The following is a 57,671-nucleotide window of genomic DNA, read 5'->3' as shown; positions in this document are numbered from 1 at the left end:
ATTTAAAAAGAGGACAGCCAGTTAAAGTAGAAAATCCAAAAGAAGTAAGAAGAACTTTGGAATTCCAGATTACTTATGACAAAAAAATAGGCTCATTTATTACTTTTTTTCTCTATCAAAATAGTGTTGCTTCTTTTAAAATAATTCCAAAGTAGAGATAATTAAAGATGTTTGTTTAAACAATTTTCTTTTTTTGTTGAATTGCCGTATATTAGCAATCAAGGTTTTTTAAAATTAATAAAGCAATTTGGGTATGGGGACAATCTTCCTAAAATCAATATTAGATAACGATTTCTATAAATTTACAATGCAGCATGCTGTAATAAAGCTGTTTCCTAAAGCTAAAGTACGGTATAAATTTATAAATAGAGGTGAGCATGCTTTTCCTCCGGGTTTTGCTGTTTTATTGCGTCATTCTGTTGAAGCAATGACAAAACTACAATTGACTCAAGAAGAGAAATTATATTTAAAGAAACATTGTCCGTATCTAGACCCAACTTATTTGGATTTCTTACAAGGATATACTTTTGACGCTTCTGAGGTCGAGATAGAACAAGTTGGTTCCGAATTAGATATTACAATCGAAGGATTCTGGTACCGTACCATTTTATGGGAAGTCCCATTGATGGCTTTAATTTCGGAACTTTTTTACGCATCTCAGGATTTAGTGAGAATAGATGATAAAGCAGTTCAGGATATTACCAAAGCCAAAATTGAAAGTTATAATGCATTAGGAGCTTCAGTTTTAGAATTTGGAACAAGACGACGTCATTCGTATAAAGTACATACTTTGGTTAATGAAACATTAGCTCTTTTTGGTCAGGAAAGTTTTCTAGGTACAAGTAATGTGCATTTAGCAATGCTTAACGGTAAACGACCTTTAGGAACTCATGCGCACGAATGGTTTATGTTTCATGCGGCACAATATGGGTTTAAAGTTGCCAATATAGTTGCACTGGAGAACTGGACACAAGTTTATGGGGGTGATTTAGGAATTGCCTTGACAGATACTTATACTACAGATGTGTTTTTTGAGCAATTTGATAAAAAGTATTCCAAGCTTTTTGATGGAGTTCGACATGATAGTGGAGATCCAATTGAATTTGCTAAAAAAATTATTGCACATTACACAAAACTCGGAATCGATCCTAAGTCAAAAATCATAGTTTTTTCTGATTCATTAAACTTAGAAAAGGTAAAAGTGATATCAGATTTCTGTAAAGGCAAGATAAAAATGTCATTCGGAATTGGTACAAATTTTACCAATGATGTAGGCTTGCCAGCAATGAATATGGTTATAAAATTAACCGAAACGAAGCCAGATTTTACACATTGGGAAGGAGTTGTAAAACTTTCGGACGAAAAAAATAAAAATACGGGAACTCCCGAAATGATTGCTTTGGCAAAACAAGTTTTAGGTATTAAATCCTAAAATATTGTTTAAAAAGCAGTTTTTTTATAAAAATAATGAGTTTCTGTTTTTAATTTAAATAAATGCGTTTAAAAGATACTTTTATTGATAACTTTCAAAAGATTGACTTTCATTTTTTAAGGAGATATAGTACATTAGCAAAAAATCCAAAATTCATTTATGCTAGAGCAAAATCAATATAACGAAGATAATATTCGATCACTCGACTGGAAAGAACATATTCGTATGCGTCCCGGAATGTATATCGGGAAATTGGGAGATGGATCTTCACCAGATGATGGTATTTATATTCTTTTAAAAGAGGTTTTAGATAATTGTATCGATGAGTTTGTCATGGGTGCAGGAAAAACTATTGAAGTGACTATCAGAGATAAAACCGTTTCGGTTCGTGATTACGGCCGCGGAATTCCTCTAGGGAAAGTTGTTGATGTAGTTTCAAAAATGAATACAGGAGGGAAATATGACTCCAAAGCTTTCCAGAAATCAGTAGGTTTAAATGGAGTAGGAACCAAGGCAGTAAATGCACTTTCTAACTATTTTCGCGTAGAATCTGTTCGTGATGACAAACAAAAAGCAGCCGAATTTTCAGCAGGAAATTTGGTTCTTGAAGAAGATGTAATTGATACTACAAAACGAAAAGGTACAAAAGTAACTTTTGTTCCAGACGAAGCTATTTTTAAAAATTATAAATTCCGATTAGAATATGTAATAAAAATGGTTAAAAACTATTGTTACTTAAACAATGGTTTGACGATTATATTCAATGGGGAAAAATACATTTCTGAGAATGGTCTTAGAGATTTATTAGAAGAAACAATTAGTGCTGAAGATTTAGAATATCCAATTATCCATTTAAAAGATACGGATATCGAGATCGCTTTAACGCACAGTAAAACACAATATAGCGAGGAATATCACTCTTTTGTAAACGGACAAAATACAACGCAAGGAGGAACGCACTTAGCTGCTTATAGAGAAGCAATTGTGAAAACTATCCGTGAGTTTTACAATAAGAATTTCGAAGCATCAGATGTACGTAAATCGATTGTGAGTGCGATTAGCATCAAGGTGATGGAACCAGTATTTGAATCTCAGACCAAAACCAAATTAGGTTCTATGGATATGGGATCTGATGATGGAACGCCGCCAGTATCAGTTCGTACTTTTGTAAATGATTTTGTAAAAAATAAATTAGATAATTATTTACATAAAAACCCTCCAACAGCCGAAGCTTTACTTCGTAAAATTTTGCAGGCAGAAAGAGAGCGTAAAGAACTATCTGGTATCAGGAAACTTGCGACAGATCGTGCCAAAAAAGCCAATCTGCATAATAAAAAATTAAGAGATTGTCGTGCGCATCTTCCAGATACAAAAAATCCTAGAAACTTAGAAAGTACCCTTTTTATTACCGAGGGAGATTCGGCTTCGGGATCAATTACAAAATCGCGCGATGTAAATACACAAGCAGTTTTTAGTTTGCGTGGTAAGCCTTTGAATTCCTACGGAATGACAAAGAAAATTGTGTATGAAAATGAAGAGTTCAATTTACTACAAGCAGCTTTAGATATTGAAGACGGATTAGAAAAATTACGATATAATAATATTGTAATCGCAACCGATGCCGATGTCGATGGAATGCACATTCGCTTGTTGTTGATTACTTTTTTCCTGCAATTTTTCCCGGAATTAATAAAAGAAGGGCATTTATATATCTTGCAAACACCACTTTTTAGGGTTCGAAACAAGAAAGAAACAATTTATTGTTATTCTGAAGAAGAGCGAAAAGCAGCTATCGAAAAATTAAAACCAAAACCAGAAATCACGCGATTTAAAGGTTTGGGAGAGATTTCGCCAGATGAGTTCAAGAACTTCATTGGAGAGACGATTCGACTAGATCCTATTATGATGGATAAAAACACATCGATAGAACAATTGTTATCTTTCTATATGGGTAAAAATACACCAGACAGACAAGAGTTTATTATCAAGAATTTGAAAGTAGAACTAGATGCTATAGAGGAGGAAGTTTAGTTTTTAAATAAAATATATTGTCAACCGATCTTCAAAATAAAGTCATATTTCAACAAGTAGTTGAGTTATTGCAAAATGCTCGACAACAAGTTTTACGTACTGTAAATTCAACGATGACAATTACCTATTTTGAGATAGGAAGAATGATTGTTGAAGAAGAGCAAAACGGAAAAGACAGAGCTGAATATGGAAAACAATTATTAAAAGGATTATCTCAACAATTAACAAAGGCGTTTGGAAAAGGTTTTTCTGTTGATAACCTACAGAATATAAGAAAATTTTATTTAGTGTATTCAATTTCCGAGACAGTGTCTAGTATTTTGGAAATTAAGAATTCCGAGACAGTGTCGCGGAATTCTAATGATTCAATTTCGTCATCGCTGTCGACGAATTTCAGAAATGAAAAAATGCAGATATTATCTTCGTTTTTTAAATTGACTTGGTCTCATTATGTTTTTTTAATGCGAATTGATGATGAAAAAGAAAGACTTTTTTACGAAATAGAATCAGAGAAACACAATTGGAGTGTTCGAGAATTAAAGCGACAGTATGATTCGGCACTTTATAGCAGATTATCATTAAGTTGTGATAAAGAAGGAGTTTTAAAATTATCAGAAAAAGGTCAGATTATTGAGAAACCTAAAGATATTATTAAAGACCCTTACATACTTGAATTTTTAGGATTGCCAGAATTACATCAATATTCAGAATTGCAATTAGAAGAAGAAATTATTAATAAGCTAGAACATTTTTTACTAGAGTTAGGTCATGGTTTTACTTTCGTCGCAAGACAAAAAAGAATTACATTTGATGATAAACACTTCCGAATTGATTTAGTTTTTTATAATAGAATTTTAAAATGTTTTGTACTTATTGATTTGAAAATAGGAGAATTAAAACATCAGGATTTAGGTCAGATGCAAATGTATGTTAACTATTATGATAGAGAAATGCGTTTGGAAGATGAGAATAAAACGATTGGAATTATACTTTGCCAAAATAAAAGTGAGGCAGTAGTAAGATATACTTTACCAGAAAACAACGAGCAAATTTTTGCTAGTAAATATAAAACAGTGTTACCGAGTGTTGAGGTTTTAAAAGAACTCATCGAAAACAAATAATATTAAAATTATAATTTCGAATATAATTAAATGAAAGACGAAGAAGACGATAACATAATTCCAGATAACGAAGAAAATAATTCGGAGGATACTAATTCTTTTGATGAGAATCAAGAAGAAGATGAATCTGAAGAGATTATCGAAGTAGATGCCAAATCTTTTGAAGGAGGACATTTTTACGATAATAACGATGGCGAAGGTGGTGATACCATCACCAAAGTTACCGGAATGTATAAAGACTGGTTCTTGGATTATGCTTCGTACGTAATTCTGGAACGTGCTGTTCCTGCTATCGAAGACGGATTTAAACCCGTACAACGTCGTATTATGCACTCTCTTAAAGAGTTGGATGATGGTCGTTATAATAAAGTTGCCAATGTTGTAGGTCACACCATGCAGTATCACCCTCACGGAGATGCGAGTATTGGTGATGCAATGGTACAAATAGGTCAAAAAGATTTATTGATAGATTGTCAGGGAAACTGGGGAAATATCTTAACAGGAGATGGAGCTGCAGCTTCGCGTTATATTGAGGCACGTTTATCTAAATTTGCTTTGGAGGTTTTATACTCTCCAAAAATTACCGATTGGGGTGTTTCATACGATGGTCGTCGTGCAGAACCGAATAATCTACCAGTAAAATTTCCTTTGCTTTTGGCACAAGGAGCCGAAGGTATTGCGGTTGGACTTTCTACAAAAGTATTACCACATAACTTTAATGAATTAATCGATGCTTCGATAAAAATTCTTAAAGGAAAACCGTTTACATTATATCCTGATTTTATGACTCAGGGTATTGCAGATATTTCTAATTATAATGATGGACTTCGTGGCGGACGTGTTCGTGTACGTGCCAAAATTGCACAATTAGACAAGAATACACTTGTAATTACGCAAATTCCGTTTTCGACCAATACGACTACTTTAATTGATAGTATTTTGAAAGCCAATGAAAAAGGCAAAATCAAAATCAAGAAAATTGAAGATAATACTGCGGCAGATGTAGAGATTTTGATACACCTTTTCCCAGGAGTTTCACCAGACAAAACAATTGATGCTTTGTTTGCATTTACAGCCTGCGAAACTTCTGTAGCGCCTTTAGGTTGCGTTATTGAGGATAATAAACCATTGTTTATTGGTGTTTCTGCGATGTTGAAGATTTCTACGAACAGAACTGTCGATTTGCTTCGACAAGAGCTAGAAATTCAATTAGAGGAATTAAAAAATAAATGGCATTTCTCTACTTTAGAGAAAATCTTCATTCGTGAGGAAATGTACATTGATTTCAAATTATATTCTGATAGAGAATCGTTGTATAAATATTTATATGACCGATTTGAGCCTTTCAAGAAATCATTCGTAAGAGAAATTCACGATGATGATTTACAGCGTTTGACTCAAATTCCGATGATACGTATTACCCGTTTTGATTCTGATAAAGCCGATGATTTTATCGCTAAGTTAGAAGATGAAATGAAGGAAGTAGAATACAATCTGGAAAACTTAACAGATTTTGCGATTGCTTATTTTACCAGATTAAAAGAGAAATATGGTAAAGGACGTGAACGTCAGACAGAACTTCGTGTTTTTGATAATGTTGAGGCTACAAAAGTAGTTTTACGTAACACAAAGCTTTATGTAAACCGCGAAGAAGGTTTTGTTGGAACTAGCTTGAAAAAAGATGAGTATTTAACTGATTGTTCGGATATTGATGATGTGATTGTATTTTTACGAGATGGTAAAATGATAATTACAAAAGTTGATTCTAAGACATTTGTGGGTAAAGATATCATACATGTTGCTATTTTTGATAAAAGCGATAAACGTACAATTTACAATATGATGTATCGTGACGGAAAATCAGGACCTTCATATATAAAACGTTTTAATGTTTCGGGAGTTACACGTGATAAAGCGTATGATTTAACCAATGAAACTACAGGTTCGCAAGTAGTTTATTTTTCGCATAACCCTAACGGAGAAGCCGAAGTAATAACTATTTTACTGCGTCAGGTTGGAACGATTAAAAAATTGAAATTTGATATTGATTTTGCCAAATTAGCTATTAAAGGAAGAGCTTCAAAAGGAAATTTGGTAACCAAATATCCAATTAAGAAAATCGAACTTAAAGAGAAAGGAATCTCTACTTTATTGCCAAGAAAAGTTTGGTTTGATGATACTGTAAAGCGTCTTAATGTAGATGCACGTGGAGAATTGTTAGGAGAATTTAAGCCAAGTGATAAAATATTAATCATTAGCCAGACAGGAAAGCTGAAGGTGATTATTCCAGAATTATCAACTCATTTTGATGAAGACATGATTGTTTTGGAAAAATGGAATCCTAAAAAGCCAATTTCAGCTATTTATTTTGATGGGGAAAAAGAACGTTACTATATTAAACGTTTCTTGATTGAGACTGAAAATAAAGAAGAATGTTTTATTACTGAACATCCTAATTCTCAGCTAGAGATTGTTGCGACTGATTATCGCCCTGTAGTCGAATTAGTTTTCACTAAAGTAAAAGGAGTTCAAAAAGATAATTTGTATGTAGATATCGAAGATTTTATTGCTGTAAAAGGCTTTAAAGCATTAGGGAATCAATTAACAAGTGATAAGATAAAACAAGTTAATCTGTTAGATCCATTACCATATGAAGAACCAAAAGAAGAAGTTCCTGAAAAACCGGAACTATCTGATGATGATTCAGTTGAAACGGAACTAGACGACGATGGACAAATCGGATTGGTTTTAGATTAAAAGATTAGTTTTAGAAATATAAACACAAAAAAAACGCTAAGTAAATCTTAGCGTTTTTCATTTATAATATATGGGAATTAAATTAATTTTCTGAGTTAATTAATGCTTCCTCTTTAATCCATTTTACCTCGTCATTTTCGATAACGACAATCATTTTATCGCCATCTTTTACTTCGCCAGAAATTATTTTCTTGGCCAATGGTCTTCTTAAATGACTACGAATAATACTCTTAATAGGTCTTGCACCGTATTTGGCATTGTATCCATTTTCTGCCAGATATAGTTTGGCTTCCATAGGAATTTCAACAGTTATATTGATGTTTTTAAGTAAATCCATGAACTCTTTTTTGAGGTGGATTTCAAATATCTTCAATGCGTTTTCTTTGCTAATAGGAGCAAAAGGAACAATTTCGGTTAATCGTCCTAAAAATTCTGGTCTAAAATAATTCCCCATAATTTCCATTAAGGAAGTTGAAGTTGGAATTTTACCACTATTAAAAGTTTCTACAATATGATCTGCACCAATATTTGAGGTAAAAAGGATAATAGCGTTTGAGAAATCTCCTTCTTTACCTAATCGATCATGAAGTTTTCCTTCGTCCATAATTTGCAAAAACACATCATATACAGAGGTATGTGCTTTCTCGATTTCATCAAATAATACGATTGAATATGGTTTTTGTCTTATTTTGTTCACCAATAATCCACCTTCTTCATAACCCACATATCCCGGAGGTGCTCCATAAAGTAATGCTGCAGAGTGCTCTTCTTTAAATTCGGACATATCAAAGCGGATAATAGCATTTTCATCCTGAAAAAGGAATTCTGCCAAACTCTTTGCTAGTTCTGTTTTTCCTGTTCCTGTAGGTCCTAAAAAGAAAAATGAAGCAATAGGTTGTCCGGCTTTACTTAAGCCTGATCTTGATTCTAAGATAGATCCTGCAACTGTAGCAATACAATGGTCCTGACCAATAACTCTTCGACCTAAAACTTCTTCAATATTGTTTAATTTTTGCTTTTCTTCCTCTTTTAGTTTTCCAGCAGGAATACCTGTTTTTTGAGCAATAATAAGCGATAAATCAAAAGCTTCGATATGTACACGTTTGTCTAAAGCTCTTTCTTCAAGAGTACTTATTAGGCTTTCGATATGGTTGATGATAGACTCTGATGTTTCAAATACTTTGTTGTCATTTTGTTCATCAACAACCATCAAAAATGTTGTCTTATTGATTAAATCGGTAAGGAACCAGTTTGATTCTTTTATTAATTGTTCTTCAGATAAACCAGCATCATTTTGCTTTAAAAGCTCTAATTTATCAAGAATTGATTGTTTTTCTTTAAGAAAAGTTTCGCCAGACGTTTTTAAAACCGACATCGTATGGTCGATAAGATTAATAGCCGATTCTGGTAGACTTTTTTCTTTTAAATATCTTTTGGATAATCGAATAGACTCAGTAATTGTCTCATCATCGATTTGTATTTTATGATGTTCCTGATATGTTTTAATGGACTCGCGAATCATTCGAAACAAAGTGTCATCATCAGATTCTTCTAGTTTTACAATCTCAAACATACCAGATAAACCTTGTTCTTTTTCAATTCTTTTGGTGTATTCATCGATTGTCGATGTAGCAATAATGTTTAATCCTTTAGCTAATTCGCCTTTTAAAACATTAGAAACACCTGAATCTCCACCGTTTTTATCTAATAGAATATGAATTTCTTCGATGATAAGAATCGCTTTAGGAAACTGTCTTAGTTCCTGTATGCAATTCTTTAATCTATCCTCGATTTCGCCTTTATAAGAAGCTCCAGCGATTAGGGATGATAAATCTAGTTCAAAAAGTTGTACTTTGTTTAAGACATCTGGAACTTGATTTGCAATTACATTTTGAACAAGTGTATCTATTAAAATTGATTTTCCAATACCTCGATCACCAATTAACAATACATTGGGTTTAGAAAATCGACAAAGAATTTCTTTAATCGTGTTTAATTCTGTTTCACGACCAATAGCAACTATTCTCTTTTTCTTTTTTTCGAGGTTTTTATGAATGCAATATTTGCCTAAAAAGCCTTTTTTGACTTCTTGTTTGGCAACGTTTTGGTCTTGAGGTATATTAGTTTGGTCTTCTAGTAATTCGTTTCGGGAAATAGGATAAGTTTTCATCTGGTCGAAGTTAAAACCTACACCAGGTGAACTTAAGGCAACTATAATGGCATAAAGAGTAATTTCATCTTCATTTAATATAGCTCTTACCGATTCGGCTTCTTTGATAATTTCATCAATTACATCGCTCGGCTCTGCATTAAGAACTTGACTTGTTTTAGGTTCATCTTCCATTCGAACTTCTGCCCATTCGTCAAGATAATAAACATCTTTCCCCATAGTTTCAAGTTGTTTTAAAAGAGATAAATCTCTGTTTAAAATGGCTTTTAATAAATGGGCTGCCGAATAATATTTGTTTGAATTGGTTTTAGCAATTTTTCTTGCTATTTCAAATGCACTTAGTAATTCTACGCTGAAAATGTTTTTTTCTTCTTCCATACTATTTTAATCTTTAGACCAGATCAAGTATTTTTTTACTTTATAGCTAATATTTAGTCCCTTAATGCAATTATTTTGTTTGTCTTTGTTTAATCGTATTGATTCTATTTTTATTTTTTTTCCTTTAATAGCAGCACATAATTGTGAAAAAGTCAACAATTCTTTATCATTTTTTACAATCGGAATATCAAGATCATCACATAAATATTCAGAGAAATCATCTTTGACTTTGCTACCTTCTGCAACTTTAGTTAGTAAAATTTCAAACTGATCTTCGGATACTTTTGGAGCCTTTTTTACTGCGCTAATACTATCTTTTTGAGTTTTAGTTTTTGGGGCAACAGGTACATATTGTAACATGTCTTCCAGAGGGTCTTTTTTAACGGAACCCCTTGGTAATGAAAAAGCTTCTGCCTTTTTTTCATATTCATACGAGGTAACATCGAGCGGATTTGTTTTCTTAATTACTCTGGTATGTACATAAATTGTTTTTTTGGCAACGGTGCTAAAATCTCCATTTATGATAAGTGTAATTGTTTTTTCGCCCGGAGTTGAAAAAGTGTATACTGGATTTGCCGAAGTTTCGTCGATTCCTCTTCTATTTTCTCCAAATGACCACTCCCATGTTCTGGCATCATCAGATTCTGATCTAAAATAGGTGGGTTGTCCTGCGGTGATTATTTTTGGGACGATAATTTGAGGAGTTCCAAATTTATCGGCAGCATATTTATCCTTAATTACGAGTTCTCGAGTATGGGTACAATCCCCATTTATGGTTAGGGTAACTTTATATTTTCCTGGTTTTTTATACACGTGAAATGTATGTCTTCTTACATCTAGTAACGACCCATCTCCAAAATCCCATTCCCATGTTTTTGCGTTATGGGTTCGGTCATAAAACTCAATGGATTCCTCGCTTTGCGAGTGATCTGAAAAAATGTAAAGCTTAACATCTTCACAGTCTACATGGTTGAAAAACTGTACTATAAATGCAACTATTCCTATCAATAATAAAATTGAAAAGAAGAATATAACCCTAATATCGATATTTTTTTTATTCATTTTTTATTTTTAAGAATTCACAAAAGTCAGAATATATTTTATAAAGTTGCTCGCAAAAATAGTTTTTATTATTTTAAGATTCCAAGAATTATTACTATAAAATTTACAAAAAATAATTTGTATTCTTACAGAATAATTTATTACGTTTGCAACCTTGTGATTATGGATGTAATAAATTCATAATATAAAGAACCAAGCTAACAAATACCACAACAGTTAGTCTTTTGGAAACTAAAAAGTGATATTTCATTTCACTTTTTAGCATTATTACATTTATTTAAAAAATAATAAATACCGTATTGTAGTATTTTTACGACTTGTATAAGTCTTTTTTAATAGAATTATAATTTAGATTGCAACAAAAATTTTAGAATAATAAAAATCTGGAGATAATTGGATGTTTAAATTCATTATCACTAAGAAAAATTATAACAAAGAATCTAAGCTAATAAATACCACAACAATTAGCTTTAAAAATTATAAGGATTAAAGGATTTTCAATAATTGATAATCTTAATAAATACTCTATTTTTTTCTATAGAGATAAAATAATAAATTTTATAAATGAAGCAGGTAATTTTATTAATGCTAATGATATGTTCATTTACGGAGTGTAGGAGTCAGAGTTATATTTCTCAGATTCCCTTTAAATATGATTATTCCTTGGATTTGTTGAAAAAACAATCTCATATGGAAGAAACTGGATTAAAGAATAAAACTGTTGTAAATGATAATTCGGAAAATTTAAGTGATGCTACTTTAGCCTTAAAGGAGAAGTATTCAATAGTTCTTGCTGTAACTCCTAATAAAATAACGAATTACAATTTGTATGGGTATATCGATACTTGGATTAATACGCCGTACAAAGAAAAAAGCTTTTCGAAAAAAGGAATCGATTGTTCTTATTTCCTGCAATCACTGTATAGTGATGTTTATAAAGTAACACTTCCTAAAGACCCTGCTGGAATGTGGAAATCTAAAGCAATTCAGATTTTTACAGGGCGAAGTTTTTTGGCAGAAGGGGATTTAGTTTTTTTTAGATACGATAAAGATCATCCTATCTCGGATGTTGGTTTATACCTTCATAACGATAGGATTTTGGCATGTACAGATAAAGGATTGGCGATTTATAATTTCAATGACGAATATTTTCAATTGCGCTATATAGGAGCAGGAAGAATCAATGAAGATGCAAAGAAGAAATAAACAGTCTCTTGAAACTTTGGTAAAAGAAATAGAGAGTATTTCTTATGATATCAGAGCCGAAATTATAGCCAATGAGCTTATTGAGAGCAATAATGTTGTCTCCGAAGAAATTATAATTTCTAACAGAGGACAATTCTCAAGAGCGTATAGGAGTGATGTTTTGGGCGCAACGATTCAGGATGATAACTATGATAAACAGGAGTATCTTAACATATTCTTGTCTAGAGATAGTATTTATGATGCGCTACCAGAGGGTTATGTTCATAGTTTGAGTGAGAACAATACTGATAAGTCTGTTCGACAAATGATAAAAGAGCATAAGCATCAGAAAAAACAAGAAGCTGAAGCTCGTAATTTTTTTATTCCTTTTGAAAATGAAATTTTTCATTATAGGACTAAGATAGAAAGTGTTGAGAGAGATTTTTTATACAAATTAAACGGAAGTAAACCGTTAGATTTCTTTTATGATTTCTGGGGTTTGCCACATATTTACCCAGCAGTTTTGGTGTCTAAGTTTATTCAGCTTTTGCCATACGCTTATAAGATTGTTGGTGATATTGATTTAGCATGCCGCTGTTTAGGCAGTATTATAGAAGAAAAAGTACAATATAAAATAACAAGTTCTAAAGAATATAGTGATGAGAGTCAGCAAATTAATTTAGGAGAGAATAGATTGGGTGTCGATTTTATTTGCGGTAACAAGTATATGGATTACTCCATGAATGTAACCGTCGAGATAGGACCTATAATCAATAAGCCTTTTCAAGATTATATTCATGAAGGCGGGGTTAAAAAATTTATAGATTGTTTTTATGAGCATTTTTTTCCAATGGAAGTTGAGCTTAAAACAATCTTATTAATGAATGAAGAAACAGAAGCATTTAATTTTAGTAAACAACCTGTGTTGGGGTATACAACACGAATTTAGAAATGGTAAAGAAACATTTAGCAGCGCTTATAGATATTAGGCTCATTGTATTTCTGGTTGTAATTATAGCAGTAAGTGTTATTCTTACAATGGTATTTAGTGATAAAATAAAAGAATTTGCAGTAAAATATAAGAAGAAATTCTACATCTATATATTTTCATTTGTGCTTATTTACGCATTAGTAGCCTTCTTGGGTTATAACAAGTTATTTACAGAACTATCCGATGAATTTCTGTTTTATCAAATAGCTTCTTTATTGTTTGGATGCCTCCATGTTTATTTATACCGATGGTATTTTGAGGAATTTAGTATGAAATCTGTTGGTATCGAATTGTTATTTTCGTTATTAATTATACTGTACTCAAGTGTTCTGTTTATAATTATTTATACAGCACTTAATGGTATTGGGCTTACTTTCCTAATGTGCTCTCATTTCTTGGTATTTATTGTTCCTACTGGGATTTATGCTGTATTTAATTATATGATGCAAATACCACCTAAAGAATATGTTACCTGGAGAATACCTAAAGGGAAAAATCCTTTTCCAGAAATTGATGGTGTAGAGATGAAGGATTTATTACTTATAACCTTGTTGATCCAGAAAAAACCTGATAGTGCTACTTATACCTCTCTTAGATCTAAAGGCCCCGTAAGGATTGATTTTGGGAACTTATTTTATCATACTGTTTCGGGATATAACGATCATAATGCCGAAAGCATAATAGATTTGGACCAAAATGGTGAAAACTACAATTGGGTGTTTTTCTTGCAACCCAAATGGTATCAAAGTGCTAAGTACGTAGATGCGAAATATACTTTGGGAATGAATGGTATTACCGAGAACTCGGTTATTATTTGTAAAAGACAGAAAGAAAAAGAAATCAAAGTAGATAAAAAAAAGAAGAAAGATGAAGAAGGTTTTATGTACGAACCTACTGTAGAGGAAAAAAAAGGAAGTAAAAAAGAAGTTAAAGAACCTGCATTGTAAAATTGTGGAATAAATTAAAATTAGCTAAGACATAATGTACTATATAGAGGGATCTGAGATGTCATCATACGACAAACATCGCATTTATAAAATAAGGGTAGGAGATACGCTGGAAAGTGTAGCTCATAAACTTGGTATAGATGCCAGAGAACTCAGACGATATCATAATATATATTGTCCTATTCCTGATTTAATCGAAGCTGATTTTAAAAGTCATCTGGAATTATTGATTTTGGCTCCTGTAAATAGTGTCAATGCAGAGAAAAAAAGCATTGAGGATGGAACAGCAAAAGTTGTTTTAAAAAATGATTACACATTGCCATTTCTGCTTAGAGGTCTTGATAAGAAATATAAAGTGCATTACACTAGCGAAGTAGGAGATCAGGTAGATACTATTACTACAGAAGTAAATGTGAAATGGCTTGCTGTAGATAAGAATAAGTTTCAGCTTTTTGAAATTAACAAGGCGTCTAATATTTATATTAATGCCGAAAAGCCTGATACAATGATGGATGAGTTGGGAGCAAAAACTGCCGAAATCCTCTATCCATTAAAGATTGTAGTTGACGGAACAGGAAAATGGGTTGATATTTATAATTATAATGAAATTGTAACTCGCTGGGAAGATACTAAAAGAGAAATTTTAGATTATTATGAAGGAGAAGTAACTAATGCTTATATAGAACATACCGAGTATGCATTAGAAAGTTCAGAAACATTATTGGCATCATTATCTTCTGATTATTTTTTGAGAGCTTTTTTTAATGGTATTCATGTAGGATATACAGCCAATTACTCTTTTGAGAATAAGATTTCTTTTCCGTTAGAGAAAAATGAAGAGTCTCTATTTACAGTAGAACAAAAGGTAGCTCCTTATTTAGAAGTATCGGGTTTAATTAAAGTAGAGCAAAAAGGAACTTATATAGATTCTAGTTTTGATGAAAGTTTTGGGTTTGAACCTTGGGAAGGGAATTATAGAGCAACCTATTTTTTAGATTCAGATACTTATTGTATAGAAAATATGAATTTGGAATGTAGTATTGACTACCATGAACCCATAAAAATAGCTATAACAATAGATTCTCTACCAGATAAAATTGAGACTGAGAGCTAAAAAAGATAATAATTGATTTGAGTAAGATTTATAAAAAAGAAAACGGAATCAACAAGGATATTTAATATCCAAAAAAGGTAAAGCCATGAGTGAGAAACATGTAGTAGTACAAGGAGCAACGGTAAAATGTAAGTTTAGTGTAGAGCCTAAGTTGGATAAACTTAAGGTGAAAACACAAAGTAAGCATTATGCTAATGACAAAGATGCCGAAAAAAAACTCATAGCAACCGATAAAGAAATTGGACAAACACTAGAGAAAAACACTTTTGGTAAATGTAAGATGCAACCTAACGGAAGTGGAGATTATTTGCCTTGTAAAGCAACGATTACCAAATGGAGTGGTTTTTATGATAAAGTTACATTATCTAATAAAGGGAAAATTTTATTAGAAGACAGTAAAGCAACTTGTCCTATAGGAGGACCGGATTGTATTACTGTAGATAAGCATGGACAAAAGGCAGAACCAGGAAAACAAAATGCAAAAAAGGCTAAGCCACAGGTAAGTAATCAAATAAACCCACTGGTAGATACTGCTAAATTTCAAGAAAGTTTAGAAGAGAGTGATTCTATTTGTAAATAAAATTAAGCAGTATGTCAGATTTTAAAATAACTGGTAATCCTAATCCTGTAGTAGGAAAAGAAGAGTTTTATACGATAAATGCTTTTTTTGGTAGTTTGCTACCCAATCCTCTTATGCCTAAGAGTTCGTTTGGTCCACCAGTTTCCTGGACGATACACGTATTGGAGAACGGTAAGTGGCGAAAAACAAAAGAGAATGACAAAACAGGAGATAAAGTATCTTATACTTTCTTGCAGAAGAGTCTGGAAAGAAAAGGTATCCGCATATTGGCAAAAAGAGGAGAAGAAGTTGCTCGACTAGATATAAAGACCCAAGCAGCTGGGAGTCCAAAAATTGATAGTGTAGAATTACTTGATAAAAGCGGAAAAAAGCCTGCGAAGCCATTATCTTATGGACAAACACTTAAGGCCAGAGTACATTGCTTACACATGGAGAAGCGCAAAGTGTATGTTACCCTATGGGAAGATGATGCAAAGAAGGGTGGACATAATACAGCGAATGAAAAAAATATAATAGAAACACGTTTTGGTATCGTTAAAAACGGAAAAGCAGATGTTGATTTTCCTTTAAGACCAAGTTTTGCAAAAATTGCAACAAAAGCAGGACCAGAAAAAGACAAGATCCATGAATATTATGTGACTACGGAATTTAATAAACAAAAAATACCTAGTAATAATGTTAATGTAAACGAGCTTGAAGTTCCCGTAGCACCTTTTAAAGGTAAAACAACTACTCCGGCGCAAACGCAACCGGTTAAGAACAATGTGCCTGTACAGAAGCCTAAAACTCCAACTCCAACTGTGCCAACACAGACAAAAGTAAAAGGCGTAATTAATAGTGTAAACATTACTGATGCTAATGGAAACAAAATAAAAGGTGTTTTTAAAGAAAACCGAATTAAAGTTTGGATAAATTCTAAAGGGCTTATCGGGAAAGAAGTTCGTCTTAAATTGTATGATGAAGATGTTGTTAGCGATGATGAATTACTTGATCAAAAATTTACTATCCAGTCAGATTTACATGTTAGGCTAGTACCTCTAAACACAATACCAAGAAGCTTAGGAGGTGATTTTGGAGAAGGACCTGAACTAGAGCTGTTTGCATATGTTGAAGTGTTATCAAGTGGTGTGAATAAACCAAGTGGAATAGTAAATGTAGATGCTACAGTATTTAAGCCAGATCCTATAGAGCCTTCGAGTAGTGTGATGAAGCAAGGTAAGAATGATAAAAAGGATGAGAAGAAGGATGATAAAAAGGGTAAATGTTTAAATTGTGAAAAAGATATTACACTTAAAAATATAGAAGACATATTTGGAGTATATACAAAACATAAAAGTGCTAGACAAGAAATAGTTAAATATATAAATGAATTTATAAAATTAAGTAGGAAAAAAGGAAAACCAATCCATTTAGATACTTGTTTGAGGAAAGCCCATTTTTTTGCACAAGTAGGGACAGAAACATTAGGAATAAATCCAGATTGGATGGTGGAGACAGATGCAAAAAGGTATACAGTTGCTAATTGTAAAAGGGTATTTGGAGACAGGGCAAAATATCTTGAAAGAGCAGGGCTATTAGATAGTTATTGTAATGACAACCCTCAGAAGAGACTTCTAAATTATGTTTACGGCAAAGGAAATGGTTTTGATAATGGAAATGGAAATGAGGCAAGTGGTGATGGATATAAATTCAGGGGTAGAGGGCTAAAACAAATTACAGGAAGGGATAATTATAAAGATGCTGCTAAAATTTTAAAGGATGTTTTTCCAGAGTACTTTATTGATTTAGAAGCTAATCCTGATAAAGTTAAAGAGCCAAAATATGCTGTGCTAACTGCTTTTGCATATTGGGAAAAGCATGAAATTTGGAAAGTAGCAGACTCATTAAAAGAGTCTACAGATTCTAATATAAAAAAAATAAGAGGTAAAGTAAATCCTGGTCTTGCAGGTTGGAAAGAATGTAAAATGCATTTTGAAAAAGGAATCGAAGTATTTAAAGTTAATCAATGTCAACCTACTACTGTTTCAGAATCTAAGGAAGATAATGGGAAGTGGAGGTTTCCAATAGATAATCCAATGTTGTGTATGTACTCACAAGGAGGAGGACACAAACCATGGCACGGTTCTTTTGGGAAAAATATAAGAGATGGAAGTGTTAATCATACAGGAAATGATTTATTGGCTAAACCAGAAACTAAAGTTTATGCTTGTGTAAGAGGTGAAGTTCATAAAATATATACTTCTTCATCAATGGCAGGAAATGTAGTTGTGCTAAAAGTTTTGGATGTTGAAACATTTAAAAGTATGCGAAATGACAGTTATGTCCCTAAATACAAAAATAAAGGAGAAATTTTGGAGAACGAATTTGATCAAAATGCGACAATATATCTTACTTTTTGGCATTTAAGTAAGAATAATTTTTACAAAGAAGGTGATGAAGTAAAATATAATGATGTAATTGGTTTGACCGGAATTTCTGGGAATAATGGTAGTAATTTCACTACACGAAACCCTCATTTGCATTTTGAAGTTTCAAATGTCGGATCTGCAGCTGGCTTAAAAGGAAAATGTAATCCATCAGTTTATTTTAAATTCAAAACTGAAGATGAATTATCGCAAAAAGAAATAGATTTTCAAAATAAATTAAAGGAGAAAGAATGGAAATAATAGGTTTGTTTAAAACAAAAAAAGTACTTTTAATTTGTTTATTGTATACAATATTTTGTTGTAAAGGAGAGAATAAAGATAATGGTACGACGTATAAAAGTAGTAATAGTGGTATAATTGTTAATGAGTCCTGTTTTGTTAAGCAAAAAAGTTTTAATAAAAAAGAGGATAAGGAATTAATATACAAATATGAAAATGAAACTTATGAAATAAAGAGCAACAACGAACAAGCTTATGATATAGTATTAAATGGTAAAAAATATTTGTCAAATCTAAATTTAGAAAGTGCAAACATTAACTTTTATTATTACAAATGTGAGAATAAAAAGGTCTTTTTAATTGAAGGAGATGATTATTATAGTTCTGTTTTTTTTGTATATGTTTTTGAAAATGAAGATCTATATTATTTAGGAGATTTCGATATTAATCAGCCAAACGTAGAAAAATCGGGTGTTTTAAAAAAAGATTTTAAGATTTCGTTTAATAATAATGAATTCATTATTGATGCTTTAGTGAAAGATAAGCTTTTTAAAACATTCTATTTAAAACAGAAAAAGAGTATACCTCAAGAATCTCAAGATTCTAAATTAGATTTAAGCGGATTGTGGAGATTAAACTGTGAGAATTCCTTAACTACATTTGATATTTCTGATAAAAATGGTTATTTGTCATTGTACTCAGATAATGCAATTTACATAAATGTGGAAATAATTAATATTGAAGATAAAGTTGGGGAATATTATATAAGATTTAAAAATACTGAGTCGCAACAAAATTACAGTGGAGATAAAAAAAGTATTGTCGATAATGAGATATCCAAATCAGAAAATATTGGAAGACTTGTTTTAAAAAATAATAAGCTTCTGCTTTATTGGAAAGGATTGTTCAATGATAAGGCTAAAAAACTGGACTTTGAACAGGATTTTATTTTAATTAAAGAAAATGAAGGTAAAAATCCTATAACATTAACAAAATGCGACTAATAAAGTTGTTCAGATAGTGTAGCAGATCAGTAATTTTTATAAAAAAAATATTTGATTTCCAAATAACAACAAGGTCATTGACGTATTGAAAAGAAAAGCCCCAGCTAGCAAGTGAAATACTATCGTTAGCTGGTGGAATTTTTATAAAAAAAGAATATGAAAAAAATATTGAGTATTATATTTTTAGTCTTACTCTTTACTAATTGTAAGGAAAATAAAAAGGCAGATAGTGATAAAGATTTAGGAGATAATTTAAAAACAGAATCAGTAAAAGATTCTTCTAATAAATCAGTTGAAAAAAATAAAGAAGAAGGTATAAAGAATAATAATACAGTTGGAAATGATTGGACTTTTTATAAAATTTCTGAATCTTCTATATCAGGAACTCCTAAAAAAACAGAATCAGAAGTAATAAATCAATTTAAAAATATAAAAATCGAAATTGATGATAAAAGTGTAAAAATTGGAGATTTATGTTCGTTTGAATATTATAAAAGTAATAAGACACCAATAAAATATTATGAAAGCAGTAAAACTGCTAAATTATATGAATCTATATTCTTAAAGAATGGTCTAAAGCTTGGTAATTCATTGATTGTATATCAATCATTATATCCTGAAAAAGCATGTGAAATTCCATGGGATGAGTTATTAGTTGTCGATAATACATTAGTGATTGTCTTTGATGATTATCTAGTTTTCTTTAAAACAGGAAATAATGTTGATAAAAATGACTGCTTCTCAAAAGCAAAAATTACAAGTTTGCCCATTACAAATAGTATCATAGATGGCAATAATGTATGGAATGAATTAGATTGTGATATAGCAAATTTAAAAACTAGAGATTATCTAAGATTACCCGATGTTAACGAAGTCAAAGTTTTTATTATAGGCAATTTTAATTTTGATGATTTTACATATACGTTAGTAACATTAAAGAATAATAAAGTTATTACTAAAAAAGATATTGGTTTTGCTAAACAAGGAGATGAACCAAATACAGTTTCTGAATTTACTGAATTTGAAGTTAGTAAAGATTATGTTTTTAGTTTAAATACCAAAACTAAAAAAGGGGGAGAATTTAAAACTATAAAGTTAGAGAAGTTTAAAATAGATAATGACGGTTCGATTGTAGTTGTAAAATAATTTTTCAACTATTTAATATATAATAAAAAGGAACAACAAGGTCATTGACGTATTGAAAAGAAAAGCCCCAGCTAGTGAGAGTAAAATTCTCTTGCTAGTTGGAGGTATTCCTAAATTGATAAAAGAAAAATGTGTTTAAAAAATGAAGATGATTCTAAATGTAAATAAAATGAGAGCAATAATGTTAATTCTTTCACTACTTCTAATTAGTTGTAAAGATTCTTCAATTATAAAGAATAATGGAAAAAAGAATAAAGATGATATTCTTAACATTGAAGGACATACTTTCTTCAAAGTAACAGAGACAGATTCAGGAAAAGTTTTATTAAAACCATGTGATGCATCTATAGAGAAATACAAATTTTATAAAGACACTTTATATCATAATTTGGGACAGGAATATGATTTAATCAAAAGAATATCATTTATAAAAAATGAGGGTACTTATATATTTAAAGGATATAACTTTAATACAAAGAAGAATGAAGTAATTCAAATTAAAAAAAATAATTCTGAGGAGTATTATTTAGAAATAAATAATCAAACATTTATTGATAGCTTGTTTATAAATAAAATAGTTCTTACTAAAGAGCCTTGTATTGATGGTGATAAAGAAACAAACGATATTTCTGAGGAAACTATAAATTTTGAAAAAGATATTGTTTCAGCTAAGTCATGGTCTAATGACTGCAAATTAGATGAATCGTATGTATATTTTAGTGTAGTTGGGGGACAATTTGTATTTCGACAAAGATTTAGTATTAATACTAAAATTAAGAAAATAGGAAATAATGAATTTCATGTTTTATTTGATAATAGTTATATGAAAAGACCATATCCTGATAATATGGAAAATTACCAAGATTTCTCAGCAACTGAACCGATTGGGAAAATGAAAAAAAAAGGAAATGCGATTGAGTTTATTTGGTATGGATTTTATAATACTAAATCGAAAAAAAGAATTCATTTAGAAAACCCATTTACTAAAAAAATAGAGACTGAGCCAATTGCATTGACAAAATGTGATGACTAAATTATTGTATAAATTTAGAGTGCTTATTCATATTAGTGAGTAAATAAAGTAATAAGGTCATTGACGTATTGAAAAGAAAAGCCCCCAGCTAGTAAGAGTAAAATGTAATTACTAGCTGGTGGAATTTTATAAAGAAAATAATATGAAAAAAATAATGAGTGTTACTCTTTTAGTCTTGTTCTTTATTAATTGTAAAGATGTCGATAAATCAACTAAAATTAGTAAAAATAAAATTGGTAGTACTGGAAATTTAAAAGAGGAATGCATTATAGATTCAATAGAGTTGCAAACTTCAGAGTACAATGGGATTAGATTTTATACTGAAAATAAGTTGAGAGGTAAAGGAGTTATTTCAATTTCAATAAACCAAAAAATTGAAATTTTTAATATAGACAAAACTGTATTTGGTGATATTTCATTAATAAAAAATGATGATGAAACTTTATATAAAATAGATTTACCGAAAAAAGTAATAGTAAGAGAAATAATGCCTGATCAAGAAATTCAAGTTTTTAGTTTTGATGCAGAACTTCCGGAAACTGATAATAATTTTATAATCTTATATATAAACCAAGAGAGAAAGCTCATTGCTAAGAAAAATATTAAGTATACATTTCTTTCATGGGAAAAATATATTAAATCTTCATTTATACAATTAACATCAAATGTAAAAGATATTAGTAATGAGGAGAAAAATTACTGGTATCAAGCATTGCAAATTAAAGGGGATTCGATGAAGATAAAATCTATTAAAACAAGTTGTGAATATACGGAGAATTATAAAGATTTTACAAAATGGATAAAATGGAAAAACGATTCATGCAAGCTAATTAAATTTAATTTTTGTTATTAATTATTTCTATGTTAAAAAATAAATTGCTAATAATATTTACATGTTTTATTGTAATAAGTTGTAATAGAAAAAAAGAAAACACTATTAAACTAGACAATAATCAGAGTACAATCTTATTTTTTGGAGACTCTATTCTAGGTACGAAAAACTATTTTAAAAATTTAACTAAAGAAAAGGGATACACAATACTAAAAAAGCAAAATGATTTATATCAAAAGAGTTATTTAAATTTTGAAAACGGTGATATTTCTCAATTTAATACAGAAAACATTAATTTCAAATTTGAAAAACAATTTTTGAATAGTGAGAAAAAGTTTAGAATTGTTTTATACACATTTGTTGATAGTAAAAAGAAAGATTCAATTGAATTTTATAGAAATGTTGATGATTTAAAATATGAGCCTAGTAATTATACATGCTTGTCTTATTTAGATTTAAAAAATAAAAAAATTTGGCAAATGAAATATTTTTCCTCTCCAGTAGATAAATCTGTGGGTTACATTTTATATAAAAAAAACAAAGTAATGGAAAACGGAAAAATTGAAACAGATTCACTTTATTATCTGGATGAATCCCTAGACGTTGAAATGGAAAAATATAAACTTTATTATTAATTTAATAAAGGAAATGAAAAAATAAGGTCATTGACGTATTGAAAAGAAAAGCCCCAGTTAGTGAGAGTGGTATACTCTTGCTAATCGGGGAAATTATAAAATAATAATATTATGAAATTTTTAAAGATTGCAGTCATAATTATTTTTTTTGCATCATGTAAAAACAATGAAATAAAAAAAGATGTTCATTATGATAACGATAACAAAAATGAGATTATCAATAATTATGTTCAAACGGATTCAAAGAATATAATTGGTGTCTGGAATTGGAGATCTGATGATAAATCTCAACAATTTACAATACAAATAAAAAGAATTGAGAAGGATTCTGTATTTGGACAGTATTGTGCAGTTTATAATAATGGTAATAAACTTGATTGTGATGTTGATGATACAAATAACATAAAAGGTTTAATTGTAAAGGATAAAATTCAGCTAAGTTTCGATAGCTTTTTTGGAGCCAAAAATGGAAAGGCAGAAATTAAAATTTTTGAAAATCATATTGAGTGGAAAATTATAAAATCACCTAAAGGAGAATTCTATTCGCCTGAATCTGCAATTTTATATAGAAAAGGTGATAAAAGTGAGGTTGCCCAAAATAAAACTGATTTATCTCAAAAGAAAGTGAAACTTCCTTTTGATTATGAAAAATATATAGATTTATGTTACGTAGAAGAAAGTAAAGTTTGTGATGAAAATTTTCCTTTTTACAAAAGTGATGAATTGTCGGTTGTAACACAATTGATTAACAATAAGATAAATAAAAATACACCAGAGAGAATTTATTGTATAGATAATTCAGGTTTGGATTTTGAAACTTATGTTTTTATAATAAGAGATGAAGTACAAGATTATCTTTCAACTACTTATTTAATGAATGTGAGAAATAATAAAATTATAGCAAATCAACTAATTGGGCAATATCCTGATGGAGAAGCTCCAGAGGATGTATATGTTAGTAATCAGACTTATGTAATTAATAAGGATTTATCAGTTTCAGTTTTTGATAAAGTTTATAAGAAAAAAAATAAACTTTCGGCAAAATACATTGTCAATTCAGATGGAACTATACAGGCTTATTAAACTGATTTAACAAATTTTAAAATATATAAGTTCTTATGATTAAACGCAAAATGATAAAATTATAAAATGAGAAAACTAGTATTTATTTTATTTCTATTAGGTACGATGGCTTCCTGTAAATCAGAAGATAGTAGTGAAGATTATATAGGAATTTGGTTAGAGGTTAAACAAAAAGGAAATGAATTTGTACTTGTAGATTGTGGTTATGATGGAGAAAGTATAAAAACTTCGAGAGATTCAATTTTTGAAAAAGGAATAATGGAAGATAGTAATATGAAAATCGACCATGTAAAACTAAATAAAGACGGGATAAGTTTATTTACGGATAAATCAGAAAAATCATATTACAGATTTCAATGGATTGATAAAAATAAAGGTATATCTAAATGGGAAATCACATATGATGGATCGTCAACTGTTGTTAAATATTTTGTGAATAAATTGAATTTTAAAAGCATAAAAACAGTTGAAGGAACAAAAGCAGATTGCATTACAAGTGATGATGTTGGAGACTTAGCTAATGATTCTATTGATATTATAAATCAAGATTCTTTGGATATCTGGAGAGGAGTTTATCATTTTGAAGCAAGTAATAGAGATAATGAGAAAACGGTTTTTGATATTATAATTAAATCTCTAGACGATATATCTGTAAATATTGACGATGCCGGAAGCAAAGAAAAATATTTAGATATAAAGGGAGAAAAAGTTAGTGAGAATAAAATCAAAATAGCATACAATAAAGCATTTGAAGATGAAATGGGAGTAATATTTATAGAGGTAAATGAGGATAAATTTTATATCTCTGGAAACCCGATATATTTTATAAATCCTGGTAACAATGAATTTCCTTTAATGAAGATTAAATAAACCTATTAACAGATTTGCAATAAGCATTTTAAGAGAGATTATAAATAACGAACCCAATAATTAAATTCTAAAAATAGAACCTTAATAGGTCGTTATGAATAATTAATTAAGCATAAAATTATTTAAAGTAAATAAATTGTAAGGTAAAAATTTTCTGGATAATATGGGCTCATTGCGCGCCATTGCTTGTATTTAACCCAAATAAACTTATTTAATAAGTCTGTTCATGACATTTTAAAATTAATAAATAGTAAACAAATAATATAAAATGAAAATAAATTTTTTAGTACTCCTTTTAGTTCTTGCTTTTGGTAAAAATGCGAATGCTCAAGATATTTCCATACAAGTTTTATCTGCGGTAGAAAAAGATAAAGTATTAGACAATGCAGAAGTAATGATTCAACGAAATGGGGAATCATCAGCAAAAAGATTAACAAATGCTCAGGGTAAAACAACCATTAATGGAGGTTTTCAAGACGATTCGAATACTTTATTAATTATCAAAAAAGAAAACTATTCGACTCTTGTTGTAAAATGTCCATGTAATGATTTAACATATGCGTTGAGCCCGGTAATGAAAAACCTAGACGGAATGAGAATTGTTTTAAACTGGGGGAAATATCCGGAGGATTTAGACTCTCATTTAAGTTTTCAAGGCAATCATATATACTTTCAGCATAAGAAAGGGAATATGGCTAATCTAGATGTAGATGATACGGATAGTTATGGACCAGAAACGATAACGATTGAGAATAAAAAATTCGGAGAAGCCTATCATTATTTTGTTCACGATTATTCTAATAGAGAAGACATGAACTCTTCGCAACTATCGGCAAGTGGAGCAAAAGTATTTGTTTATGTAGGACAATCATTGGTTAAAACATATTACATCCCAAAAAATAAGAAAGGTAATGTGTGGAACTTATTCAAAATAAATGAAAATGGAGAAATCATTGATATAAATAATATCATTTCGAAAACGGAGCAAGAAGTAGGTATTGTTGAAACGTCTGGTGAGGATACCGAAGAACAAGTATATGTATCTAATGAGGACAGAAAAAAAGCACTTCAATTAAACACAAAGGGAGATTTAGCTTACCAAAGTAAAGATATAGATGGTGCTTTAAATTTTTACAAACAAGCTTTAGAGTACAATCCAGTTTTTGGACAAGCCTATGGTAATTTGGGACTTATGTATATTAAAAAAGGATATAAGGCAGAAGCTATTTATGCTAACAGGAAAGCAATAACCTATGCAGCAGGTAATTCTATTAACACAACCAAAGCTAGCGCATATTACAATATTGCTAAAATATTCGAAAACGATAATGATTTTGAAGAAGCATTAAACTATTACAAACTTGCCAAAGATTTAAAAGATAATGTTGTTTATGACAATGCAATAATTAGAGTAGAGAACAAAATAAGAGGATAAGAAATAACAAAATTATATTTCCAATAAAAAAATAAATAAAGAATTATGATAGAAAAACTGAATCATTTTCCCGTTAACTGGATTGATGGGATGAAGATAAACAAAAGTCATTTCTTATCGATGCAGGACAATGTTTCCGAATTGGTAAATGATGCAATAGGTATTCATACAACACCTATGAGTTATGGATTACTGGATTTGGGAAATCAGAACAGAGAATCGACAAAAATTACTTTAGGAATTGATAATCATAAACTACTTCGCGTACGTGTAGAGGAGTGTCATGCAATAACCCCAAATGGATCAAGAATCGAGATTAGTAAGAGTAATACAGATACATTAGACCTTCAGGTTCCTTATCCAGAGGATACTTATCAGATAAAAGAAGGAGAACAATTAGAATTGCTAGCCTGTATATCGGTTAATTCTAAAAAAAGAATTCCGTTTGGTGAGCCTGATCCAGATGAAGTTCCGCCAAGATATCCGTACACACAACCAGAATATAAATTACACTTAATTAAGGCCGAAGAATTTCGTTCAGGAATTGGGTATGGAGGATTTTATCTGGCAATCGGTAAAGTTTTGGTAGGAGATACTACTGTTCTGGATGAGGATTATATTCCATCATCAGTTACAGTAACCTGTCACCCAAAACTAGTTGATATGCAAGCACAAATTGCACGTTCGTTTGGACAGATAGAAATTTACTCAGTACAGATTTCTCAAAAAATTAACCGCGTTCAGCAAACAGGTGTTTTGGCACATACGATGATGCATTTGGCAGATAATACAGGATATTATTTAGGGAATTGTTTAACTCAATTTCGTTGGTTTTCGTTGCACCAGCATCCAGCAGCAATGTTAAGTACAGTGGTTTCTTTTGCCAGAGTGATGAAAAATTTTATCGATTCGAAATCTGGAGCAGGAAAAGAAGAGTTGCTAAACTATTTTGCTGAGTGGTGTGATATTTCGCAAGGAGATTTTGAAATACTGTTTACTTCACTCATAAATACAGGTTACGATCATGTACATATAGATAAAACAGCAGGTTTAACAATGACTTTTTTACAAAGAATAGAGAAGCTGTTTGAAACTTTGAGTAAGCTGGATTATATAGGGAAGAAAAAAGAAAATATCGAATTATTTGTTGCCGAAACAGACAAAAAAGATATTGTTCATAACCCGAAACGACATGGTTTCTTTATAAAAGATTAAAAAATAATAGTAATATAAATTATGGAAGTATTAAACAAATCAGAACGCCAGAAAGCATTTATAGCTTTTCTAGTAGCCTTTATTCTAACTTTTACAGTAATGTTAATTGCAGTATCGTTTAATTTTTATATGCCAATGGCAGAAAATAAAATGCTAAAGGCTGAGAATGAAATGATGAAAAGAGAGTATGATTATCAAACTAATTTTTCGGTAAAAATTGATAGTGTTCGAATGACGATTGACTCTATTAATTCGCCAAAAGTAGATAATGATTTTCAGCAACGTTTGGCTAATGTTATGATAGCCAATATTTATCAGAAAATACCAAAAGACACCACTGAAAATAAAAAGCTATATAACAATGTGATTTTGGCATACAAGAATATTATTGATTATAAAAAGCAAATTAGAAGTCTTACCCATAATTCTCATTTAATAGATAGTTTGAACCAATCGGCAAAAACATATAAAGAAGAGTTAGAAAAAGTAAGTAGAGACTTGGATGTTTGTCGTCAGATTTATCAAAACCAATAATAAGAAATTAGAGTAAAAGAATTAATAAACTAATCATTAAAAAATTAAAATTATGTTATCAAATTATGGAATTGGAGGTAATGAAGTAAAATTAGATGCAGATGAAGCAATCACTGCAATCCCTCAAAACAGAACACTTGTTGCTCAAAAACTAACTGTAGACGCACCTGTTAAGCCAGAATTAGTAGAAGGAATTACAAGTGTTGAAAAAGCATTTGAACATTTTAAACCAGAAGTAAAAGTGAATTTTGAAACTGCAGATGGAGCTACGAAAGTAGAAGCATTAAAGTTTAAAAATTTAGGAGATTTTGGTATAAATGGGATCACTGCACAGAGTAAATTTTTATCTGATCTGGAAACTGAAAAAGACCAATATCAAAAAATTATTCGTCAGTTAAAATCGAATAAAATCTTAAAAGCAGCATTAGAAGATGCTGATGCTAAGAAAGCTTTATTAGAAAGCCTTGGAACTCTAATTACAGAATTGAAAGAGAATAAATAAGAAATTTAAAAAAATATAGAAAGTATGGCAAATAAAGAAGCATATAAAAGTAATGACGTTGATACTGCAGTATTAGAGCGTAAAGTAACAGGAGGTTCTTCTATTGAAAAAAACGTTGAAAAACTAGCTAAATACGGTGGGTTTGATTTGTTAGAAATGTCTATTGAAGGAATTCAAAACCTTAATCCAGAGAGAAAAGCAAGAAGAAAAATTTTCCTTGGAGAAGTAAACAAAGCTAAAGAAAGAGAAACACTTTTAAAAACATTAGAACTTTGGGCTTCGGTTTTAAGTAACAATGAAGCTTTGACTGATATGGTGGCTCAAAGTGAAGACAAATGCAAAGAGTCTGAAGTATTATTAAAAAAGAATTTAGTAAAAGCTGTTGAAGATACAAGAGAAATCGAGGCTGCCTATAGAACTGTTGCTTTGTTTTTCAAAAATACTGAAACAGATAAAGTAAAAAATGTTACCATCGTAAATGCCGATTTAGAGCAATTAAAAGACCTTGATAACACTCGTTTTATTGATGCAATTCACTCAGAATTAGTTGATAACTACGATCGTTTAGATCTTAAAAACAACTATGGTATCCTTGTTATTCCAGGTTATTTAGGATCAAATAAAGTAATCGAAAAATGGGCAAAAATTGCACATGAAAACAAAGTAATGTTGGTTACAGATTTTGAACATTTAGATGAACCGGATGATGTAATGGAAATGTTTGATGCTGCTTCTTTAACAGGAGGAGATGTATATCGCTCAAATGTAATTATGACATGTAACTGGTTAGTAGGACGTGGAAGATTTGACCAAATTGGTGAAAACGAAGATTTACACATTGCTCCATCTGCAGCACTTGCAGGAAAAATTTACAAAACATTAATGTCTCAGGTTACTGCTGGTAAAAAATTCGGTGGAATCAATGAAGTTGATGGTGTAAAATTTGATCTTAAGAAAAGTGAAATTGCAAATCTTGAAAACTTAGGATTAGTTCCTATGGTAAACGAGTATGGTAAAGTAATGGCTTTCTCTGCAAAAACATTATTTAACGGAGACAACTTAGGATTACAAACGTATTCAGTAGTTCGTGTATTTGATTATGTGACTAAAGTATTAATGGATTTCCTTAATCGTCGTGCATTCGAAAACTTTACAGCTAAGACTCGTAAAGAGATAATGAACCAAATCGTTGCTTTCCTTGATGGTATTACAGGTCCAGACAAATTAATCGAGAACTTCGAGATTAGAAGATTTGAGCAAGATCCAATCCAAAAGGATAGAATATATATGGATATCCATATGAAACCATATTTCCCAGCCAAAAATTTCCTTATAAAAATGGATGGTCATAAAGGAGATGATGGAACAGAATGGGATACAGATTACGAACAAAAATAATTGTTGTATAGTAAATTCAAAAAAGGAAACACATATGTTTTGTGTTTCCTTTTTTAAACAAAATATTGATCTTTTGAATGATCAAACCAAATAATTCAAATTCATGAACGTACTTAAAATTTTACTTTTAATCGCATTATTTTCAATTTCAAGTTCGGCTAATGCTCAAAAAATAAGAGCAATTGATACTTTAAATTGCCCTATTTCGCAAAATGAATTATTGCTTTCGGGTAAACTTTTTGCAAGTGCGACACCAATTTTGCTACGTGTTTTTAATGAAGATTATGAATATGCAGTATTTCAACTTGGGAAAAGAAGAAGTAGCATATACTTATATTTTAAAATCTTCACAGATAATGTGTGTGTGAAACAACAGCAACCATTGGAAATTTATTTTAAAAATGGAGAAAGATATATCCTGAAAAATTCATTTGCTGTAAACTGTGATGGGACAGCTGCTTTGGAGCTCAGAAGAAGAGACATAAAGAAATTAATGGCCAATGATATTAATACCATCAAATTTTATACACTTAAAAGAGATTATGAATTTAGTCCAAGTGCTAACGATAATAAAAATATAAAAGAATATTTACATTGTCTGAAATTGTATAGAATCAAGAAAAAATAGAATGAATTTATAATTTCAAAATAGAGATAATAAGCACCATTCTTAAAAACAAAACTAAAGTTTAATTTATTTAAAAGACTAAATATGCCAATTCCAGAATTAAATCTCTCATTAGGACTTACAGACAATGATGGTTCTGTTTTTTATGCAGGAAGTGGCGAAGGTAAAGTTATTGTTCGTACAGATTCTGCATTGAAACAGCATACTATTAGTATTACAATCTCTGAACAGCAAATAGGATCGGTGAATTTAAAAACACACTTTAAAGGTGCTGAAATTCCTGCTGAAATTGAGATTCCAACGTATCAGATGATAGTTACTGATGATAAAACAGATGAAAAAGAAATATATAAAGTTACCCGAGATACCTATTTCTTTAAAGAACAAACTACCAAAAAAGGATTATGGAGCTTTTTGGGATTAAAATTTTTAGCCACTAAAAATTTCCTATTCGAAAATATTCCTTTTGAACCTTTAAAAGAAGAAATAGAGACATTTGATATTTCTAGATATAGAAAATTAAATCATGATGAACTTACTTATACTTTTCAAAAAGAAAATCAGAATATACAAATTTTTGCAGGAGATATAAATACGCTTAAAGTAGAAAAAGGAACAAGTTATTTTGTTATTGTCGATGAAAAAAAAGGACAACGCTTTATAGGAGATATTCTATATCGAGAGAAATTTTTAAAGCTTACGCCAAAGGTAAAGCTTCACGTAATTAAGAGAAAGCAAGTTTCGAAGGCTATGGAAACAAATAAGCAAGGACAAACAGATCGATTGATTTATATTTAAAAATTAAATAAATGAAAGGAGCTTTTTATAAACTGCCTATAGATTTTAATGCTATAATTCAGAAAAAAGAACTAGAAAAAACTTCTATAGAACATTCTATTGCCCAACAAGTAATATTGTTGGCAACAACCACTTTTGGAGAATGTAAATTTGATGAAACCTTTGGTTCTAAAATCTGGGAGATTGATTTTGATTTGTTAATGAATGAAAATACATTAAAAGAAATAATTTCTAAAACCATGAAACAATCATTACTTCTTCATGAAGGAAGGATTAAAGTTAATGAGCTTAAAGTGGAATTAACTGAGGCAAAATATGTAATTGATGATGTGAGCAGAGCCAAGAAAAGAGTCGATATTATTATTGAAGCAACAATAAAAAGTACTAATAGAAATTTTGATTTTAGAGGATATTTTTTTGTAGGACCATTATCTTATAAATAAAAGTTACTCGTCTGAGTACTAAATACAAGGGTTTAGCTATGTTTTGATTGCTAAATTCTTAAAATATTGATAATGTAAATAAAATTTTATTAAAAAATATATTATAATAAGATTTTTTTTATATATATTTACAGGATAAATAAATAAATTAATAATTAAAAAATTTTTATTATGTCGTTTTTAACATCGTTGTCAGTAGCCGGAAAGGACTACAAAGTATTAAATGTAAGTTATGATTTAGCTCAAGAAACTGATGCTTCTGGGCGTCCATCTACAGTAACACGTGGTGGTAGAATCATGATCGAAGTAGAATCAACTGGTAGCACAGAATTGTTCGAATGGATGACCAATAATTTCGAAAGAAAAGATGGGTCAGTAAAATTCATCAAACGTGATTCGAATGCTACTTTAAAAGAGTTGAAGTTCACAGAAGCTTACATGGTTAAGTACAAAGAGAATTTTGATCATAACAGTGCTACTCCGTTAACGGAAACTTTTATGATCTCAGCTCGTAGAATCTCGATGGGCGGAGGAGAATTTGATAATGCTTGGGTTTAATCCTTTGGACTTTATCAAACTTAATTAAGCTTGAAACTATTAAAGGAAGTCCATTTATTGGACTTCCTTTTTTGTTTTGATGTGACTACTTAAATCTTTTTTAAGTAGAAGCTTAAACCTTATAACACTACTTTTTAACAATCTAAAAATCTACAAATGAGTTTTTTATCAAAATTACACATAGACGGGGAAGAATATAATGTCCTGGAATTTAATATTAGTTTTAAACAAAAAATCGATACAACAAGTAAACCTACCGGTGATGCCAAAGGTGGTGTTATAAGAATGATTATCGAGGCAAGTCAGAATAGTCATTTTCTATCATGGATGTTAAATAGTGATTTAACTAAAGATGGAAAAATTGTTTTTTATAGAAGAGATGCTTTGAGCAAAATGAAAGAACTTACGTTTGTAAAAGCATTTTGTATAGGTTATGATGAGCAATTTACAAGCACAACCGAAGTACCAATGAAAATAACAATGGAGTTGGTAGCCAAAGAATTGACTTTTGGAGATGCTAAATTTTCAAACAACTGGATTGCTTTAGATTAATTGTAAAGGCTAATTAAAAACAAGGACGCATTATTATGGCACACTTTTCAGAACAAGTACATATATCTATAGGAAGTTTTACCCAAAACGTTGTTTATTATGATTTAAAGCTATCGCAAAAGATGGCTGATCATCATCATTTTTCGTTTATTTGGCAATACACAGGTAAAGCAATAATTAAACCAGCAGACCAAGCAAAAGCTTTAAGAGGTTACTTAGGAGATGAAGTTATTTTTACTTTTAAAAGCCTTACCGGAATAAGATTGATGAGTAAAGGTATCATTACAGAGCTTTCGTCTGTAGATCTTCATGGAAGCCCAGTGGGTTTACATGTAACAGGTGTGAGTCATAGTATTGTTCTCGATGATATGAAAAAAACAAGATCATATCAGGAACGAGGAATGGATGATATTGTACTTAGTATCTTAGCCGAAGGGCCAGGAGAATTTTATCAAAGAGATTCTATAAGATCAACTTATCTTAAGGAATTAAAATACATAGCACAGTATAATGAATCCAGTTTTGAATTTCTTAAAAGACTGGCAACACGTTATGGACAATGGTTTTATTTTGATGGTATGCGCATGCAATTTGGACAAACAAAAACTAGTAAAGTAAAACTCATCAATGGAGCTTCTTTACACAGTTTTAAGATACAGACCAATATGGTGTCGCACAAAATTTCCTTAACAGGTTATGACTATGAAAGTGGAGCTACAATACGTAATGCTGCTGCAAGAACTTCTGCGGGTAGTAAAGATAGTTTTTCGGCTATTGTAGGCTATAATCAAGGAACTGTTGCACAATCAGATTTAAGTATTAGTGCCTATACAACCAACGCACAGAATAAAGAAGAAATTGATGAAATGGTTACGTTGCAAACAGGAGGTAGCGATGCCAATAGTGTGTATTATAGCGGAATCTCTTATTTTCCTTTAGGAGTAGGTCAAGTTTTTACGATAGTAAATCAAACCGTAGAACATGAACTTATTGTTATAGAGGCCATACACCATTCTGAGGTTCACGGTAACTATTCTTGTGAGTTCAAAGCTATTCCTGCAGATGTTGCTGTACCACATTATACTAATGTACATGTTTTTGCTAAAGCAGAGAGTCAGCCAGCACAGGTAAAAGATAATAGTGATCCCGAAGGATTAGGACGAGTTATAGTACAGTTTTATGGAACAAGTGGCAATGCTGTAAGTCCATGGATACGTATGATACAACCTCATTCTGGTGCAGGAAAAGGATTTTATTTTATTCCAGAAATTGGAGAAGAAGTATTGGTAGGTTTTGAAGGAAATAATGCCCAGAATCCTTACGTAATAGGAACACAATACAACGGACAAGATAAAAGTGGGTATGCAGATGCTCAAAATAATATAAAAGCTATTCATACCCGTAGTGGGCATATAATCAAGTTTACAGAAGAAGAGAGCATAATAATTGCAGATCAAAACGGTAACGAAATACAACTCGATACTGTAGGCGGAAATATAAATATTACCGCATCAAATACAATAACAATGAATGCTACTAACATTATTATGAATGCTTCTGAAAATGTTACTACTACAGCAGGAATGAGTATTATGGAAAGTGCAGGAGCAGACAAAACTACTATGGTAGCAATGATGCTAAATACTAGTGTTGGAGGAGATAATATGCTAAATGTGACGGGGAACTTCACGGAAAATATTCAAGGTAATTTAGAATCTCATACCGCTAAGGAAAGACAAGAGGTAGCAAGTAAAGAGTATAACATGCATAGTTCGGAAGATAAAGTTTCTGTAAAATCTTCTAAAGAGTTACAACATCATAGTGGCGAAACAACTAAAAATGGTTAATCATGTCTAGAATAAGGATAGTAGGCGGGAGTATAACAAAAACAAGTAAAGGAGCAACAACAATAGAAGTTCTAGATGGACACTTTATCTCATCTGCAGCTAAGCAAAATATTTGGGATGGTGGAGAAAAAGGAAATACCTATCATGAATATAAAGCTCCTGAAAAAAAGGAAGTAAAGGAAGGTGTAAAAGAAATTGAACGATTAACTCCATTAGACTTTGGTTCTACAAATGATAAAACCGGAGGACTTAACAATGAAGGAATGGTTTTTGGGAAAACGTATCAGTTTAGAGTAAAAAGTTATGTCAAAGATGCTCCTAAAAACAAATCTGATATTAAATGGCTATTAAAATATCATAATTTATCAGAAAATAAATGGAAAGAAATTCCCTTACCTGTAAAAGGAGATAATGTAAAAATCACCATGAATAATGAAGATTTATGTGGTCGTTTTGTTAATGTTCGTGCTTATATTAAAGATCACGAAACTGAGGCTAACCTTCAAGTTTGGAAGCATAATAGGTTTAGGTGGTTTGATAGAATGGTAATAAATGATGAAATCACTGAGAGAGTGGATAATTTTAAGCCTTGGTTAATAAATCAATCAGGAACTTCACTCTGTGGGATGGCATGTATTTTTTATGTATTTGCAAAAGAGCAACCACAAGCGTATAAAAAATTTGCAAAAGAGCTTTTTAGGACTGGTGTTGCTACTTTTAATAATTATACTGTGACACCAACTATAGATATTTTAGAAAGACAACCATTTTTACCTAAAAAAATACTTAATGAAGGTAACTTTCCATGGCACTGGGAATGGGTTGGAGGTAATCAAATAAAAGTTAATATGCCATTGATTGATTATGTTACAATGGCCGGAACTAGGAATACAGATAACAAGAAGTATAAAGGAGGAGAAGAAGAATTTCAAGCAATTAATTGGCCTCCCTTCATGACCTCTTTAAGTGAAATTCTTTTAGGATACAAAGACGTGAGTTCAAAAGGTGTTTATAATCCCGTAAAACCTTTGGTTTTTACTACATTAGATGTTGAGAATAAGATTAACGACATAAATAAACAATTGAGTTTAGGTTATAAATTAATTTTAATGATAGATTCTGATTTAATTGACGATAGGTGGGATATATCATCTATGGACTTACATTGGGTAGTTTTGGAATCTCCAATAGTATGGAATTATATACCTGGTTTTTTTGGAGCTAAAAAAGATGAAATAGATTTCAAAGTTTATACTTGGGGAACAGATCCGAATGGACATAAACGATATTTAAAAAAGAAAATAACGTCAAATCACTTTATGGCTAATTATAATGGATATATTAAAGTTAAATAGAATAATATGCATATTATTTTTTGTTTTGTTGGGTTGCAATACAAAAGAAAATAATAATTGCAATATTTATGTAGGAGCTGGAGAAGGAGTTTTAATTTCTTTTGATAATCATTCAAGAAAATATTCTGAAAAAGATTTACAATCTCTTAAAATACTTATTAATAATAAGAATATTAGATATACTAAATGGGAAGGAGGATATCATTTATATTCAAATAATTATAATATCAGTTTGTCTGAAAAAGTATTATTAAAAGATACTATAATTATTAATATTAAAAGTGATATTATTAAAATATATGATTTTATTAATATTACCGAAGAAGGATTTAATGAAAGTCATAATAAAATTCTAGTTTGTCGCTATTGTAAATCTACAATGAATAATCAAAAAATGGAAGATTATGGTAATAACATTATTATAGTAGATTTTGAAAAATTAAAAGAATGATACATAATGAACATTGATTTATTAAATCAATGTTCATTTTTTTAAATGACAAGTTATTGAAGAAGAAGCGAAAACTATATATCATTAAATGAGGAAAATGAAAATTTTATAATTATTATGGTAATGTTTTTTTTGAGTAATTGTCATGCTAAAGTTATCCATAGTTATTCTTCTCGTGATACTGGCTTTGGTGTTATTGTTCTGGGGACATGACAAATATACTATTGCTCATGAATGTTTGCATAGTCTAGGATTTCCTCATTCGTTTTCTGGGGATTTGTTTTTACTTATAAAATCCTAAAAAGGATAATATAATGGATTATTCTCATAATCCAATTGATAAAATAACAGGATTACCCAATACCCCAATTGATAGAATTGCTACATGGTACTGGCAATGGAAAGTAATAAACGGATTATGAAAAAAATATTGTTTTTAGCAACAGTTTTGGTTTTATTTAGTTGCACTACAGGATTGATAAAGAAAGATTTTAAAAATAACCTTTTTGAAAAATTCCCTATTAGTCTTTGGAATAACCATTTCGAAGATTTAAAAAAAGGAACAAAATCGGAGGGTTCATATATATATATATATAGAGAGAGAGAGAGGAGTGGAATTTTATCCAGATTCTTGGAAAAAAAGTTGGGATATATATGTATATCCACAAGAAAAACAATTTTATACTATTGTTTATAAATATGATTATACAAAATACACTCTAAGAAAAAAGTATAAAATATTTGGTTGGGATAGTTTCTTACGTCAAAAACTAAAAATTGGATTTTCTTACGAATATGATGAACAGAGAAATTTAATTAAAGAAACAGATGAAGATAAAAAATTTGGGAAATTCGGATATAATGAACTACTTCGATTTCTTGACAAAGAAAAAAAAATAAATTTACGCAAAGGATTAGAAGGGGACATAAATCGAGATGATAAAATGGATATAGGGTTTTATTATTCAGACACTTCAAACAAAAAATCGTGGGATGTATTTGTACATATAGGATTAGCGCAAGGGGAAATTACTCCACCTTGGGAAATAGGAGAAAGAGCTTCGCAGCCTGGAAAAGGATATTTTATAGATGGAAATACAGGTGAGGTTATAAAAAGATCTAAAGAAACGATAGAATATTATAAAGAAATTGGGTTTAACTAGATTGGTTTTCGGAAATTCTCACTATTCTAAACCTTATTTGAAAATAGTATCAGAAGCTAAGCAGGTACGAAGTCAGAAGACTTCGTAGCCGTTCAGATATGTATTTAAACCTGTTTGAATTATTATTTTGGGCTTAGGAGTATAGTACTAGCATTGGAATGAAATGCAAAAAACAGGAAAACAAAAAAAATATTTTGAAGAAATTAAATAACTGTAATATAAAAAAAACACTCCTTATTTTTTTGACTGTATTACTTCTGTCTTTTTTCGGATTACTTTATTTTGTTAATACTAAACCCAAAAATATTAAGCCAGACTTAAATTATTGTCATGGAGTAGTTTTAGATGAAAATTTAAAACCTATAATTAATGTAGATGTTTCTAACATTAGCAAACATCATTCGACATTTACAAATATAAATGGTTATTTTCAACTTCAATTAGATAGTACGACTGCACCTGAACCATTAATTTTTAATAAAAAAGATTATCAAATTGATACTGTCAATGTTGTGGATATTGCGCCAAGAGGTGATAATTATTTTTATCGTTTTATGTATAGTAAACCAGATACTATTGTTTTGAGAAGATTAAAATCTCAGTAGTCAAAAAATAGTATAAAATCAATACAAGTAAAATAAGAAAAACTGTAATACTAATTAAAGAAACAGATGAGGATAAAAAGTTTGGAGAATTCGGTTATAAAGAGTTACAACATCATAGAGGAGAAATTGATTTAATGAAATATTATAATGACAATATAAAAGCTAAAGACAGAACAATTGCTGCGGAAAAAGATGTAGTAAATTTAATTTAGTTAACAAAAATAAAATGATAATTTTTTTTTTCATATCAATAATTACTATTCTTTTAGTATCAAATAAAATTTTCTTTAAGAGGCATAGCATAAAATTTAAATTGATATATTCCATTTTTATTACTTTCTTTTATACATTCATTTATATAATAATTATTGTTTATTTATGGAATAATAGTTCTGGTAATTTAGTGCCAGAACCTAGTGTAAAAAAAATAAAGCTAGTTAACTTGCATAGAAATAAGTATATAGCTTATATTGATTTTGAATATTCCGATAAAGAAATTTTAAATAATCTAAATATTGATATTGCCAATAATCGAATTGATACTGTTTATTTAGATATTGGAGAAACAAAATTTTTTAAGACTCCTATTTTTTTATCAGACACTATTAAATTCCCTGAAAAATTTAGTATAAAAATAACCGATTTGCAAGGTAGGGTTATTAAAAAATATGATAAAAAAGTTTTTTTTGATGAAATAGAAAAATCAAAACATGGAATAAAGGGAGATTTAGAAAAAAAAGAAACAGATTGGGATTTAATAATTAAATAAAATCCTGTAAGAAAGATGATTTAAGCTTAATATGGTTAACTAAAATTGAAATAAAAAGACAGGAACAATCTTCTTTTATATTATACTTTTTATGTTTATATTTTAGATTGTTAGGGTATTGATGTATAGCTGAAAACTAATGAAAAAAATAATTTTCACCTCTGGATTGTTAATGTTGTTGTTCTTGTTTATATTCTTTTCTTTTTTGCATTCATGGAAGAAAGGAGGACCTGGTAATGAACAACCAGTTGAAGATCCTAATTTAACTAAAGGTATTACACTTATTAATAATACTGATAAATCACTAAATGTTGTGATTGATTTTAGGTATAATGCCATTGATTCTATTAAATTGTCGGATATTAATATTGCTTATAATAAAGTTGATAGTATTTATATTAAAAAAAATGAAGGTGGATATTTTCTACTACCTATTTTTAATACTTCTAGGATTAAATTTCCTGAAAAAATAAATATAAAAATCAAAGATTCTTTAGGGCAAGTTATTAAACAATATGATAAAGATGAGTTCTTTAACAGTATAGAAAAATTTGAATATAAAAATAGAAGTGATATAGAGTGTAATCAGACAAGCTGGACGTTAAAAATAAAGTAATTTGTTTTTTAAATAAATAATATGAATAGAATTGAATTCTGGTTCAAAAAGCATCTTGTTACTTATAATTGTTATTTTATATTTTACTTCAGTATTATCTACTTTTTCATTGTATTCAATCAAACAACATCAAAATATTATTAATAAAAAGGGAATGTCAGGAAAACTAAATGAAACTCTTTCCTAAATTAAATGGATTTATTATTGGCTTAATTACATGGTTGATGCTGCAGTTAATTTATACGGAGCTAGACTTGTTGCGGATGAAATATTGATAATTACGGGTGAAAATTTACTCTAATAAATTACTAGAAATAGAAAAATTTTACAATTAAGGTTGGCATATTATTCTGCTTATAGATTTAGATATGCTAGATGATTCAATAAGTTATTTAGGATGTGTAACTCAATATCATTGGATCGCTTATGAAGGGAATTTAGTTATAGGTCCAATAAAAAATGAATATAGTTTTCATATTATTGTTGACAAAAACTAAATACAAGTTCACAAATACGTAGTTCTGTTTTTAATACTAATTTTTAGGCATATCTCAAATTTAAAAAATAATCTAAAAATATTTCTTCTCTGTCTTTTATTTATTAATTGCAAGAATACAGATGATAAGGGATATGTTCTTGCGAATCAATTGCCTATTATTTCAATTGAAAATAGCTCTGAAATAGAAATAGTAAATTCAAAATTGATTTTTAAGCGCAATGATGCTAGCATTGATACAGGTAATCTTAGAGTATATTCTAAATCTAAAAATACAATTGATGTTGAGATATCATTAAAAAAAATAGATACTATATTCAAAACTGACATCATTGTGATTTGTATAAAAAATAAATGTTTTTCACTTTCTGAGATTGATAGGAAAGGTGTCATTTCATCTGGAAGACCATTTATGCTCAGTTATAAAATTAACAGAAAAGAATTCATCGATAGAGATGGAATTTACATTTTACCTAATTAATTATAATAAACAACGAATTTCTATAGAATCTTTTAAAAGTAATTATTATGGCTATATTAAGGTATATTAGTATAATGTTTTGTTTTCTTTTTATAAGCTGCAATAATAAAAGTGAGTATTCAAAAGATGATAGCTCTTTTTATGGAATCTATCTTAAAGAATGGAACTCTTTGCTGTGTCCAAAAAAGATTCTTTTTGAAAAATATGAAAAAAACTCAAGTTTTAAAATAATAATCAGAGGTGATACGAGGTTCAATATTGAAGGCTGTGAAAATGAAGTTAAAGAAATTAATCAGCGAATATTTACGCCCATAGTTTCTTATACAGGAAAAATAGATTATGATATAAAATTGATAATTGATGATAGTCTAGAATTTAAAATAACTTCGATAGACAATAAAATTGATACAGTTTTCTCAGGAGGTCGTCCTGGAGATTTTATCATAATGAATAATATTTCATCATTTATTGTCAATGGTTATAAGGTAGATAATTCAAAAACTCCTTTGAATATCGAAATTCCAACAAAAACCGGTAAGGTTTTAAAGAAATAATTTTAGGAGGTATATTATTTTTATGTGTATAATGGATATATTAAAGTTAAATAGAATAATATGTATATTATTTTTTGTTTTGTTGGGTTGCAATACAAAAGAAAATAATAATTGCAATATTTATGTAGGAGCTGGAGAAGGAGTTTTAATTTCTTTTGATAATCATTCAAGAAAATATTCTGAAAAAGATTTACAATCTCTTAAAATACTTATTAATAATAAGAATATTAGATATACTAAATGGGAAGGAGGATATCATTTATATTCAAATAATTATAATATCAGTTTGTCTGAAAAAGTATTATTAAAAGATACTATAATTATTAATATTAAAAGTGATATTATTAAAATATATGATTTTATTAATATTACCGAAGAAGGATTTAATGAAAGTCATAATAAAATTCTAGTTTGTCGCTATTGTAAATCTACAATGAATAATCAAAAAATGGAAGATTATGGTAATAACATTATTATAGTAGATTTTGAAAAATTAAAAGAATGAGATATAGTGATATGATTTTAAAAAGAGTTGTTACTGATGAAAAAGATATATAAATAGTATGAAATTATTTTGGAGAATAAATTTGAACATAAGTAGAATAGTTTTTGTCTTGTTTCTTATGTATTTTATTACTGTAAAGGTTTCATTTTTAAATTCATCAATTAACAATATCATCATATCATTTACATTTATTTCCTTTACGTATGGGACATTTTTAGAGATTGTTCAAATTCCAATATGTCTTATCGCTTTATTTTTTAAATTTCGTCCTATTAGAATCTGGCTTATGTTTTTACAGATGTTTATATTTTTTACTATAAAAATAATTTTATTTATGTACTTATTAGGTACTGGTTTATAGCTTATGACAGACAATTATAGATATATAATTATGATAGAAATATTGATAATTGGTTTAATGTAAACCACAAAATAAAAAGGAATAGAAGTAAAAAATAAGACATTAGCAAATGGAAAATAAAATCATTAACAAGACTACTAATAAAAGTGCATTAATCATTTTTCCAATAGTAATAACAGTAATTCAATTAGTAAGTTTTGGGCATTTATATTACATTCATAAATACGGGAGTGGGCAATTTCCTGCTGATTTTATTGAATTGAATATTTTGGCTATTTGCAATATAGGAGTATTAGTTTTAGCTTATTTTTTCTATTTTAAACCAGATAATAAGTTTAATACGTGGTTAGTTCCTATTTTATTATCAGCTATTACAATTGCCACATTATTTATCTTATATATAATAATGTGGATTGATAAATAATCAGGAATAGCTATTAAAAAAAGCATCTATTCATGATTGTTTTTTTGAATAATTACTGAGAAAGAATAAATTTATAAAGGATTTAAACTATAGAAAATCAGATGAAAATTAAACAAATTTTATGCATTCCTTTATTTCTGTTAATGGGGCAAAATGTATTTTGCCAACAGTTTAATAATAGTAATGTTTTATTGTTTCAAAAATCTGATAGTGTTGTTGTATCCAATATGTTTTATCGAGACAAAGAATTTAATGCTCCTTTGGCTATAAATAGTATACCAGCAAAAAAGGATAGTATTACAGGGGAGCTAACACTTCCGTATAATGATTTTAAAGAAGAAAAAGATACAATTTTTGTTCAATCCAAAAAAAGATTAACAAAGAACCAGGTTGCTACATTAAATAGTTTTTTGCAAAATAAAAAAACATTTAACAAGAACGATATCGCATTATTAGGACATTACAATATTGAAATTAATTATTATCAAAAAGGTGCGATATTTCAGTTTGTAAGAGTATCTTTAATAACTAATAAAACAACTATTTCCAGAATAGGATGTAAAAGCATTATAGATAAAAATAAGCAAGAAATAGATCCATGTTTGTTTTACGGTAATATAAGTAAGAATTTTAAAAAGTATATTTTACAATTAGCATCAAAATAAAGTAATTAGATAAAAAACAAATAAAATACGTTTCAATTAAAATAAGACAATGAGACAAGAACGAATAAAAGACAGAGTATTAAAAAGAGCAGCAAGATCATGGGGCTTTTCGGATGTAGAAATGGAAACTTCATTTGATCCTGTGGTATCAATGATGTTAAATGCATTGTCGTACGAGTTAGAAAAAGTTGCACATGAACTTGAGGATTCCAAAACACGTGTGGTCGAAAGAGTTCTTGAAATTATGTTTCCAGAAGTTAGCGCCGGAGCCAAACCATCTAGGGCAATCATGCATGCTTTACCTATAGATAACAACATGAAAGTTTCTTTGCTAAACCAAATGTCGGTAAGCAGAAGAATTCATAATATTTATAATCCGTTAGCACCAATTACTAAAGAGATAACGCTTTCGCCAACATTAGAGGTGAAATTAGCTTCTTGTGAGGTTAAGTATATTGCTTACGAAAGAAATCTATACGAAGTTTCAAATCTTTTTTACAAAGACTCAGTTCGCGATTATAAAAACTCACTACCTTCAGGAATAGTGTTTTTAGGAATAGAATTAAATAATACTAGCATAGAAGAACTAGAGGATTTAATGTTGTTTATAGATATTAAAAACACCCACCAAAAAGAAATGTTCCATTATTATTTAAAGCAAATGAAATGCTTTCATGATGATGAGGAAATTAAGGTAGAGGAGGGATATAATGTTCCTGTAAACAATCTAGATATCGAAAGTATCATAAACAGAAATTATACTCATCTTAGCGAGTTGATGCAAGAAGTAAATGAATTTTACTTTGATAATTTTTATACGCTAAAAGGTGCATTGAAACATAAGAACATAAGAGATTATGGCTCTGAGTATAGATGTTTTGATGAGGTAACAAACAATAATGATAATTCTGTTATTTGGATTAAAATGGTTTTTCCAGAGTCATTAATTCCTCAAATAATAGACAATGTATCTTTTACAGCAAACTGCTTTCCTGTAATAAATAAAAGACGACATATCATAAATAAAACACTTGGTGGTTTCTTGTCTTATGTGTCCTTAGATACTGGTAATAATATATACCTTGATGTAGATACCGTAGTAGATCCATTTGATAACCATTATGAAATAAAAGAGTTTAAAGACGGAGTTATCGAAGAAGGAAATGCTGTATTACGTACAGGTGGAGTTTCTAGATTTGATTCCAGAACGGCTTCTGAATTACTTCAGAATGTATTAGACTTATTAAAAGACGAGAGTTCATCGTTTTCGGGTTTAGGAAAAGATTTCATGAATAGTTCGTTGGTCGAAATTAATCAACTATTGGCTTCGGTAGAACAACAGGCGAAAGAAAGTAGCTTTTCTAAAAATAACGACCCATATTTAATGATTAAACCAAAGATTGATGAATCAGTAGGGAAATCATTTATAATAAGTTATTGGTCGACATGTGCCGAAGAAGGAAATGATATTAAAGCAGGTACAGTCTTAGAATCTAAAGAAGATTTGTTTTTTGTGAGTAAAGAAGCGGTATTAGTTACTAATACGGTTGGCGGAATGAATAAACAGAATAATAAAGACCGTATTCTGGCTTATCGTAATGCATTATTAACACGAGGACGAATTGTAACTTTTGCAGATATAAAAGCATTCGCTTTTAACCATTTTAAAAGTTGCATTACCGATGTTAAAATAGAAAAAGGAACACGAAAAGAAATCTCTGTAAAAGCAGGTTTCAGTCGAACAGTAGATATTTATCTAAAAATTAATGCAGCCGAAAAAGAGCATTTATCAATAACCGAGTGGGATTATTTGTGTGAGAGTTTTATGAAGAATTTAAAAAACAGATCATCAAATGTATTCCCGTATCGATTATTTATCGAGGATTAATTTTAGGAAACAAATGAATACAAAAAAAGCGCTAAGATATCTTAGCGCTTTTTTTGTTATAAATTAAATCAGTTATGATTTTGATCTCTTTCTCATCTTCATATTAATAAACTCAACTGCCAATGAGAATGATATAGCAAAGTACAAGTAACCTTTTGGTACGGCTCCGATATGTTCTCCTATTAAAGAAGCATTAGATAAGTGCATACTTTCAGTAATAAGCATAAATCCAATTAAGATTAAAAAAGCAAGTCCTAAAATCTGAATAGAAGGGTTTGCATTTACAAAATTCCCAACAGGAACAGCAAACAACATCATAACTGCTACCGAAATAACAACGGCAGTAATCATAATTGTTAAAGCACCGGTAACACCATTTGTCATTCCTACTGCAGTTAAAATAGAATCTACAGAGAAGATTAAATCGATTAGTAAAATTTGTACAATTACATTCGAGAAGGATTGTTTTGCAACATCTTTTAATGTTTTTTCTTCATCGCCTTTATGGTCAACTTTTTCGCTAATTTCTTTGGTGCTTTTATAAATCAAGAATAATCCACCACCTAATAAAATCAAGGCTTGTCCAGTAAAATCAGCATTTAGCCAGCCCCATTTAATACTAAAAACTGTTGCTTTCATAGCAATTAAGTACGAAATACCCATTAGCAAAGCAATACGCATGAACATGGCTAAAAACAAACCAATTCTAGTTGCTTTTTTACGACTTTCAGGAGGTAATTTTCCTGTTACTATCGATATGAAAATGATATTGTCAATTCCTAAAATAATTTCAAGAAAAGTCAGTGTTAATAAGGCAACCCAAGCGTCAGGGTTTAAGAATACTTCCATTTAAAAAGGTGTTAATTAAGGGGTATTAGTATAAAAAATGTAATTTAATCTACTCGAACAACTTTTCCGCGTTGTTTTTGGGTAGAACCAACCATTCCGAACTCAAAAGTATATGAATCTTTGGTTGTACTCAAAATTTTCATTCCGATAGCTTTCTCTTCTGCTTTGTTCTTTGGATGTTTCTTTTCCAGAACATATTCGCAATCACTTACCCAGCGAATTGTTGCCGTGTCGGTTTTTCCTTCAAAAGTTTCGATTTCGATATCATCTTTTCTTTCAAAAATAGTTGTCTTTTTTACTCCATCAACTTCGTATTCAAATTTGAATTTTCCAGTTTTAAAATCCTTGCAATTGTGTTCCGTATTATAACAAGATGCAACAATAAGTAATAAAGGGAGTAATAGTAATTTTTTCATAATATATAATTTGTTTATTTGAAGCTATTTACTTCGTCAGTTCACTTCGCTCGAGACCTGATTGTAATTTTAAAATAAAACTATTTCAACCGTTTCAGCTCATCATCGGTAAAGTTCTTAATTTCTTTTTCTTTAGCAAACTTTCCTGCATTGTAATTTTTAGATTCTTTTCTTGGAATCGATAGGCTTTCCCAGCTGCTGTTTTTTAATTGTTTGGCATAAAATACAATTTGACCAACATGATAAGGATAATGTGCTAATTGTCTGTTGACAGCTTCAATAACCGTATGTCCTTCATTTCGGATATATATAATGTCTGAAAGTTGATTGGCTTGTAAATCATTTATAGCATCAAAAAGACATTTCCAACCTTTTTCCCAAGCAGTCATTATTTCTTCTTTAGATTGGAAATCATTTTCAAATTCTTCATCACGATTGCGCCATTCTTTTTCGCCATCGGTTGTAAGGAAATCGGTCCAACGAGAAAGCATGTTGCCCGAAAGATGTTTTACAATCGTTGCTATACTATTTGTATCCTCATTTATTGTAACAAGAAGTTGTTCTGGATTGAGTTGAGCGATTGCTTTTTCGCCCAGTGTTTTATAATATAAAAATTGTTTTTTTACACTTTCTAAATACGCTTCGGTTGCATTCATAATTATACAATTTTAATGTCATATTTATCTAAAAGACCTAAAATTCCCTCGGTCGAGAATTGAGCTTTTTTCATGGGATTAAATTCCGGATCAATTTTAAAATTATATGCTGTTTTAAAATTAACACCAGCCAATTGTGTTTCGTTAAAAATTGCTCCTTCCAGATTGCAGTTATCAAAAACAGAACTGGTTAAATTAGTTCCTATAAAAGTAGTTTCTTTCATAGAGCAATTTACAAATTTAGTTTTCGGCATTTTTTTATTAGAAAATAAGGCATAGTCCAAAACCGATTCTTCAAAATATACCTGGAATAAGAAATCTTCACATTCATTAAATGCAATTCCGAGCAATTTACAGTTCTTAAATGTTACATTTTTTAAACTTGTACCTTTTAGGCTGGTCATAGATAAATTGCAATCGATAAATTCGCAATCTAAAAAGGTATTGTAAGCAAAATTACTATTAGAGAAATCACAATTTTTAAATACACAATCCTCAAATTCGCGGTTGTTTATTTTTTTATCAATGTAGATAACCTTATCGAATGTTTTTTGAATATGAATTAGACTTTCCATGAATGTTTTTTGGATTTTCGGGCATTATGTCTTACTCGAAGAATTTGGATTGTACGATTGATGATTCGGTATGAAATGCTATAATTATAAATGCTATAAACTCTAAAACTACCATCATTATTAGTTTTTTGTTTGTCAAGTTTAAAAATTTCAGGTTGCATTTTTAGTATTTCAGTGCTTTCAAATATATCACTTACTACTTTATCAGCAATATGGATTGACTTACTTTCGAAAAAAATATAAAAATGAATATTTTCTAATTGTTTTAAAGTACTGTTGGACCAAATTATTTTCGACCCCATTTTTTTGCTATTTCTTTGGCTTCCTTTTCAGAATAAAAGTCACCCTTTTTTATATCTTCCATTGCATTTTCTATGTCTATATTATAAGCTGCATCAGAATCAAGAGTTTGGTTATTGATAGATTGTAAAAGACTTTTTAGTTTTTCAACAAAAGTTGGGTCTTTTACTTTATCAATTTCTTGATGAATCCAATTTATTTCGGCTTGAATATCCATAATTAGCAATTTTAGTAAAGATACAAATTAGTCGTTAAAGAGACCTCTCATGATTGTTTTTAAACCATAAAAGATTAAAAACATTCCCGCTAAACAGGCAATTATGCCAATAGCTAGAACTAAGTAATGCCAAACGTTTTGTTTGTTCATAAACGCATTGTAAATTACTGCAGGGCCAATAAATAATAGGGGCAAAGAACCCGATAAGTATTTAATTCCTTTTCCTATTAACTCTTTATTTGTTCCCATATTTTTTATTCTTAAAAGTTTAAGGTTTGAAGTTTAAAGTTACGAGAACTAAAAAGCTTCTATTTGTTGTTGCATGACAGATAGTATATCCTTACAACATTTTTATTGAGACTAGTACCAGTAACTGTGACTGAATTACTGTGACTGAAAATTATCTACAGCATTTCTTACACTTCCATATTTGTGTAATAAATCAGATGCTTGCTCGTATGTAACAGGAATTTCTCCCATAATCATTTTTACTCCACGATCAATTAATTTGCTGTTGCTTAATTGCATATCCACCATTTTGTTGCCTTTTACTTTTCCTAGTTTTATCATGGTTGCTGTCGAAATCATGTTAAGAACTAATTTTTGTGCAGTTCCAGCTTTCATTCGGGAGCTTCCTGTAACAAATTCAGGACCTACAACTACTTCTATAGGATATTGGGCTGTTTGCGAAAGCGGACTTTCAGCATTACAGGTTATGCAACCTGTGATTATGTTGTTTTTATTGCAAACCTCTAAACCACCAATTACATAAGGTGTTGTTCCCGAAGCAGCAATTCCTATCACAACATCATTTTCGGAGATATTATGCGCTTGCAAATCTATCCAGGCTTGTTTGGGATTATCTTCGGCATTTTCTACCGCTTGACGAATGGCTTTATCTCCTCCGGCAATGATTCCGTTTACTAAAAATGCTGGAACGCCAAAAGTAGGAGGGCACTCGGACGCATCTAAGATTCCTAAACGACCAGATGTTCCTGCACCTATATAAAATAAACGTCCACCAAGTTTTAGTTTGGCTACGATTTGATCCACCAAAGCTTCTATTTGTGGAATTGCTTTTTCTACGGCATATGGAACTGTTTTGTCTTCCTGATTTATATTAATCATTAAGTCATGAACACTCATATTTTCCAGATGTTCATATTTAGAGGACTGTTCTGTAGTTTTTGTGAAGGTCATTTTTTGTATAATATCTTGCCCAAAATTAATCTTTTTTCTCGCGATTTCGAAATTTAGAACGTAAGAATTAAAAGATAAAAAAAACTTTTTCTCTTTTAATTTTTATGCAACGATTGCTTTCTGAAATCTCATTAAAAGAACTAAAATATTATATTTGTTAAATAATCAAAAAAATAAATGAATATAGATAGCTTTTTGGGTGTTATGGGCTGGATGTCAGTTTTTGTTTCACTATTGCTGGCATTCTTTTTACTCACTGTGAAAACCCAAAATAAATCAGCAAACCGACTGTTTGTGGCATACTTACTGCTTTTTGCAATTGATAATTCTGGAATTTTTATTAATGAAGCTTTCGTTAAAGACCATCTTAATTTAGAATTTTTCAGATGGGCTAGTTGTGCTTTGATACTTCCTGCTTTTTATCTGTATATAGTATCAGTTTGCTTCACTGATTTTCGATTAAAAACCAAGTATCTAATTCATGCAATTCCATTTATAATCATAAATGCTGTTTTCATACTCAGGATTTACTTTTTAAATGATGTAGATAAAATGCAGTTTTATAATCATCGTAGTGAAATGCCTGAATTTTACGGTTTCCAGTTAATGTTAGGTATGCAAATCGTATTGTATAGTATTGGTGTATTTTGGGTTTTAAAAAAGTATAGAGAAATATATCAGGAAAATTATACCAATCCTAAAACTTCTATTTTTAAATGGTTATTTCAAATATCAATTGTACTCTTTATTTTGTATTATTTATCAATAGCTAAGAATTTTATAAGATATACCGATTTTAATTTACTGTGGATTTGGGCAAATGTAGTAATGCAATTTCTGGCTTTAGTAGTAACCTGCTGGTTTGTCTTAAAGGCTTTAAATTATCCCGAACTTTTTAGAGGAATTGATTCTAAATTGCAATTAGCAAGAGACATTGTTCCTGAGGAAAATGAAAATACGATCGAAATAAAAGAGAATAAAAACGAAGTGATTACGGCTCAAATTTCGACATTGAAACAATATATGACTGAAAAAGAACCTTTTCTTCATCCGTCGCTCACGATTCAGGAACTCTCCAATCAAATTGATATTCCTGTTCGGGATTTATCGGTTTTGATTAATCATCATATGGATCAGCATTTTTTTGATTTTGTAAACGAATATCGCATCCAAAAAGCTATGAGTATTTTGAAAAATCCTTTAAAAAGGGATTTAACAGTTTTAGAAATTCTATACGAAGTAGGTTTTAATTCAAAATCTTCGTTTAATACTTCTTTTAAAAAATATACTAATCTTACACCTACGGCTTACCGAAACGCTTCGTAATTAGCGGTTTGTAAAAAGTCGTACTTCATGCTTAATAAAGTCGAACTGATTTCCTAAAAAGAAATTGGTTCGACTTTTTTTGTCGGTCGCATATCGGAAATTTCTAAGGCAACTTTGCTTCAAATTAACAGAACCAATTTAAAATTAGAAATTATGAAAAAAGTATGCCTCTTTATTTTTATGCTATTGCCTCTCTTTTGTTTAGCACAAACATCCTTTAAATTAAATGGAAAAATTGCCGATGAAAAAACAGCAGTAGCCTGGACAGATGTTGTAATCTTAAATCAAGACGGAAAAATTATAAATGGAGCAACCACAAAAGAAGATGGTAGCTTTGAATTGATTTTGAATAAAGGATTCTATAAAGTAAAAATTAGTTCACAAGGATATTCGGAATTTGAGAAAGATATTACGATAGAAAAAGATACCAATTTGGGTTTGATTATCTTAAGGGAAAATGTAACAAATTTGGGAGAAGTTGTCATTCAATCCAGAAAAAATACGATTGAGCAAAAAACAGATCGTTTAGTCTATAATCTTGAAAATAATGTAACAAACGTTGCTGGCGATGCTTTGAGTGCTATAAATACTGCACCAGGAGTTGCGGTACAAAATGATGTTATTAATATATTAGGAAAGGGAGTTTCTCGTGTGATGATTGACGGAAGGATGATTGAATTAACTGGCGAAGAATTAAACGATTTCTTGAAATCTATCTCGGCAAGTGATATTAAGAATATCGAAATTATAAGTAATCCTTCGTCAAAATATGAGGCGGAAGGTACTGGGGGATTGATTAATATTGTTATGAAAAAAGGTGCTCGTGATTCATGGAAAAACACAACAACAGCATCTTATGATCAAAATAAATACGGAATTTATACTTTAAGGAATAATTTCTTTTATAATAAAAATAAGTTTAGGTTTTCGGCTAGTGTTAATGGAAAAACTGGTTATAAAAATATTAATGAAACTCTGGATATGTATTTCGTAGAAGGGCCTACGAAAATGGATGTGATAACAAAATTAAATGAGGAAAATGTATCTGGAAAGTTAGCTTTAGATTATGATTTTTCAGAAAAAACAACCATTGGTTTTCAATTTTTAAAAGATAAAAGCAATCCGGATTTTGACTCGGATATTAGAATTAATAAATATAATGCTCAAAATGTATTGGATAGTTATATAATCAATGAGAGCTTTTTAGACAGGAAATCCGGCAATCAAACTTATAATTTACATTTGATTACAAAACTGGATTCTCTCAACAGAAAATTATCATTTGATGTTGATTACTTCGATTATAATTCAAAATTTGATAGAGATTTTATAGCAAACAATTATTCATCAAATGGAACCTTTATCGATGTAGATCAATCAGGACGTAATCTTTCGAATCAGGATATTGATAATTTAAGCTTCAAGGCAGATATGGAACATCCGCTTCAAGCGTTAAATTTATCTTATGGGGTGAAAGTAAGTTTTACAAAAAGTAATAGCGATGTTATTTTCTTTAATACGATTACTGGAACTCCAGAATTAGATATAAACCAAACAAACCAATTTAAATACACCGAAAATAACCAGGCAGTTTATATTAGTGCTGACAAAAAAATCAATGAAAAATGGAATTTTCAAGCAGGATTGCGATTAGAAAATACGCAAACAAATGGTTTTTCGGAAAACCTAAATCAGGAAACGATAAACAATTATCTTAAGTTATTTCCAACGTTTTATGCTTCTTATAATAAAAATGAAAACAACAGTTTTAGTTTAAACTACGGAAGGAGAATCCGTAGGCCGAGTTTTTCTTTATTGAATCCGTTTCGAGTTTATATTAGTAGTAATAGTTATTCTGAAGGGAATCCGTTTTTAAAACCTTCTTTTAGTGATAATTTTGAATTTTCTCATTCGTATAAAAAAATATTGCGAACTAGTGTTTTCTTAAATGCGATTACGGATGGTTATGGTGTGATATTTACTGCAAACCCTGAAACATTGACTCAAGTTGTATCGAGAGAGAATTATTTTAAAGGTATTAATTATGGAGTTGGAGAAACGTATTCGGCTAGTTTTACAGATTGGTGGCAGAGTGAGAACTCTTTGTATTTTTTAGGATCAAAAATTAAATTTACTAAAGATATCAATGCAACACCAGCAAATAGTCTTGAAGTCGATTTTTCGACAAATAATACATTTTCATTGAGCAAAGCGACTAAATTGCAAATAGATTTTAGCTATACTTCGCCTTACAAAAGCGGTTTATATGAAACTGGGTATACGTCTAGTCTGAATATTGGTTTTAAACAAGATTTGTTAAACAAAACAATGCAGATTGCCTTTTTGGTAAATGATATTTTTAATACATCTTATTTAAAAGATGATGTTTCGATTGTAAATGGTGTAAAACAAGTTTATAGCCAAAATGAAAGCAACCGATTTGCTCGTTTATCTGTAGTTTATAATTTCGGAAACAAAAAGATTAATGTTAATCAACGTGATTTTGGAAATGAAGATGAGAAGAAGAGAGCTAATTAGATAATTTGTCAATTAGATAATTAGATAATTACAGTAGAGTGTTCTAACATGTTTTAATCCAGGGGTTTCGGGTAATGTTATTAAATTAAGGGAAAATCTATAATAGTGTATTGAATAAATTTATCGCAAAGGCGTGAATTTTTTATAAACATCAATTATCCACACTGTTTGTCATTTCGACGAAGGAGAAATCTCCACAAGAAACTCCGCAACGAGAGTCCTAGCTTTGTAGAGTTGCTCACGAAGATTTCTCCTTCGTCGAAATGACAAGATTGTGTTTAAGCTTTGCGTTTTACATCTTTACAAGATTAATGTTGCTTTCTAATAAGCTTAACTTAATAACATTGGACTTCGGAACTGTTAGATGTTTTTTGAAAACGATAAGTTATTGTTTTTGCGTGAGGGATAGGAGCTAACTACCGAAGTAGTGCGGATAGCCCGACCGTATTTACAGAAGGCGCATATAAGCGGTTTGCTAAATAGCGCCTTTTGTAAATGTGGTCACGCCCAAACTATATAAAATATGCCAAAGCGATTCCGAATATAATCATCGAAATTTTGGCAATATTAAATTTGTGTCCTTCGCTACTTTCAAAGATTATTGTTGATGAAATATGGAATAATATCCCGATTACTACGGCTGTGATTTCGGTGTAATAATCGTTTAAAAATGGTAAATATTCCGATGCAATAGTTCCTAGTGGTGTCATGATTGCAAAGGTTATCATAAATGCGAAAATGGCTTTTTTGTTAAGCTCGGCATTGACGAAAAAAGTGGTCAAAATAATTGCAATAGGCAAGTGATGTATGGCAATTCCTATGACGATATCGTGGTGATGACTCACAGGAAATCCTTCTAGGAAAGCATGAATACATAAACTTATAAAGAGCAACCACGGAATTTGATGCATTTTGGCATGACCATGTACATGTCCGTGCTCGGCTCCTTTAGAGAAAAACTCAAGTATGATTTGGAATAAAATTCCGAGCATTATAAATAACCCAATATTGTGGTTGTGGGATTCGTAAACTTCTGGCAACAGATGCATTACTGTAAGTGATAGCAGGAATGATCCGCTAAAAGCCAATAAAAGTTTAAGATTGGTTTTGTCTTTTGGTTTAAGTACCAATGCAACAATATATCCTAGTAATACAGAAAGTAGGGGTAATAGATAATTCATCTTTTTGTTTAATCGGTTTTTTGTTTAATCGTTTTGTCGATTTTGTTACTTTGCTTAATCGATTAAACAAATTAACAGTTAAACGATTGAACCTATTTAAAAATCATGATTAATCGTTCGCTATCAGTTTTATGGAATTTCTTTAGTTTATAATCACCAAATGTATCCAAAAGGAAAATACCTGCTTGTTCCATTAAGTCTTCGAAATCTTTTAATGTTAGGGCTTTTACTTTTTCGGTAAAATGAAATTTACGTCCTTGGTCTTCAAAATCTATTTCTTTAAAGATATGTCCGTCCTCTACGTATCGTTTGATATGGAAATCAATATCGTCGACAGTTTTTACTTCTTCGGGAACTAGTGTTTCGATTACTTGTGTTACGTTCATAAAATCGATTACAGCAAAACCATACTCGCTTAAACTTGCTTTTATTGCTTTTAGCGTGGTAAGATTATCGTCGTCACTTTCGAAATAACCAAAACTGGTAAACAAATTAAAAATAGCATCAAATTTTTCTTCGAATGGTTCGCGCATATCATGCACTTTAAAATGCAAAGTTTCATTGCTATTCTTGCTAGCTTCGGCAATACTGTTTTCGGATAAATCGGCTCCTAGAACATTAAATCCTAGTTGATTTAAATAAATAGAATGGCGTCCTTTTCCGCAAGCTAAATCAAGTACATTGGCTTTTTCTGGAAGATTAAGATAATGTGTAAGATTATCCATGAAAATTTGCGCTTCTCTATAATTTCTGTCTTTATATAGTATATGATAATAGGGTGTGTCGAACCAAGAAGTGAACCAGTTTTCGGACGGTTGGCTTGTATTTGGGGTAGATGGGTTATGTGCTTCAGACATTTATTCTTTTTCAATTAATTCAAGTCCCGCAAATTTAGTGTATTTTTGCTGAAAAATAACTATTTTGCAAGTGATAGACTAACAATGTCGCTGTGTAAATTCGAAAATTTTTTATTACAGATTGATTTTAGTTTAAATAAATCTGTTTTAATTTAAATATAAAAATGGAAGATAATTTTAAAATGGTGGCCAAAACCTTTTTTGGCTTTGAAGAAATTTTAGCAAAAGAACTACAATTGCTAGGAGCACAAGATGTTGAACAAGGTGTGAGAATGGTAAGTTTTAAGGGGGACAAAGGGTTTATGTACAAAGCCAACTTATCGTTGCGTACAGCATTGAAGGTGCTAAAACCAATTTACTTTTTTAGAGCAAATAATGAACAAGCTTTATATAAAGGTATTTCGGGGGTAAACTGGTCTAAGCTTATAAACGCTAATCAGACTTTTGTGATTGATGCAACTGTGCATTCAGAACATTTTAATCACTCTGAATTTGTTTCTCAAAAGTGTAAAGATGCTATTGTAGATCAATTTAGAGAACGTACCGGACAAAGACCAAGTATTGATAAAGCACATCCGGATTTAAGGATTAATGTACATATCGATAAAGATCAGGTTTCGGTTGCTTTGGATACTTCGGGTAATTCATTACACCAACGTGGATATAGAACGGCAACAAATATTGCTCCTATAAATGAAGTATTGGCAGCAGGTATTTTATTGCTGTCTGGTTGGGAAGGTCAAGGTCATTTTCTAGACCCAATGTGTGGTTCGGGAACTTTTCTTGCTGAAGCGGCTATGATTGCATGTAATATTCCAGCGAATATTAACAGAAAAGAGTTTGCTTTTGAAAAATGGAACGATTGGGATAATGATTTATTTGATCAGATTGTAAGCAGTTTGATGAAAAAAACTAAAGAGTTTCATTATACTATAAAAGGTTTTGATAAAGCACCAAGTGCTGTTAGTAAAGCTAAAGACAATATTAAGAATGCTAACTTGGAGGATTATGTCACTATCGAAGAGAATAACTTTTTTGATACTGAAAAAACAACTCAAGGAACTTTACACATGGTATTTAATCCGCCTTATGATGAGCGTTTAGATATTCATATGGAAGAATTCTATAAAAACATTGGCGATACATTAAAGAAAAATTACCCAGCAACTAATGCTTGGTTTATTACTGCTAATCTTGAAGCCTTGAAATACGTTGGGCTTAAACCATCTCGTAAAATCAAACTTTTTAACGCAAGTTTAGAAGCCAGATTAGTAAAATACGAAATGTACGAAGGAAGTAAGAGAACTAAGTTTCAGGTTAACGAATAGAAGTTGCAGAGAAGCAAAGGTTCAAAGGGACAGAGGTTTTGTTTTAGTTAAAAAAATGAACTGTTAAATTGCTTTGTACCTTTGAACCTTTGTGTCTTTGAACCTTAAAAAAATAAACAAATGACAAAATTACAAGTAAGAGCTTTTTTATATCAGTTGGGCTGTTTTGCTATATTATTTATATTAGCTCGATTTTTGGTAGCTGAATACTCAGGATTAACAGGATTTTGGGTTCCTATGACAGCATTTGTTATTGGAACTCTTTTGTCTCCAAAATTTCAAGCCGCTAAAACTAAAGATGGTGAGAAACTTTTTATGAAATGGATTTTCATGAAAGGAATTAAAGAAATAGGGTAGTGCCTATTTATATTTTACAATTTGGTTATTGTTATATGAATAACCAAATTGTAAGATTATATTATTTTTTGGTCTCTATTTCTGGGATTACTACCTTTTTCTTATAAATAGGAATAAAGTAAGAAACAGTATAGTTGAAACCAATTCCGAAATTACCGTTATATGTTCGGTTGAATCCAGGAATATAAAGATTATCGAAGTTGTCTGGTTTTTTGTTTGTAACCAATGTTTTTAATTGCACGCTGAAACCTACAAATATATTATTGATTACTTTTACTTTTACTCCTGCATTTACTTCTAGCCAACTAGCAGATAAACCGCTATACTTTGTACCTGAAACCTCAGGAGGAAGTTCTCCCCAATATCTATCTGAATTGTATATTTTATATGTATTTAATTCTTGACTAAATGTACTGAAACCATAACGCAAACCGACAGATATTATGTTTTCCATATCAAGCCAGTTTTCATACAAATTGTAATCAAATCCTGCTTTTATGTAGGTACCATTTGTTGTTGAATTAAGTCTGTCATCATCGGTAGTTTTATCTTCGATACCTATTTCGGCAGCCAGATAATATTTTTTGGATAATCGATAATCTCCTACGAATT

General features: G+C 30.1%; 58 protein-coding genes (2 of these 58 running past the window's edge). 45 read left to right on the top strand and 13 right to left on the bottom strand.

What is annotated here, in order from left to right; translation table 11 throughout:
• The 5 genes from ACJ6WR_RS03165 to ACJ6WR_RS03145 all read left to right on the top strand — a co-directional run.
• Positions 1-155, top strand: partial view of a transglutaminase domain-containing protein gene (locus ACJ6WR_RS03165; RefSeq protein ID WP_409417028.1) — the end only. It extends 823 nt beyond the left edge of the window; the window shows 155 of its 978 coding nt (coding positions 824-978); its start codon lies beyond the left edge, outside the window; the stop codon is at positions 153-155.
• A 98-nt stretch (positions 156-253) separates the two neighbouring features.
• The gene (pncB, locus tag ACJ6WR_RS03160) at positions 254-1,432 is read left to right on the top strand and encodes a nicotinate phosphoribosyltransferase (RefSeq protein WP_409417027.1); all 1,179 of its coding nucleotides are present in this window, start codon (positions 254-256) and stop codon (positions 1,430-1,432) included.
• A 159-nt stretch (positions 1,433-1,591) separates the two neighbouring features.
• On the top strand, positions 1,592-3,463 hold the full coding sequence (locus ACJ6WR_RS03155) for a DNA topoisomerase IV subunit B (protein ID WP_039112671.1): 1,872 nt from the start codon (positions 1,592-1,594) through the stop codon (positions 3,461-3,463).
• A 17-nt stretch (positions 3,464-3,480) separates the two neighbouring features.
• The gene (locus tag ACJ6WR_RS03150) at positions 3,481-4,584 is read left to right on the top strand and encodes a YhcG family protein (RefSeq protein WP_409417026.1); all 1,104 of its coding nucleotides are present in this window, start codon (positions 3,481-3,483) and stop codon (positions 4,582-4,584) included.
• Between the two features lie 30 nt (positions 4,585-4,614).
• Entirely contained in the window at positions 4,615-7,341 is a 2,727-nt protein-coding gene (locus ACJ6WR_RS03145) for a DNA gyrase/topoisomerase IV subunit A (RefSeq protein WP_409417025.1), read from the top strand.
• 82 nt (positions 7,342-7,423) lie between these two features.
• Here the strand turns inward: ACJ6WR_RS03145 and ACJ6WR_RS03140 are convergent, their stop codons facing one another.
• Together ACJ6WR_RS03140 and ACJ6WR_RS03135 are read right to left on the bottom strand one after the other, a co-directional pair.
• Positions 7,424-9,889, bottom strand: coding sequence for an AAA family ATPase (locus ACJ6WR_RS03140; protein ID WP_409417024.1), 2,466 nt, complete (start codon positions 9,887-9,889; stop codon positions 7,424-7,426).
• 6 nt (positions 9,890-9,895) lie between these two features.
• On the bottom strand, positions 9,896-10,951 hold the full coding sequence (locus ACJ6WR_RS03135) for a PKD domain-containing protein (protein WP_039112676.1): 1,056 nt from the start codon (positions 10,949-10,951) through the stop codon (positions 9,896-9,898).
• Between the two features lie 690 nt (positions 10,952-11,641).
• Between ACJ6WR_RS03135 and ACJ6WR_RS03130 the strand changes: the two genes are divergently transcribed.
• From ACJ6WR_RS03130 to ACJ6WR_RS02955, 36 genes are all read left to right on the top strand, one after another.
• Positions 11,642-12,157, top strand: coding sequence for a C40 family peptidase (locus ACJ6WR_RS03130; protein WP_240474698.1), 516 nt, complete (start codon positions 11,642-11,644; stop codon positions 12,155-12,157).
• Positions 12,141-13,085, top strand: a complete 945-nt coding sequence (locus ACJ6WR_RS03125; RefSeq protein WP_240474700.1) for a hypothetical protein — start codon at positions 12,141-12,143, stop codon at positions 13,083-13,085. Before ACJ6WR_RS03130 ends, ACJ6WR_RS03125 begins: the two co-directional genes overlap by 17 nt.
• Positions 13,086-13,087: 2 nt before the next feature.
• Positions 13,088-14,074: a TssN family type VI secretion system protein gene (locus ACJ6WR_RS03120; RefSeq protein ID WP_039112680.1), complete on the top strand. Its 987-nt coding sequence runs from the start codon at positions 13,088-13,090 to the stop codon at positions 14,072-14,074.
• A 34-nt stretch (positions 14,075-14,108) separates the two neighbouring features.
• Positions 14,109-15,188, top strand: a complete 1,080-nt coding sequence (locus ACJ6WR_RS03115) for a peptidoglycan-binding protein LysM (RefSeq protein WP_409417023.1) — start codon at positions 14,109-14,111, stop codon at positions 15,186-15,188.
• An 85-nt stretch (positions 15,189-15,273) separates the two neighbouring features.
• The gene (locus ACJ6WR_RS03110) at positions 15,274-15,768 is read left to right on the top strand and encodes a DUF4280 domain-containing protein (RefSeq protein WP_039117169.1); all 495 of its coding nucleotides are present in this window, start codon (positions 15,274-15,276) and stop codon (positions 15,766-15,768) included.
• 11 nt (positions 15,769-15,779) lie between these two features.
• Complete coding sequence (locus ACJ6WR_RS03105; protein WP_409417022.1) at positions 15,780-18,434, top strand: hypothetical protein; 2,655 nt, start codon at positions 15,780-15,782, stop codon at positions 18,432-18,434.
• Positions 18,425-19,417, top strand: coding sequence for a hypothetical protein (locus ACJ6WR_RS03100; protein ID WP_409417021.1), 993 nt, complete (start codon positions 18,425-18,427; stop codon positions 19,415-19,417). The genes ACJ6WR_RS03105 and ACJ6WR_RS03100 overlap by 10 nt, the downstream gene beginning before the upstream one ends.
• Before the next feature lie 156 nt (positions 19,418-19,573).
• A complete protein-coding gene (locus ACJ6WR_RS03095) occupies positions 19,574-20,563 on the top strand; it encodes a hypothetical protein (protein WP_409417020.1) in 990 nt (329 codons plus the stop codon).
• Positions 20,564-20,732: 169 nt separating this feature from the next.
• The gene (locus tag ACJ6WR_RS03090) at positions 20,733-21,596 is read left to right on the top strand and encodes a hypothetical protein (RefSeq protein ID WP_409417019.1); all 864 of its coding nucleotides are present in this window, start codon (positions 20,733-20,735) and stop codon (positions 21,594-21,596) included.
• Between the two features lie 142 nt (positions 21,597-21,738).
• Positions 21,739-22,449 (top strand): hypothetical protein, encoded by a 711-nt coding sequence (locus ACJ6WR_RS03085; RefSeq protein WP_409417018.1) that lies wholly within the window; start codon positions 21,739-21,741, stop codon positions 22,447-22,449.
• 8 nt (positions 22,450-22,457) lie between these two features.
• Positions 22,458-23,063: a hypothetical protein gene (locus tag ACJ6WR_RS03080; RefSeq protein WP_409417017.1), complete on the top strand. Its 606-nt coding sequence runs from the start codon at positions 22,458-22,460 to the stop codon at positions 23,061-23,063.
• 111 nt (positions 23,064-23,174) lie between these two features.
• On the top strand, positions 23,175-24,146 hold the full coding sequence (locus tag ACJ6WR_RS03075) for a hypothetical protein (RefSeq protein ID WP_409417016.1): 972 nt from the start codon (positions 23,175-23,177) through the stop codon (positions 24,144-24,146).
• Positions 24,147-24,212: 66 nt separating this feature from the next.
• The gene (locus ACJ6WR_RS03070) at positions 24,213-25,016 is read left to right on the top strand and encodes a hypothetical protein (RefSeq protein WP_409417015.1); all 804 of its coding nucleotides are present in this window, start codon (positions 24,213-24,215) and stop codon (positions 25,014-25,016) included.
• 268 nt (positions 25,017-25,284) lie between these two features.
• Complete coding sequence (locus ACJ6WR_RS03065; protein ID WP_409417014.1) at positions 25,285-26,451, top strand: tetratricopeptide repeat protein; 1,167 nt, start codon at positions 25,285-25,287, stop codon at positions 26,449-26,451.
• 45 nt (positions 26,452-26,496) lie between these two features.
• The gene (locus tag ACJ6WR_RS03060) at positions 26,497-27,666 is read left to right on the top strand and encodes a hypothetical protein (protein ID WP_039112694.1); all 1,170 of its coding nucleotides are present in this window, start codon (positions 26,497-26,499) and stop codon (positions 27,664-27,666) included.
• 21 nt (positions 27,667-27,687) lie between these two features.
• Positions 27,688-28,200 carry a type VI secretion system TssO gene (gene tssO / locus ACJ6WR_RS03055; protein ID WP_035627571.1) on the top strand — a complete coding sequence of 171 codons (513 nt, stop codon included), beginning with the start codon at positions 27,688-27,690 and terminating at the stop codon, positions 28,198-28,200.
• A 52-nt stretch (positions 28,201-28,252) separates the two neighbouring features.
• Positions 28,253-28,702, top strand: coding sequence for a hypothetical protein (locus tag ACJ6WR_RS03050; RefSeq protein ID WP_082001795.1), 450 nt, complete (start codon positions 28,253-28,255; stop codon positions 28,700-28,702).
• Between the two features lie 24 nt (positions 28,703-28,726).
• Entirely contained in the window at positions 28,727-30,100 is a 1,374-nt protein-coding gene (locus ACJ6WR_RS03045; RefSeq protein ID WP_039112697.1) for a DUF5458 family protein, read from the top strand.
• Positions 30,101-30,203: 103 nt separating this feature from the next.
• Complete coding sequence (locus ACJ6WR_RS03040; protein WP_039112698.1) at positions 30,204-30,728, top strand: hypothetical protein; 525 nt, start codon at positions 30,204-30,206, stop codon at positions 30,726-30,728.
• 84 nt (positions 30,729-30,812) lie between these two features.
• Complete coding sequence (locus ACJ6WR_RS03035) at positions 30,813-31,526, top strand: hypothetical protein (RefSeq protein WP_039112699.1); 714 nt, start codon at positions 30,813-30,815, stop codon at positions 31,524-31,526.
• An 11-nt stretch (positions 31,527-31,537) separates the two neighbouring features.
• Complete coding sequence (locus ACJ6WR_RS03030) at positions 31,538-31,969, top strand: GPW/gp25 family protein (protein WP_039112700.1); 432 nt, start codon at positions 31,538-31,540, stop codon at positions 31,967-31,969.
• A 171-nt stretch (positions 31,970-32,140) separates the two neighbouring features.
• Positions 32,141-32,527, top strand: coding sequence for a type VI secretion system tube protein TssD (tssD, locus tag ACJ6WR_RS03025; protein WP_035627552.1), 387 nt, complete (start codon positions 32,141-32,143; stop codon positions 32,525-32,527).
• A 156-nt stretch (positions 32,528-32,683) separates the two neighbouring features.
• Positions 32,684-33,079 (top strand): type VI secretion system tube protein TssD, encoded by a 396-nt coding sequence (tssD, locus tag ACJ6WR_RS03020; protein ID WP_039112701.1) that lies wholly within the window; start codon positions 32,684-32,686, stop codon positions 33,077-33,079.
• Positions 33,080-33,114: 35 nt separating this feature from the next.
• Positions 33,115-34,926, top strand: coding sequence for a type VI secretion system Vgr family protein (locus ACJ6WR_RS03015; protein WP_409417013.1), 1,812 nt, complete (start codon positions 33,115-33,117; stop codon positions 34,924-34,926).
• 2 nt (positions 34,927-34,928) lie between these two features.
• On the top strand, positions 34,929-36,281 hold the full coding sequence (locus ACJ6WR_RS03010) for a hypothetical protein (RefSeq protein ID WP_409417012.1): 1,353 nt from the start codon (positions 34,929-34,931) through the stop codon (positions 36,279-36,281).
• Complete coding sequence (locus ACJ6WR_RS03005; protein ID WP_409417005.1) at positions 36,259-36,732, top strand: hypothetical protein; 474 nt, start codon at positions 36,259-36,261, stop codon at positions 36,730-36,732. The genes ACJ6WR_RS03010 and ACJ6WR_RS03005 overlap by 23 nt, the downstream gene beginning before the upstream one ends.
• A gap of 611 nt (positions 36,733-37,343) precedes the next feature.
• Positions 37,344-37,895: a hypothetical protein gene (locus ACJ6WR_RS03000; RefSeq protein WP_409417011.1), complete on the top strand. Its 552-nt coding sequence runs from the start codon at positions 37,344-37,346 to the stop codon at positions 37,893-37,895.
• Positions 37,896-38,137: 242 nt separating this feature from the next.
• Positions 38,138-38,500 carry a hypothetical protein gene (locus ACJ6WR_RS02995; protein WP_409417010.1) on the top strand — a complete coding sequence of 121 codons (363 nt, stop codon included), beginning with the start codon at positions 38,138-38,140 and terminating at the stop codon, positions 38,498-38,500.
• A 226-nt stretch (positions 38,501-38,726) separates the two neighbouring features.
• A complete protein-coding gene (locus ACJ6WR_RS02990; protein WP_409417009.1) occupies positions 38,727-39,269 on the top strand; it encodes a hypothetical protein in 543 nt (180 codons plus the stop codon).
• Positions 39,270-39,408: 139 nt separating this feature from the next.
• Positions 39,409-39,885, top strand: coding sequence for a hypothetical protein (locus tag ACJ6WR_RS02985; RefSeq protein WP_409417008.1), 477 nt, complete (start codon positions 39,409-39,411; stop codon positions 39,883-39,885).
• Between the two features lie 647 nt (positions 39,886-40,532).
• Positions 40,533-40,862 (top strand): hypothetical protein, encoded by a 330-nt coding sequence (locus tag ACJ6WR_RS02980; RefSeq protein WP_409417007.1) that lies wholly within the window; start codon positions 40,533-40,535, stop codon positions 40,860-40,862.
• A 47-nt stretch (positions 40,863-40,909) separates the two neighbouring features.
• Positions 40,910-41,416, top strand: coding sequence for a hypothetical protein (locus tag ACJ6WR_RS02975; protein WP_409417006.1), 507 nt, complete (start codon positions 40,910-40,912; stop codon positions 41,414-41,416).
• A 31-nt stretch (positions 41,417-41,447) separates the two neighbouring features.
• Positions 41,448-41,921 (top strand): hypothetical protein, encoded by a 474-nt coding sequence (locus tag ACJ6WR_RS02970; RefSeq protein WP_409417005.1) that lies wholly within the window; start codon positions 41,448-41,450, stop codon positions 41,919-41,921.
• A gap of 470 nt (positions 41,922-42,391) precedes the next feature.
• The gene (locus ACJ6WR_RS02965; RefSeq protein WP_409417004.1) at positions 42,392-42,706 is read left to right on the top strand and encodes a hypothetical protein; all 315 of its coding nucleotides are present in this window, start codon (positions 42,392-42,394) and stop codon (positions 42,704-42,706) included.
• 101 nt (positions 42,707-42,807) lie between these two features.
• On the top strand, positions 42,808-43,371 hold the full coding sequence (locus tag ACJ6WR_RS02960; protein WP_409417003.1) for a hypothetical protein: 564 nt from the start codon (positions 42,808-42,810) through the stop codon (positions 43,369-43,371).
• Between the two features lie 49 nt (positions 43,372-43,420).
• Positions 43,421-45,259: a type VI secretion system baseplate subunit TssF gene (locus tag ACJ6WR_RS02955; RefSeq protein WP_409417002.1), complete on the top strand. Its 1,839-nt coding sequence runs from the start codon at positions 43,421-43,423 to the stop codon at positions 45,257-45,259.
• Positions 45,260-45,331: 72 nt separating this feature from the next.
• Here ACJ6WR_RS02955 and ACJ6WR_RS02950 read toward each other — a convergent pair whose 3' ends face one another.
• The 8 genes from ACJ6WR_RS02950 to murQ all read right to left on the bottom strand — a co-directional run bounded on the left by ACJ6WR_RS02950 (position 45,332) and on the right by murQ (position 49,472).
• Complete coding sequence (locus tag ACJ6WR_RS02950) at positions 45,332-46,108, bottom strand: TerC family protein (RefSeq protein ID WP_039112712.1); 777 nt, start codon at positions 46,106-46,108, stop codon at positions 45,332-45,334.
• A 44-nt stretch (positions 46,109-46,152) separates the two neighbouring features.
• The gene (locus ACJ6WR_RS02945) at positions 46,153-46,524 is read right to left on the bottom strand and encodes a hypothetical protein (RefSeq protein ID WP_039112713.1); all 372 of its coding nucleotides are present in this window, start codon (positions 46,522-46,524) and stop codon (positions 46,153-46,155) included.
• Positions 46,525-46,604: 80 nt separating this feature from the next.
• Positions 46,605-47,180: a DUF1572 family protein gene (locus tag ACJ6WR_RS02940; protein ID WP_409417001.1), complete on the bottom strand. Its 576-nt coding sequence runs from the start codon at positions 47,178-47,180 to the stop codon at positions 46,605-46,607.
• A 2-nt stretch (positions 47,181-47,182) separates the two neighbouring features.
• Positions 47,183-47,755 carry a pentapeptide repeat-containing protein gene (locus ACJ6WR_RS02935; protein WP_323489147.1) on the bottom strand — a complete coding sequence of 191 codons (573 nt, stop codon included), beginning with the start codon at positions 47,753-47,755 and terminating at the stop codon, positions 47,183-47,185.
• Positions 47,743-48,057 (bottom strand): type II toxin-antitoxin system RelE/ParE family toxin, encoded by a 315-nt coding sequence (locus ACJ6WR_RS02930; RefSeq protein ID WP_409417000.1) that lies wholly within the window; start codon positions 48,055-48,057, stop codon positions 47,743-47,745. The genes ACJ6WR_RS02935 and ACJ6WR_RS02930 overlap by 13 nt, the downstream gene beginning before the upstream one ends.
• The gene (locus ACJ6WR_RS02925; RefSeq protein WP_323489149.1) at positions 48,042-48,272 is read right to left on the bottom strand and encodes a hypothetical protein; all 231 of its coding nucleotides are present in this window, start codon (positions 48,270-48,272) and stop codon (positions 48,042-48,044) included. Before ACJ6WR_RS02925 ends, ACJ6WR_RS02930 begins: the two co-directional genes overlap by 16 nt.
• 27 nt (positions 48,273-48,299) lie before the next feature.
• Positions 48,300-48,521, bottom strand: a complete 222-nt coding sequence (locus tag ACJ6WR_RS02920) for a DUF6095 family protein (protein WP_039112716.1) — start codon at positions 48,519-48,521, stop codon at positions 48,300-48,302.
• 135 nt (positions 48,522-48,656) lie between these two features.
• On the bottom strand, positions 48,657-49,472 hold the full coding sequence (gene murQ, locus ACJ6WR_RS02915) for an N-acetylmuramic acid 6-phosphate etherase (protein WP_039112717.1): 816 nt from the start codon (positions 49,470-49,472) through the stop codon (positions 48,657-48,659).
• Positions 49,473-49,649: 177 nt separating this feature from the next.
• Here murQ and ACJ6WR_RS02910 point away from each other — a divergent pair, with 177 nt between their 5' ends.
• Together ACJ6WR_RS02910 and ACJ6WR_RS02905 are read left to right on the top strand one after the other, a co-directional pair.
• Positions 49,650-50,798 carry a helix-turn-helix domain-containing protein gene (locus ACJ6WR_RS02910; RefSeq protein ID WP_409416999.1) on the top strand — a complete coding sequence of 383 codons (1,149 nt, stop codon included), beginning with the start codon at positions 49,650-49,652 and terminating at the stop codon, positions 50,796-50,798.
• 153 nt (positions 50,799-50,951) lie between these two features.
• Positions 50,952-53,336: a TonB-dependent receptor domain-containing protein gene (locus ACJ6WR_RS02905; RefSeq protein WP_409416998.1), complete on the top strand. Its 2,385-nt coding sequence runs from the start codon at positions 50,952-50,954 to the stop codon at positions 53,334-53,336.
• A 512-nt stretch (positions 53,337-53,848) separates the two neighbouring features.
• Here ACJ6WR_RS02905 and ACJ6WR_RS02900 read toward each other — a convergent pair.
• A complete protein-coding gene (locus ACJ6WR_RS02900; RefSeq protein WP_039115151.1) occupies positions 53,849-54,517 on the bottom strand; it encodes a ZIP family metal transporter in 669 nt (222 codons plus the stop codon).
• Between the two features lie 92 nt (positions 54,518-54,609).
• The gene (locus ACJ6WR_RS02895; protein WP_409416997.1) at positions 54,610-55,374 is read right to left on the bottom strand and encodes a class I SAM-dependent methyltransferase; all 765 of its coding nucleotides are present in this window, start codon (positions 55,372-55,374) and stop codon (positions 54,610-54,612) included.
• 164 nt (positions 55,375-55,538) lie between these two features.
• On the opposite strand from ACJ6WR_RS02895, the gene ACJ6WR_RS02890 reads away from it, so the two are divergent.
• Both ACJ6WR_RS02890 and ACJ6WR_RS02885 read left to right on the top strand, forming a co-directional pair.
• Positions 55,539-56,702 (top strand): class I SAM-dependent RNA methyltransferase, encoded by a 1,164-nt coding sequence (locus ACJ6WR_RS02890; protein WP_039115146.1) that lies wholly within the window; start codon positions 55,539-55,541, stop codon positions 56,700-56,702.
• A gap of 120 nt (positions 56,703-56,822) precedes the next feature.
• Entirely contained in the window at positions 56,823-57,059 is a 237-nt protein-coding gene (locus tag ACJ6WR_RS02885; protein ID WP_039115145.1) for a hypothetical protein, read from the top strand.
• A gap of 61 nt (positions 57,060-57,120) precedes the next feature.
• On the opposite strand, the gene ACJ6WR_RS02880 is transcribed toward ACJ6WR_RS02885, so the two are convergent.
• A protein-coding gene (locus ACJ6WR_RS02880; RefSeq protein ID WP_039115144.1) for a DUF6048 family protein crosses the window boundary here: on the bottom strand, positions 57,121-57,671 show its 3' portion. 268 nt of this gene lie beyond the right edge of the window; the window shows 551 of its 819 coding nt (coding positions 269-819); its start codon lies beyond the right edge, outside the window; its stop codon occupies positions 57,121-57,123.

Source organism: Flavobacterium sp. PS2 (genome assembly GCF_046250155.1).
Classification (GTDB): Bacteria; Bacteroidota; Bacteroidia; order Flavobacteriales; family Flavobacteriaceae; genus Flavobacterium.
The sequence above is the reverse complement of the archived record's forward strand: the minus strand, read 5'-3'. Positions and strand labels throughout refer to the sequence as shown.

Coding starts and splice junctions, on each gene's coding strand:
- ACJ6WR_RS03110 (WP_039117169.1), top strand. CDS start 15,274: ATGAGTGAGAAACATGTAGTAGTACAAGGAGCAACGGTAAAATGTAAG.
- pncB (WP_409417027.1), top strand. CDS start 254: ATGGGGACAATCTTCCTAAAATCAATATTAGATAACGATTTCTATAAA.
- ACJ6WR_RS02985 (WP_409417008.1), top strand. CDS start 39,409: ATGAAAAAAATAATTTTCACCTCTGGATTGTTAATGTTGTTGTTCTTG.
- ACJ6WR_RS03100 (WP_409417021.1), top strand. CDS start 18,425: ATGGAAATAATAGGTTTGTTTAAAACAAAAAAAGTACTTTTAATTTGT.
- ACJ6WR_RS03075 (WP_409417016.1), top strand. CDS start 23,175: ATGAAATTTTTAAAGATTGCAGTCATAATTATTTTTTTTGCATCATGT.
- ACJ6WR_RS02990 (WP_409417009.1), top strand. CDS start 38,727: ATGATAATTTTTTTTTTCATATCAATAATTACTATTCTTTTAGTATCA.
- ACJ6WR_RS02920 (WP_039112716.1), bottom strand. CDS start 48,521: ATGGGAACAAATAAAGAGTTAATAGGAAAAGGAATTAAATACTTATCG.
- ACJ6WR_RS02960 (WP_409417003.1), top strand. CDS start 42,808: ATGAAAATTAAACAAATTTTATGCATTCCTTTATTTCTGTTAATGGGG.
- ACJ6WR_RS03105 (WP_409417022.1), top strand. CDS start 15,780: ATGTCAGATTTTAAAATAACTGGTAATCCTAATCCTGTAGTAGGAAAA.
- ACJ6WR_RS02900 (WP_039115151.1), bottom strand. CDS start 54,517: ATGAATTATCTATTACCCCTACTTTCTGTATTACTAGGATATATTGTT.
- ACJ6WR_RS03065 (WP_409417014.1), top strand. CDS start 25,285: ATGAAAATAAATTTTTTAGTACTCCTTTTAGTTCTTGCTTTTGGTAAA.
- ACJ6WR_RS03070 (WP_409417015.1), top strand. CDS start 24,213: ATGAGAAAACTAGTATTTATTTTATTTCTATTAGGTACGATGGCTTCC.
- ACJ6WR_RS03010 (WP_409417012.1), top strand. CDS start 34,929: ATGTCTAGAATAAGGATAGTAGGCGGGAGTATAACAAAAACAAGTAAA.
- ACJ6WR_RS03145 (WP_409417025.1), top strand. CDS start 4,615: ATGAAAGACGAAGAAGACGATAACATAATTCCAGATAACGAAGAAAAT.
- ACJ6WR_RS02970 (WP_409417005.1), top strand. CDS start 41,448: ATGGATATATTAAAGTTAAATAGAATAATATGTATATTATTTTTTGTT.
- ACJ6WR_RS03035 (WP_039112699.1), top strand. CDS start 30,813: ATGCCAATTCCAGAATTAAATCTCTCATTAGGACTTACAGACAATGAT.
- ACJ6WR_RS03080 (WP_409417017.1), top strand. CDS start 22,458: ATGTTAAAAAATAAATTGCTAATAATATTTACATGTTTTATTGTAATA.
- ACJ6WR_RS03095 (WP_409417020.1), top strand. CDS start 19,574: ATGAAAAAAATATTGAGTATTATATTTTTAGTCTTACTCTTTACTAAT.
- tssD (WP_035627552.1), top strand. CDS start 32,141: ATGTCGTTTTTAACATCGTTGTCAGTAGCCGGAAAGGACTACAAAGTA.
- ACJ6WR_RS02890 (WP_039115146.1), top strand. CDS start 55,539: ATGGAAGATAATTTTAAAATGGTGGCCAAAACCTTTTTTGGCTTTGAA.
- murQ (WP_039112717.1), bottom strand. CDS start 49,472: ATGACCTTCACAAAAACTACAGAACAGTCCTCTAAATATGAACATCTG.
- ACJ6WR_RS03005 (WP_409417005.1), top strand. CDS start 36,259: ATGGATATATTAAAGTTAAATAGAATAATATGCATATTATTTTTTGTT.
- ACJ6WR_RS03120 (WP_039112680.1), top strand. CDS start 13,088: ATGGTAAAGAAACATTTAGCAGCGCTTATAGATATTAGGCTCATTGTA.
- ACJ6WR_RS02885 (WP_039115145.1), top strand. CDS start 56,823: ATGACAAAATTACAAGTAAGAGCTTTTTTATATCAGTTGGGCTGTTTT.
- ACJ6WR_RS02965 (WP_409417004.1), top strand. CDS start 42,392: ATGGAAAATAAAATCATTAACAAGACTACTAATAAAAGTGCATTAATC.
- ACJ6WR_RS02950 (WP_039112712.1), bottom strand. CDS start 46,108: ATGGAAGTATTCTTAAACCCTGACGCTTGGGTTGCCTTATTAACACTG.
- ACJ6WR_RS03130 (WP_240474698.1), top strand. CDS start 11,642: ATGGAAGAAACTGGATTAAAGAATAAAACTGTTGTAAATGATAATTCG.
- ACJ6WR_RS03060 (WP_039112694.1), top strand. CDS start 26,497: ATGATAGAAAAACTGAATCATTTTCCCGTTAACTGGATTGATGGGATG.
- tssO (WP_035627571.1), top strand. CDS start 27,688: ATGGAAGTATTAAACAAATCAGAACGCCAGAAAGCATTTATAGCTTTT.
- ACJ6WR_RS02955 (WP_409417002.1), top strand. CDS start 43,421: ATGAGACAAGAACGAATAAAAGACAGAGTATTAAAAAGAGCAGCAAGA.
- ACJ6WR_RS02925 (WP_323489149.1), bottom strand. CDS start 48,272: ATGGATATTCAAGCCGAAATAAATTGGATTCATCAAGAAATTGATAAA.
- ACJ6WR_RS02945 (WP_039112713.1), bottom strand. CDS start 46,524: ATGAAAAAATTACTATTACTCCCTTTATTACTTATTGTTGCATCTTGT.
- ACJ6WR_RS03135 (WP_039112676.1), bottom strand. CDS start 10,951: ATGAATAAAAAAAATATCGATATTAGGGTTATATTCTTCTTTTCAATT.
- ACJ6WR_RS03015 (WP_409417013.1), top strand. CDS start 33,115: ATGGCACACTTTTCAGAACAAGTACATATATCTATAGGAAGTTTTACC.
- ACJ6WR_RS02910 (WP_409416999.1), top strand. CDS start 49,650: ATGAATATAGATAGCTTTTTGGGTGTTATGGGCTGGATGTCAGTTTTT.
- ACJ6WR_RS03045 (WP_039112697.1), top strand. CDS start 28,727: ATGGCAAATAAAGAAGCATATAAAAGTAATGACGTTGATACTGCAGTA.
- ACJ6WR_RS02975 (WP_409417006.1), top strand. CDS start 40,910: ATGGCTATATTAAGGTATATTAGTATAATGTTTTGTTTTCTTTTTATA.
- ACJ6WR_RS02935 (WP_323489147.1), bottom strand. CDS start 47,755: ATGGAAAGTCTAATTCATATTCAAAAAACATTCGATAAGGTTATCTAC.
- ACJ6WR_RS03125 (WP_240474700.1), top strand. CDS start 12,141: ATGCAAAGAAGAAATAAACAGTCTCTTGAAACTTTGGTAAAAGAAATA.
- ACJ6WR_RS02930 (WP_409417000.1), bottom strand. CDS start 48,057: ATGGGGTCGAAAATAATTTGGTCCAACAGTACTTTAAAACAATTAGAA.
- ACJ6WR_RS03030 (WP_039112700.1), top strand. CDS start 31,538: ATGAAAGGAGCTTTTTATAAACTGCCTATAGATTTTAATGCTATAATT.
- ACJ6WR_RS03040 (WP_039112698.1), top strand. CDS start 30,204: ATGAACGTACTTAAAATTTTACTTTTAATCGCATTATTTTCAATTTCA.
- ACJ6WR_RS02905 (WP_409416998.1), top strand. CDS start 50,952: ATGAAAAAAGTATGCCTCTTTATTTTTATGCTATTGCCTCTCTTTTGT.
- ACJ6WR_RS03115 (WP_409417023.1), top strand. CDS start 14,109: ATGTACTATATAGAGGGATCTGAGATGTCATCATACGACAAACATCGC.
- ACJ6WR_RS02940 (WP_409417001.1), bottom strand. CDS start 47,180: ATGAATGCAACCGAAGCGTATTTAGAAAGTGTAAAAAAACAATTTTTA.
- ACJ6WR_RS03155 (WP_039112671.1), top strand. CDS start 1,592: ATGCTAGAGCAAAATCAATATAACGAAGATAATATTCGATCACTCGAC.
- tssD (WP_039112701.1), top strand. CDS start 32,684: ATGAGTTTTTTATCAAAATTACACATAGACGGGGAAGAATATAATGTC.
- ACJ6WR_RS03140 (WP_409417024.1), bottom strand. CDS start 9,889: ATGGAAGAAGAAAAAAACATTTTCAGCGTAGAATTACTAAGTGCATTT.
- ACJ6WR_RS03085 (WP_409417018.1), top strand. CDS start 21,739: ATGAAAAAAATAATGAGTGTTACTCTTTTAGTCTTGTTCTTTATTAAT.
- ACJ6WR_RS02895 (WP_409416997.1), bottom strand. CDS start 55,374: ATGTCTGAAGCACATAACCCATCTACCCCAAATACAAGCCAACCGTCC.
- ACJ6WR_RS03050 (WP_082001795.1), top strand. CDS start 28,253: ATGTTATCAAATTATGGAATTGGAGGTAATGAAGTAAAATTAGATGCA.
- ACJ6WR_RS03090 (WP_409417019.1), top strand. CDS start 20,733: ATGAGAGCAATAATGTTAATTCTTTCACTACTTCTAATTAGTTGTAAA.